Annotated in this window: 47 protein-coding genes and 3 pseudogenes (1 of these 50 running past the window's edge); 17 read left to right on the forward strand and 33 right to left on the reverse strand. The window is 65.1% G+C overall.

The window, feature by feature from the left end; genetic code table 11:
- Positions 1-875: LysR substrate-binding domain-containing protein (locus AC3A6Y_RS32890; protein WP_487872418.1), on the reverse strand; the 875-nt coding region annotated here is incomplete at its 3' end.
- A 72-nt stretch (positions 876-947) separates the two neighbouring features.
- On the opposite strand from AC3A6Y_RS32890, the pseudogene AC3A6Y_RS32895 reads away from it, so the two are divergent.
- The 4 genes and pseudogenes from AC3A6Y_RS32895 to AC3A6Y_RS32910 all read left to right on the forward strand — a co-directional run bounded on the left by AC3A6Y_RS32895 (position 948) and on the right by AC3A6Y_RS32910 (position 7,748).
- Positions 948-2,356, forward strand: a pseudogene (locus AC3A6Y_RS32895) (aminotransferase family protein).
- A 45-nt stretch (positions 2,357-2,401) separates the two neighbouring features.
- Positions 2,402-3,379 (forward strand): Bug family tripartite tricarboxylate transporter substrate binding protein, encoded by a 978-nt coding sequence (locus AC3A6Y_RS32900; protein ID WP_487872419.1) that lies wholly within the window; start codon positions 2,402-2,404, stop codon positions 3,377-3,379.
- Positions 3,376-5,691, forward strand: coding sequence for a N,N-dimethylformamidase beta subunit family domain-containing protein (locus AC3A6Y_RS32905; RefSeq protein ID WP_487872420.1), 2,316 nt, complete (start codon positions 3,376-3,378; stop codon positions 5,689-5,691). The genes AC3A6Y_RS32900 and AC3A6Y_RS32905 overlap by 4 nt, the downstream gene beginning before the upstream one ends.
- Complete coding sequence (locus AC3A6Y_RS32910; protein ID WP_487872421.1) at positions 5,688-7,748, forward strand: acetoacetate--CoA ligase; 2,061 nt, start codon at positions 5,688-5,690, stop codon at positions 7,746-7,748. Before AC3A6Y_RS32905 ends, AC3A6Y_RS32910 begins: the two co-directional genes overlap by 4 nt.
- A gap of 236 nt (positions 7,749-7,984) precedes the next feature.
- On the opposite strand, the gene AC3A6Y_RS32915 is transcribed toward AC3A6Y_RS32910, so the two are convergent.
- The 13 genes from AC3A6Y_RS32915 to AC3A6Y_RS32975 all read right to left on the reverse strand — a co-directional run bounded on the left by AC3A6Y_RS32915 (position 7,985) and on the right by AC3A6Y_RS32975 (position 18,816).
- The gene (locus AC3A6Y_RS32915; RefSeq protein ID WP_487872422.1) at positions 7,985-8,350 is read right to left on the reverse strand and encodes a DoxX family protein; all 366 of its coding nucleotides are present in this window, start codon (positions 8,348-8,350) and stop codon (positions 7,985-7,987) included.
- A gap of 76 nt (positions 8,351-8,426) precedes the next feature.
- Positions 8,427-8,969 (reverse strand): NADPH-dependent FMN reductase, encoded by a 543-nt coding sequence (locus AC3A6Y_RS32920; RefSeq protein ID WP_487872423.1) that lies wholly within the window; start codon positions 8,967-8,969, stop codon positions 8,427-8,429.
- A gap of 36 nt (positions 8,970-9,005) precedes the next feature.
- Positions 9,006-9,332 carry a Dabb family protein gene (locus AC3A6Y_RS32925; protein WP_487872424.1) on the reverse strand — a complete coding sequence of 109 codons (327 nt, stop codon included), beginning with the start codon at positions 9,330-9,332 and terminating at the stop codon, positions 9,006-9,008.
- A gap of 5 nt (positions 9,333-9,337) precedes the next feature.
- Positions 9,338-9,643: a YciI family protein gene (locus tag AC3A6Y_RS32930; RefSeq protein WP_487872425.1), complete on the reverse strand. Its 306-nt coding sequence runs from the start codon at positions 9,641-9,643 to the stop codon at positions 9,338-9,340.
- 292 nt (positions 9,644-9,935) lie between these two features.
- Positions 9,936-10,322, reverse strand: a complete 387-nt coding sequence (locus tag AC3A6Y_RS32935; RefSeq protein ID WP_487872426.1) for a RidA family protein — start codon at positions 10,320-10,322, stop codon at positions 9,936-9,938.
- A 45-nt stretch (positions 10,323-10,367) separates the two neighbouring features.
- Positions 10,368-11,462: a maleylacetate reductase gene (locus AC3A6Y_RS32940; protein ID WP_487872427.1), complete on the reverse strand. Its 1,095-nt coding sequence runs from the start codon at positions 11,460-11,462 to the stop codon at positions 10,368-10,370.
- A 5-nt stretch (positions 11,463-11,467) separates the two neighbouring features.
- Positions 11,468-12,310 (reverse strand): intradiol ring-cleavage dioxygenase, encoded by an 843-nt coding sequence (locus AC3A6Y_RS32945; RefSeq protein ID WP_487872428.1) that lies wholly within the window; start codon positions 12,308-12,310, stop codon positions 11,468-11,470.
- Between the two features lie 149 nt (positions 12,311-12,459).
- Positions 12,460-13,629: an MFS transporter gene (locus tag AC3A6Y_RS32950; protein WP_487872429.1), complete on the reverse strand. Its 1,170-nt coding sequence runs from the start codon at positions 13,627-13,629 to the stop codon at positions 12,460-12,462.
- 66 nt (positions 13,630-13,695) lie between these two features.
- Complete coding sequence (locus AC3A6Y_RS32955; protein ID WP_487872430.1) at positions 13,696-15,084, reverse strand: amidohydrolase family protein; 1,389 nt, start codon at positions 15,082-15,084, stop codon at positions 13,696-13,698.
- 196 nt (positions 15,085-15,280) lie between these two features.
- Complete coding sequence (locus AC3A6Y_RS32960) at positions 15,281-16,006, reverse strand: DUF1028 domain-containing protein (RefSeq protein WP_487872431.1); 726 nt, start codon at positions 16,004-16,006, stop codon at positions 15,281-15,283.
- A 40-nt stretch (positions 16,007-16,046) separates the two neighbouring features.
- Positions 16,047-17,030, reverse strand: coding sequence for a tripartite tricarboxylate transporter substrate binding protein (locus tag AC3A6Y_RS32965; protein ID WP_487872432.1), 984 nt, complete (start codon positions 17,028-17,030; stop codon positions 16,047-16,049).
- A gap of 28 nt (positions 17,031-17,058) precedes the next feature.
- Positions 17,059-17,778, reverse strand: coding sequence for a DUF1028 domain-containing protein (locus AC3A6Y_RS32970; RefSeq protein WP_487872433.1), 720 nt, complete (start codon positions 17,776-17,778; stop codon positions 17,059-17,061).
- A 54-nt stretch (positions 17,779-17,832) separates the two neighbouring features.
- Positions 17,833-18,816: a Bug family tripartite tricarboxylate transporter substrate binding protein gene (locus AC3A6Y_RS32975; RefSeq protein ID WP_487872434.1), complete on the reverse strand. Its 984-nt coding sequence runs from the start codon at positions 18,814-18,816 to the stop codon at positions 17,833-17,835.
- A 127-nt stretch (positions 18,817-18,943) separates the two neighbouring features.
- Between AC3A6Y_RS32975 and AC3A6Y_RS32980 the strand changes: the two genes are divergently transcribed.
- Both AC3A6Y_RS32980 and AC3A6Y_RS32985 read left to right on the forward strand, forming a co-directional pair.
- Entirely contained in the window at positions 18,944-19,864 is a 921-nt protein-coding gene (locus AC3A6Y_RS32980; RefSeq protein ID WP_487872435.1) for a LysR family transcriptional regulator, read from the forward strand.
- A gap of 361 nt (positions 19,865-20,225) precedes the next feature.
- Positions 20,226-20,935: pseudogene (locus AC3A6Y_RS32985) on the forward strand (IS6 family transposase).
- 182 nt (positions 20,936-21,117) lie between these two features.
- Here the strand turns inward: AC3A6Y_RS32985 and AC3A6Y_RS32990 are convergent.
- From AC3A6Y_RS32990 to AC3A6Y_RS33040, 11 genes are all read right to left on the reverse strand, one after another.
- Positions 21,118-21,564 (reverse strand): acyl-CoA thioesterase, encoded by a 447-nt coding sequence (locus tag AC3A6Y_RS32990; RefSeq protein ID WP_487872436.1) that lies wholly within the window; start codon positions 21,562-21,564, stop codon positions 21,118-21,120.
- Complete coding sequence (locus AC3A6Y_RS32995; RefSeq protein WP_487872437.1) at positions 21,561-23,123, reverse strand: indolepyruvate oxidoreductase subunit beta family protein; 1,563 nt, start codon at positions 23,121-23,123, stop codon at positions 21,561-21,563. The genes AC3A6Y_RS32990 and AC3A6Y_RS32995 overlap by 4 nt, the downstream gene beginning before the upstream one ends.
- Positions 23,113-25,299 carry a thiamine pyrophosphate-dependent enzyme gene (locus tag AC3A6Y_RS33000; RefSeq protein ID WP_487872438.1) on the reverse strand — a complete coding sequence of 729 codons (2,187 nt, stop codon included), beginning with the start codon at positions 25,297-25,299 and terminating at the stop codon, positions 23,113-23,115. The genes AC3A6Y_RS32995 and AC3A6Y_RS33000 overlap by 11 nt, the downstream gene beginning before the upstream one ends.
- A 76-nt stretch (positions 25,300-25,375) precedes the next feature.
- Positions 25,376-26,158, reverse strand: coding sequence for a cyclase family protein (locus tag AC3A6Y_RS33005; protein ID WP_487872439.1), 783 nt, complete (start codon positions 26,156-26,158; stop codon positions 25,376-25,378).
- 40 nt (positions 26,159-26,198) lie between these two features.
- Positions 26,199-26,990 (reverse strand): cyclase family protein, encoded by a 792-nt coding sequence (locus AC3A6Y_RS33010; protein WP_487872440.1) that lies wholly within the window; start codon positions 26,988-26,990, stop codon positions 26,199-26,201.
- Positions 26,990-28,261, reverse strand: coding sequence for an SDR family NAD(P)-dependent oxidoreductase (locus AC3A6Y_RS33015; RefSeq protein WP_487872441.1), 1,272 nt, complete (start codon positions 28,259-28,261; stop codon positions 26,990-26,992). The genes AC3A6Y_RS33010 and AC3A6Y_RS33015 overlap by 1 nt, the downstream gene beginning before the upstream one ends.
- Positions 28,258-29,430 (reverse strand): thiolase family protein, encoded by a 1,173-nt coding sequence (locus tag AC3A6Y_RS33020; protein ID WP_487872442.1) that lies wholly within the window; start codon positions 29,428-29,430, stop codon positions 28,258-28,260. The genes AC3A6Y_RS33015 and AC3A6Y_RS33020 overlap by 4 nt, the downstream gene beginning before the upstream one ends.
- Entirely contained in the window at positions 29,427-31,046 is a 1,620-nt protein-coding gene (locus tag AC3A6Y_RS33025; RefSeq protein ID WP_487872443.1) for an AMP-binding protein, read from the reverse strand. Before AC3A6Y_RS33025 ends, AC3A6Y_RS33020 begins: the two co-directional genes overlap by 4 nt.
- Before the next feature lie 7 nt (positions 31,047-31,053).
- Entirely contained in the window at positions 31,054-31,584 is a 531-nt protein-coding gene (locus tag AC3A6Y_RS33030) for a V4R domain-containing protein (protein ID WP_487872444.1), read from the reverse strand.
- An 8-nt stretch (positions 31,585-31,592) separates the two neighbouring features.
- Complete coding sequence (locus tag AC3A6Y_RS33035) at positions 31,593-32,066, reverse strand: aromatic-ring-hydroxylating dioxygenase subunit beta (RefSeq protein WP_487872445.1); 474 nt, start codon at positions 32,064-32,066, stop codon at positions 31,593-31,595.
- 1 nt (position 32,067) lies between these two features.
- On the reverse strand, positions 32,068-33,396 hold the full coding sequence (locus tag AC3A6Y_RS33040) for an aromatic ring-hydroxylating dioxygenase subunit alpha (RefSeq protein ID WP_487872446.1): 1,329 nt from the start codon (positions 33,394-33,396) through the stop codon (positions 32,068-32,070).
- 274 nt (positions 33,397-33,670) lie between these two features.
- Here AC3A6Y_RS33040 and AC3A6Y_RS33045 point away from each other — a divergent pair, with 274 nt between their 5' ends.
- The 3 genes from AC3A6Y_RS33045 (at position 33,671) to AC3A6Y_RS33055 (ending at position 36,439) form a co-directional block, all read left to right on the forward strand.
- Entirely contained in the window at positions 33,671-34,306 is a 636-nt protein-coding gene (locus AC3A6Y_RS33045) for a GntR family transcriptional regulator (RefSeq protein WP_487872447.1), read from the forward strand.
- A gap of 333 nt (positions 34,307-34,639) precedes the next feature.
- Positions 34,640-35,593, forward strand: coding sequence for a dihydrodipicolinate synthase family protein (locus tag AC3A6Y_RS33050; protein ID WP_487872448.1), 954 nt, complete (start codon positions 34,640-34,642; stop codon positions 35,591-35,593).
- 42 nt (positions 35,594-35,635) lie between these two features.
- A complete protein-coding gene (locus tag AC3A6Y_RS33055; RefSeq protein ID WP_487872449.1) occupies positions 35,636-36,439 on the forward strand; it encodes an aspartate dehydrogenase in 804 nt (267 codons plus the stop codon).
- Positions 36,440-36,447: 8 nt separating this feature from the next.
- Here AC3A6Y_RS33055 and AC3A6Y_RS33060 read toward each other — a convergent pair whose 3' ends face one another.
- Positions 36,448-37,329, reverse strand: a complete 882-nt coding sequence (locus AC3A6Y_RS33060; RefSeq protein ID WP_487872450.1) for a LysR family transcriptional regulator — start codon at positions 37,327-37,329, stop codon at positions 36,448-36,450.
- A 48-nt stretch (positions 37,330-37,377) separates the two neighbouring features.
- On the opposite strand from AC3A6Y_RS33060, the gene AC3A6Y_RS33065 reads away from it, so the two are divergent.
- The 3 genes from AC3A6Y_RS33065 (at position 37,378) to AC3A6Y_RS33075 (ending at position 39,680) form a co-directional block, all read left to right on the forward strand.
- Entirely contained in the window at positions 37,378-37,974 is a 597-nt protein-coding gene (locus AC3A6Y_RS33065; RefSeq protein WP_487872451.1) for a 3-hydroxyanthranilate 3,4-dioxygenase, read from the forward strand.
- 62 nt (positions 37,975-38,036) lie between these two features.
- Positions 38,037-39,041, forward strand: a complete 1,005-nt coding sequence (locus tag AC3A6Y_RS33070) for a Bug family tripartite tricarboxylate transporter substrate binding protein (RefSeq protein WP_487872452.1) — start codon at positions 38,037-38,039, stop codon at positions 39,039-39,041.
- 42 nt (positions 39,042-39,083) lie between these two features.
- Positions 39,084-39,680, forward strand: a complete 597-nt coding sequence (locus AC3A6Y_RS33075) for a flavin reductase family protein (RefSeq protein ID WP_487872453.1) — start codon at positions 39,084-39,086, stop codon at positions 39,678-39,680.
- A 48-nt stretch (positions 39,681-39,728) separates the two neighbouring features.
- On the opposite strand, the gene AC3A6Y_RS33080 is transcribed toward AC3A6Y_RS33075, so the two are convergent.
- The 3 genes from AC3A6Y_RS33080 to AC3A6Y_RS33090 form a co-directional block, all read right to left on the reverse strand.
- On the reverse strand, positions 39,729-40,700 hold the full coding sequence (locus AC3A6Y_RS33080; RefSeq protein WP_487872454.1) for a PDR/VanB family oxidoreductase: 972 nt from the start codon (positions 40,698-40,700) through the stop codon (positions 39,729-39,731).
- 27 nt (positions 40,701-40,727) lie between these two features.
- Positions 40,728-42,245, reverse strand: a complete 1,518-nt coding sequence (locus AC3A6Y_RS33085; protein ID WP_487872455.1) for a CoA-acylating methylmalonate-semialdehyde dehydrogenase — start codon at positions 42,243-42,245, stop codon at positions 40,728-40,730.
- A 107-nt stretch (positions 42,246-42,352) separates the two neighbouring features.
- Positions 42,353-43,816 carry an NAD-dependent succinate-semialdehyde dehydrogenase gene (locus AC3A6Y_RS33090; protein ID WP_487872456.1) on the reverse strand — a complete coding sequence of 488 codons (1,464 nt, stop codon included), beginning with the start codon at positions 43,814-43,816 and terminating at the stop codon, positions 42,353-42,355.
- A 166-nt stretch (positions 43,817-43,982) separates the two neighbouring features.
- On the opposite strand from AC3A6Y_RS33090, the gene AC3A6Y_RS33095 reads away from it, so the two are divergent.
- The 4 genes and pseudogenes from AC3A6Y_RS33095 (at position 43,983) to ltrA (ending at position 48,933) form a co-directional block, all read left to right on the forward strand.
- Positions 43,983-44,921, forward strand: a complete 939-nt coding sequence (locus AC3A6Y_RS33095; protein ID WP_487872457.1) for a LysR family transcriptional regulator — start codon at positions 43,983-43,985, stop codon at positions 44,919-44,921.
- A gap of 249 nt (positions 44,922-45,170) precedes the next feature.
- Positions 45,171-45,761 (forward strand): annotated as a pseudogene (locus AC3A6Y_RS33100) (IS630 family transposase); the annotation flags it as partial.
- Positions 45,762-46,083: 322 nt separating this feature from the next.
- A complete protein-coding gene (locus tag AC3A6Y_RS33105) occupies positions 46,084-47,139 on the forward strand; it encodes an IS630 family transposase (RefSeq protein ID WP_487872458.1) in 1,056 nt (351 codons plus the stop codon).
- A gap of 312 nt (positions 47,140-47,451) precedes the next feature.
- Entirely contained in the window at positions 47,452-48,933 is a 1,482-nt protein-coding gene (gene ltrA, locus AC3A6Y_RS33110; RefSeq protein WP_487872459.1) for a group II intron reverse transcriptase/maturase, read from the forward strand.
- A 511-nt stretch (positions 48,934-49,444) separates the two neighbouring features.
- Here the strand turns inward: ltrA and AC3A6Y_RS33115 are convergent.
- Genes AC3A6Y_RS33115 through AC3A6Y_RS33130 form a run of 4 tightly spaced genes read right to left on the reverse strand, consistent with a single transcriptional unit; the run spans position 49,445 to position 56,247 of the window.
- A complete protein-coding gene (locus AC3A6Y_RS33115) occupies positions 49,445-51,505 on the reverse strand; it encodes an acetoacetate--CoA ligase (RefSeq protein ID WP_487872460.1) in 2,061 nt (686 codons plus the stop codon).
- On the reverse strand, positions 51,502-53,817 hold the full coding sequence (locus tag AC3A6Y_RS33120; protein WP_487872461.1) for a N,N-dimethylformamidase beta subunit family domain-containing protein: 2,316 nt from the start codon (positions 53,815-53,817) through the stop codon (positions 51,502-51,504). Before AC3A6Y_RS33120 ends, AC3A6Y_RS33115 begins: the two co-directional genes overlap by 4 nt.
- Positions 53,814-54,791: a Bug family tripartite tricarboxylate transporter substrate binding protein gene (locus AC3A6Y_RS33125; protein WP_487872462.1), complete on the reverse strand. Its 978-nt coding sequence runs from the start codon at positions 54,789-54,791 to the stop codon at positions 53,814-53,816. Before AC3A6Y_RS33125 ends, AC3A6Y_RS33120 begins: the two co-directional genes overlap by 4 nt.
- Positions 54,792-54,837: 46 nt before the next feature.
- Positions 54,838-56,247, reverse strand: coding sequence for an aminotransferase family protein (locus AC3A6Y_RS33130; RefSeq protein WP_487872463.1), 1,410 nt, complete (start codon positions 56,245-56,247; stop codon positions 54,838-54,840).
- 71 nt (positions 56,248-56,318) lie between these two features.
- Here AC3A6Y_RS33130 and AC3A6Y_RS33135 point away from each other — a divergent pair, with 71 nt between their 5' ends.
- Positions 56,319-57,098, forward strand: partial view of a LysR family transcriptional regulator gene (locus tag AC3A6Y_RS33135; protein ID WP_487872464.1) — the 5' portion only. Its footprint extends 138 nt past the window's final position; only the first 780 of its 918 coding nucleotides appear in the window; it begins with the start codon at positions 56,319-56,321; its stop codon lies off the right edge, out of view.

Raw genomic sequence — 57,098 nt, forward strand, 5'->3', positions numbered from 1 at the left:
TTGAGGGCCTCGATGAATGCGGTCACGCGCGCGGGCCTGTAGATGCCCGGAGGCAGCGCGACGTGAATGGCGATCGGTTCAAGCCACCAATTTTCCAGCACCCGCTGCACCCGGCCGGTCTTGAGGTCTTCCTGGCACATCCAGGGGGCCGCCGCGCCGATGCCGGCTCCGTTGAGGATCGCGCGGTAGCTCGACAACAGGCTGTCGGTCTGGATCGGTGTGTCGAGCATCACCATGCGGGAGCGGCCCGATCGGTCCAGCATGCGCACGTTGCCGGTCACGTAGGGCACGAGCCCCGCGCAGGGCAACTGCGGAAGGCGCGCGATGGTGATGGGCCCCAACTTCTTGGGCAACTCGGGCGCGGCAATCAGCACGCGCTCCATCGTGCCGAGCTTGCGGCTCGCCAATCCGGGATCGCGCACCTCCCCCACGCAGACCCAGCAATCCGCGCCCCATGCAGTCAGGTCGAGCACCCGATCGGTCAGCGTGAGTTCGACGCGCAACGCGGGATGTGCGGCCCGCAGATCGGTCACGGCATCGGTCAGGAAGCCCGTCCCGTACCCCGAAGGCCCGATCACGCGCAGCGTGCCTTCGGGCTGGCTCTGCCCGCCCTTCAGGCGTTGCGCCAGGCCTGACCAGCGGTCGCCGAGGTCGCGGGCCTCGATGAGCAGCGAGCGCCCTTCGTCGGTGAGCGAAAAGCTCGCCGTGGTGCGCAGCGCCAGCTTGCAGCCGAGCAGCCGCTCGAGTTCGAGCAAGCGCCGGCTGACCGTGGGCTGGGTCATGCCCAGCAACCGCGCCGCCTTGCTGAGCGAGCCGCTCTCGCCGATCTTCCGGAAGGTCTCGAGCAGGTCGAGCCGGTCATGGACGTGCTTCATGCGCCTAGCGTATATGACTTCATCGGTCCATGCGTCTACCGCAAAGCGGTCGTGCTTCGTATCGTTGGGGGCATGACCAGCCTCAATTCCCCTGCAACCGACATTCCCCGGATCGGCGACAGCCCCAAGGGCGGCTCCGTCCTCGGCTTCTACGCCCCCAAGGGGTCGGCCCGTCCGCCGCGCGTCGCCCGCGGCGAGGGCATCTTCCTGTGGGATGCGAACGGCAAGCGCTATCTCGATGCCACCGCGGGCGCCGTCGTCGCGAACATCGGCCACGGCAACCCGCGCGTGCTGGCCGCGATGGCCGAGCAGGCTTCCAAGGTGACCTTCGCGTATCCGCGCTTCTTCGAGAGCGAACACAACATCGCGCTGGCCGACCGCGTCTGCGAGCTTGCGGGCGACGGCTTCGACCGCGCATTCTTCGTCTCGGGCGGCTCGGAGGCCAACGAGGCCGCGATCAAGCTGGCGCGCCAGTATGCGGTCGTGACCGGCCAGGGCAGCCGCTCGAAGGTGATCTCGCGCGATCCGAGCTATCACGGCTCGACGCTGGGCGCGCTGGCGGTCACCGGCGACGCCAACACGCTCGGCCTGTACGGGCCGATGGTCCGCGCGATGCCCAAGGTGCCGGCGCCTCTGTCGTACCGCGTGCCCGAGGGCCACTCGGTCGAGTCGTACGAGCAGGCTTGCGCCGACGCGCTCGAACAAACCATCCTGCGTGAGGGCCCGCAGACGGTGCTGGCCTTCATCCTCGAGCCCATCGGCGGCCTCTCGACCGGCGCGGTGGTCTCCTCGGCTGCCTACTTCCGGCGCGTGCGCGAGATCTGCGACCGCCACGGGGTCCTGGTGATCTTCGACGAGATCATGAGCGGCGCCGGCCGCACCGGCGCCTTCCTGGCCGCGCACCATTGGGAAGGCGCCCACCCCGACCTCGTGACGCTGGCCAAGGGTTGGCCGCCGGCTACACGCCGCTCGGTTGCCTGCTCGCACCGAACAGGATGGTCGATGCGATCGCGGGCGCCGGCGGCTTCGTGCACGGCCACACCTACTTCACGAATCCGCTGTCGTGCGCGGTGGCGCGCGCCGTGGTCGAGGAGGTGGTGCGGCAAGACCTCGTCACGCGCGCACAGGGCATGGGCGAACTGCTGATGGCGCGCCTGCGCGACATCGCAGCGCGCTCGCCGATCGTCGGCGACGTGCGCGGCAAGGGCCTCCTCACAGCCATCGAGATCGTCTCGGACAAGGGCAGGCGCAGCCAGCTGCCGGTCGCCTTCAACGCGCCTGCGCGGCTCACCGAGCATGGCCTGAAGCACGGCATCGCGCTCTACAACCGCCGGGCCAACCTGGGCGCCTTCGGCGATTTCCAGATGATCACGCCACCGCTCACGATCACCGAAGCGGAGATCGACGAGCTGGGCGACCTGCTCGAAAAGTCATTGGCCGATCTCGCCGACGAGATCGCGCGCCAGGGCCTCGCGCGCTGAACCCCGCGACACCACGATTTCGCAACCCCCCCAGGAAAGCACCCGATGAAGCTCTCGTTCACTCTCAAGGCCGCACTCGCGTGCACGGCATGGGCCTTCGCCGCGGCGGCGGGGGCACAGATCAACACCGCTCACGGCCCGCTGAAGCTCATCGTCGGCTATCCGGCCGGCGGCTCGGCCGACGTGCAGGCACGCACGCTCGCCGACAAGCTGGCTGCCGAACTCGGCACGACCGTCGTCGTGGACAACCGCACCGGCGCAGGCGGGGCGATCGCGGCCGACTACGTTCGCACTGCGCCCGCGGACGGGCTCACCGTGCTGCTCGCCAACATGCACATGATGGTCATGCTGCCGCTCACCACGAAGTCGGTGCGCTACGACCCGGTCAAGGACTTCAAGCCCGTCGGCCGCATCGTGAGCTTCTACGAAGGCATCGCGGTGCCCGCCGAGCTGCCGGCCAGGGATGTGAAGCAGTGGCTCGACATCGCCGCCAAGGACCCGAAGAAGGCGAACTACGGCGTGCCCGCGCCGGGCAGCGTCTCGCAGTTCATGGGCTACAGGCTCGGCAGCGATGCCAAGGCGGGCCTGGTGGCCGCACCTTACCGTGGCGCGGCGCCGCTGGTGCAGGACCTGCTCGGCAACCAGATCTCGGCCGGGATCATGCCCATTGCGGATCTGGTCGCCCACCAGCAGTCGGGCAAGCTCAGGGTGCTGGCGGTGAACGGTGACAAGCGCGCCGCACTGCTGCCCGACGTGCCGACGCTCAAGGAACTCGGCCAGCCGCACTTCGACAACCTGGAATGGACGGGCCTCTTCGTGCCGGCCGGCACGCCGCGGCCCATCGTCGACCAGCTGAATGCCGCGCTCGGCAAGGCGCTGGCCGGCAAGGACGTGCAGGAACGGCTGCGGAAGCTCAGCAGCGATCCGAGTCCGAGCACGCCCGAAGAACTCTCGGCCCTCATCGCCGACGATCTCAAGCGCTGGGGGCCGGTGGTGAAGGCCTCGGGCTTCACGGCGGAATGACAGCGATCGCGCCGCACCCGATCCCGCCCCACAGGCCGCTGCGGCTGCCCGGCCTCCACGGCTACGCCGATGCCAAGACCGTGGCAGCGGGTGACCTCATCCGCTTCCACATCAGCAGCGACGTGCCCTACGAGTTCGCGGTCTGCCGGCTGGGCAGCGACGTCGAAGGACGCAGCGACGACGTGGCGCTGGAAGCGTTCGCGCCGCATCCGGCACGCGTGCAGCCGATCCACCCCGGCTCCTACGTGCATGTCGAGCGCGGCTTGCCGGCCGGCCTGCCGCTGCGCGGACTGAGCTTCGAATGCTGGATCAAGCCCTGGACGGTCGATGTGAGGCAGGCCGTCGTCAGCCAGCACGACGACCCCGCGCAGCGCGGCTTCGCGCTCTTCATCGAGCCGGGCGGTGCGCTGTCGTTCCACCTGGGGGACAACGCCGCGCCGCCGTGCGGGCGGCTGGCCGCGCGCCGCTGGCAGCATGTCGCCGCCACGTGGGACGGCAAGCTCGCCATGCTCTACATCGACGCGGAATGCGTGGCGCAGTGGCCTGCGGCGCAGGCCCTCACGCCGCCCGCAGCGCCGCTGCGGCTCGGCGCCAGCGCCATCGGCGGGCGGGCCGACCTGTTCCTCGAAGCCGACCTCGTCATGCCGGCGCTGTACGGCCGGGCGCTGTCTTCCGGCGAGGTCGCGGCGCGCCGCGAGCAACGCGGATTGCAGATCGCATCGGGCCGATCGGTACTCACGTGCTGGCCGTTGCGCGAAGAACGCGGATCGCAGGTGGCCGATGCCAGCGGATACCATCGCACGGGACGCATCGTGAACCACGCCACCTGGATGATCGTCGGCCCGGCCTTCGAGCCCGGCAAGGTCGGCCAGTACGAAGAAGACGAATCGCCCTACGACCCGCTCCACGACCCGACGCGCGGGCACGGCCTGCGGTTCGCGGGCGACGATCTCTACGATTGCCGCTGGGAGGCGATGCACGAATTCCGCATTCCCGACGGCGCCAGGTCGGGCGTCTACGTCGGACGTGCGCGCTTCAACATCGAAGGCCGCAAGGCGGACTACGACATCACCTTCATCGTGCGCAAGCCCGCGCACGTGGCGCCGGCACCGATCCTCGTGCTGTGCGCCGTCAACAGCTGGCTCGCCTACGCCACCACGCCATTCGCGAAGAACGTGGTCGACGATCCGGTGTGGCCGCGCCGTTCCGAGGGCCTTGCGAACAGCCATCCCGAAGCGCCGGCCTTCAGCAGCTACGTCTACCACCGCCACGGCCAGCCCTGCTACCAGGTCGGCCTTCGCATGCCCTGGCCCAATGCCAGCCCCAACGCGCTCTACGACCCGGCCGCGAGCGGCTTCAGCCAATGGACGCGGCTCGAGCGTCACCTGCATGTGTGGCTCGACCGGCAGGGTTACGACTACGACGTGATCGGCGACATCGACCTGCACCGCGATCCGTCGCTGCTCGCGCGCTACAAGACCGTCTTCGTCAACGGGCACAGCGAATACTGGTCGCTGCCCGGGGTGGAGGGTCTCGACGATTTCCTAAAGCGTGGCGGCAGCGCGATCGTGCTCTCGGGCAACACCATGTACCTGCGCGTGAGCTACGACGAGGAGTTCACCGTCATGGAGCAGCGGAAGGTGAACGGGCCCGATCACGACGACGCCAGGCCACCCGTCGGCCCGCCGGCAGGCGCGTTTGGCGAGCAGTACCACAGCCAGGACTGGGCGCGCGGCGGAAGGCTCAAGGCATCAGGCCGTCCGGCCGGCGAAATCATCGGCCTCGAAACTGCGGGCTGGGCCTTCGCCGACGTCGACGACTTTGGCGTCTACCATGTCGAGCTACCGGCACATGCACTCTTCAACGAGCCGCAGCCGCTGGGCCTCGGAAAGGGCGAAACCTTCGGCCACGCGCCCGGCGGCGGGTTGCCGCGCGCCATTGGGCACGAGTGGGACCTAACCCTCTTGACCCTCGCGAAGATGACCAAGTGCTGCCCCCCGGGTGCTTCCCTGCCTGTCGCGCAAGAGGGCATCGAGGTCATCGCCAAGGGCATCCGGCGCGTGCCGGGCAAGCTGGACGCCTACCTCGACTACTACTCGAGACCCACCGAATCGCTCGACGGGCTGTCGGCCGAAATGATCTATTGGGAACGGCCGCAAGGCGGCCGCGTGTTCCACGCAGGCGCAGTGGGCGCGGCCTGGGTGATTGGCAGCGACCCGCTTTTCGGAACGCTGCTCGGCAACGTGCTGCATCGTTTCGGCGTGGCCCCCAAGAATCTCACACGAGCTCTCACTCACAAGGCTGCATCGTGACCACACAACCAGAAACCGCCCCTCGCACGGCGTCCGCACCTTCCGAAGCGCCCTTATGGACACCGGCGCCGGCCCGCAAGGAACGGGCCCTGATCACGCACTTCGAGTCTTGGCTGGATCGCGAACGCGGCCTACGCTTCGAGAATTACGAGGCCCTGTGGCAATGGTCGGTGACCGACCTGGAGGGCTTCTGGAGCGCCGTGCTGGCCTTCTTCGCGCTTCCGTTGCGAACGCCGTACGCGCGCATCCTGTCCAGCGACGACATGCCGGGCGCCCGCTGGTTCGAAGGCGCCAGACTCAACTTGGTCGACCAGGTGTTCCGCCACGCGCACCTGGCCTCGCCCGCGATCGTGTTTGAAAGCGAGGCCTCGGGCACCGGCGCCATGAGCTGGGTCGAGCTCCAGCGCCAGGTGGCTTCGGTGGCCCAGGCCTTGCGCGACCTGGGTGTGCAGCAGGGTGACCGGGTGGCCGGCTACCTGCCCAACACTCCCCAGGCGGTCGTCGCGTTCCTGGCCGCCGCCAGCCTGGGCGCGGTGTGGTCCCTGTGTGCGCCGGACATGGGGCCGGTGAGCGTGGGCGACCGATTTCGGCAGATCGAGCCCAAGGTGCTGGTTGCGGCGGATGGCTATCGCTTCGGCGGCAAGCCGTTCGACCGCCGCGGCACGCTGGACGAGATCCTGCGCGAGCTGCCGACAGTCACCGGAATTCTCTGGATTCCGCATCTTGACGCGGCTGCGCATCCGCCCGGGCAGGCCACGGGCCGCACGACGGTGCGCTGGCAGGAGGCCATTGCGCGCGAGGCGGCCTGGCAACCGGCAGCGCTGCCGGCGGACCATCCGCTGTGGATCCTTTACTCGTCGGGAACGACGGGACTGCCCAAGGCGATCGTCCACGGCCACGGCGGGGTGCTCGCGAACGGCATGGTGAACATGGTCCTGCACGGCGATCTGCACCCGGGCGAGCGCGTTTTCTGGGCCGCCAATACGTCGTGGATGGTCTGGAACGCACACATCCTCGGGCTGCTGGGAGGCGCCACCATCGTGCTGTACGACGGCGCCGTGACCGGTGCCGGCGCCGAGCCGGACTGGGGCCACCTGTGGAAGCTGGCGGGACGGCTGGGCGTTGAGGTATTCGGCGCCGGAGCCGCGATCCACCACGCGTGCTTGAAGGCCGGCATCGTGCCGCGCGAGATCGCGGACCTACGGCAGTTGCACACGGTGTCATCCACGGGTTCTCCCCTGGCACCCGAGGCTTGCGAATGGCTCTACAGCGCCGTCAAGCGCGATCTCTGGCTCAACATCGTTTCCGGCGGGACAGACATCGCCGGCGGCTTCCTGGTGGGGCTCCCCACCCTGCCGGTGCGCACCGGTGAGATGCAATGCCGCACGTTGGGTTCCTGCGTGCAGGCATGGAACGAGGCCGGCCAACCCGTGCTGGATGAGGTGGGCGAACTGGTGTGCACCAGACCGCTGCCTTCGATGCCGCTGTACTTCTGGGGAGACGCGGACAACCGGCGGTACCTGGAGAGCTACTTCGATAGCTTCAAGGACAGCCAGGGCCGCAACGTCTGGCGGCATGGCGACTGGCTGCGCCTGGTGCCGCGGCCGGGCGCCACGGCAGGCCTGATCTACGGCCGTTCGGACGCCACCATCAACCGCCAAGGCGTGCGCATGGGAACGTCCGAGCTGTACCGCGTCGTCCAGGGCATCACCGAAGTGCTGGACAGCCTGGTCGTGGACCTGGAGTACCTCGGGCGCGATTCGTACATGGCGCTGTTCGTTCAGCTGCAGCCCGGCATCCAGCTGGACGCGCCGCTGGAGCAACGCATCCGGCAGGCCTTGCGTACAGGCTTGTCAGCACGACACGTGCCCAACGAAATCATCCAGGTGAGCACGATCCCCAAGACAATCACCGGCAAGAAACTGGAGTTGCCTGTCAAGAAGCTCCTGCTGGGCCACGCGCTCGAGAAGGTCGTCAGCCGCGATGCGCTGGCGGAGCCTGGGAGCATCGACTGGTACGTGGATTTCGCCCAAAGGTACCGCCGTCGCATAGGCTGACGCGGATGTGCGAGGCTCCGCTCGCCGCTCGCCGCTCGTCGCTCGGCACGAAGCCCTGGGCAAGGTTTGGATAGATCGGACCGGACTGGCGCGTGATCACTATCGTGCTGGAATGCCGGAAAGCCGTCGTCGACGACCGTCGGCTTCTGGCCCCAAAGCAGACATCCGCTCAATAACTGCGTCCTTGGGGCACGATGCACCGGGGTCTCCATGCCGGACAGCGTGTTATTGCAGCGCTAGCCATGGACGGCGACGATCATCATACAAAGCGCCCAGAAGACATGCAGTTCACAGCCCCCAAGGCTCCAGTTCCATTTGCCTCCTGAGATCTTGTACGAGGCAACTCCTGCACAGAGCATGAACGACGCTCCCAACCACGAGGCATAGGGCTGCAGCACGTTGAAAACGAGGCCAACGGTTGCTACAAGTTCGATGACCAGCGAGAGGACGACGAAGAAGCGCACGGGCAGCAGCCCCGCGGCCTCGAAAACGTCCTCAACTGCCTTGCGCGCCGTGAACTTCGCGACGCTGTGCGGGATAAACATCAATCCACACAGCATCGAGAGCTGCCGTAAGGGATCGGTTGCGATACTTGTGTCCATGATCACGTGTAAATTTCTAGACTCGCTCAGGCACGAGCGCCACGCCGACAGAAGAGGAAATCCTGTCGATCATGGCTTAGCCAAGCCGCTGCTTCAGGCCCTGCATGGCGAGCAGCAAATCAACGATGAACTTGCTGCCGGCCTCGTCGGTGAACTGTCCCTGCGCGTCGAACTTGTCCGCGCAATGATTGATGAACACCTCAGGTTTGTTCACCGTGAACGCATCCATGAACACCATGATCTTCCGCAGGTCGTACTGCACGCGCGCTGTGCCGACTGGCCCTGGGCTGGCGCCGATGATGCCGACGACTTTGCCGGCGAACGGCGGCTCCGGCGGGCGCGACATCCAATCGAGCGAATTTTTCAGCACTCCGGGGATGGAGAAGTTGTATTCTGGTGTGGCAATCAGCACTGCATCCGCCTGGCGCACTTTCGCCTTCAGCGCAGCGACAGGGGTGGGTTCCCCCTGGGCGCGCTGGTCGTCGTTGTACATGGGAATATCGCCGATGCTCGCGATCTCGATCATGATTCCTGCAGGCGCGAGCTTCTGAGCCGCTTGGAGCGCCAGCGTGTTGTAGGAACCGGCGCGGAGGCTGCCGGACAGGCCAAGGATATTCATCAGGTTTCCAATCGAAGGTAAGCGGGGCCCGCGGAGCTATGCCGCTTGTGGCGTAGTGAAGTAATCCACCTGGTGCCGCGCGATGCGCAGGTTGCCCACCTCGCGCTTGACACGCAGGTGTTCGGGGTGACTCGCGTAGGCCTCCAGTGCCGCCTGGGAGGCGAACTCGCTGTACAGCACGACGTCGCATGCGTAGTCCACACCGCTCGTGTCGATTCCGATTTCCAGGTGCAGGAGACCGGGCACTCGCCCTCGCAGGCTGTGGAAGCTCTCCGCGAGCTGCCCGGCATTCTGCTGGCGCTGCTCGGGCGTTTCGCCGCGCAGCTTCCACATCACGATGTGTTTGATCACGTTGCTCTCCATGGCGCTCACTCCGCGGGCGGAAAGCCGGCCTTCTGAGGCCATAGATTCTCGAAGGCGTGAACGCTGCTTGACGCGTAGACACCAGCGCGCGTGAACGGCTCGTCGGTGAGCCAGGCGTGCGCATCGTCCCGGGAGGAGAAGTCGATCGACAGCAGGCTACCGATCATCGACGTTCCGTCGTCCGCGAGAAGGGGCCCGGCGAAGGCGATCCGGTCAGCTACCTTGGCCAGATAGGCCTTGTGAGCAGGTCGAAGTTGCAGACGCAGTTCCTGCACACCGGGTTTGTCGATCAGGAAGAATGTGTAGAGCATTTTGGGATATCACATCCTCGCAAGCGCCGTGGAGAGGGAACATCACAATCGGCGGGTTGACGCTCGCAATATTGAGAAAGGCGCGGCGTTGCCCACCCCCCGGTGCAAGCAAGGGCGATCGGTCGCGGAACGACGGCGCTGGTGATCAGCATTGCTTGCTGCGACTCGTCCAGGTCCCTGCAGTCGAGGCCGTGGAACCTGGACGTTGAAGGCGCTTGCAGCATGTTGGCGTCTCCATTCAACACCGACTGAAACCTCACGGCTGCGGTCGGTGGGTCTTCGATTATCTTGGTCAGTCCTTGACGGTGGCGATCGCCTCGATTTCCACTCGCGCACCCATGACCAGCCCTGCCGCCTGGAACGTCGTACGCGCCGGCGGATCCTTCGGGAAATACTCACTGAACACCTTGTTCATCGGCAGCATCTCCGCGAGGTCGGCAACATAGATGACAACTTTGTGAACATCTTCGAGCGACGAACCACCAGCTTCGAGAACGGCTTTCAGGTTCTCACAGACCTGGCGCGTTTCCGCCTCCATGCCGCCTGCGGCCAGTTGCCCTGTGGCGGGGTCCATGCCGAGCATGCCGGACGTGTAGATCCAGTCGCCAACCTTGATGCCTTGTGACAGCGGTACCTTCACAGGCGGGACTTTGTTCGTGTGAATGACGGTTCTCTTCATGTGCTCTCCTAAAGGTTGGTGAGATCTGCCTCGAGAGGCAGGCGGTTATGGCACTTGCGCGCCAATCGAATTCGGCCTCACGCCCTCATATGCGTGCTGGAGCAGCTCGCGGATTTCAGCGCGCTGGGCGCTGCCAATGGGGCGCGGGTTCCAATACGGGTTTGCAACGGCGAGTTCGGCCGCCTTGTCGAGATCCTCGTGGCGCATGCCGATATCCTTCAATGCCACCGGGGCATCGTTCTGCAGCGCGAGGTCGAAAAGGCCAGCTGCCGCACTCACCCCGCTTCTGCCGAGCGCACGCTCGATGCGTCTGGCAGCTTGTGCGGCCGCAGTCGCGTTAAATGCGATCGCATGGGGCAGCACGACGGTGTGGACTTCGGCATGGGGCAGATTGAACGTACCGCCAAGCGTGTGGCAAAGCTTGTGGTGCAACGCCATGCCGACCGTTCCCAGCACGGTGCCGCAAAGCCATGCCCCATAGAGCGCGTCACTGCGGGCAGCCACGTCCCTGGCGTCGGCCCGGATGCCGGGCAGCGCCTGCGCAAGCGCACGAATCCCTTCCTCGGCCATCAGATCCATGACGGGGTTGCTGTCCTGCGCGTACAAACCCTCGGCGGCATGCGCGATGGCGTTCATCGCACTGGTGACGCTCAGGCTCACTGGAAGCGTCATGGTGAGTTCGGGGTCGTAGATCACCGTGCGAGGCAACACGCGCGGGTCCTTGCCGGTCTTCTTGAGCCCTGACTCCGTGATGCCGTAGATCGGTGTCATCTCGCTTCCCGCGTAAGTCGTCGGGATTGCGAGCACCGGAAGTGATGATTCCAGCGCGATCGCCTTGCCAAGCCCGGTCGTCGACCCGCCGCCGATCGCAATGGCGCAATCGGCATCGCGCTGGCGCGCGAACTCACGGGCCTCCCGAGCGGTTTCGATAGGTACATGCATCACTGCACGCGCGAACACCCCCGCACTGCGGTTGCCGATGCGATCGGCTATCGCGTGGGCCTGTTCGGCCTGCTCGGATGTCGAAAGCACGATCGCTCGCTTGGCGCCGAGCAGGTCGATCTCCCGCTCGAGGTGCGACAGGCTTCGGGCACCGAAAACCACTCGCGAGGGCTGGGCGATATAGACGAAGTCCTTCATGTCCATCAACCGTTCAGCGCGCGAATCGGGTTGAGCACGAAGTCATATTCCAGCAGGTAACTACCATCCGCCTGCTCCTTCCACTCGCAGACCAGCGACTCGCGCACGCCGAATACGGCATCGGAATCGAGGTAGTCGCTCTTGTCGCGAAAGACATGCGTGACCAGCGTCTCATAGCCAGGTGCCTTGACCATGAAGTGAAGGTGCGCCGGGCGCCAGGGATGTCGTCCCGTGGCTTCCAGCATCCGGCCCACGGGGCCATCGTGAGGAATTGCGTACGGCACGGCAAGGATGGACCGGAAGAAGAACTTCCCATCGCCATCCGCCTTCAAGACACCCCTCGCCTGCGCCTGATCCAGCCCTTCGTGCTGCACGTCATACAGCCCGTCTTCGTCGGATTGCCACACGTCCAGCACGGCGCCCGGGATGGAGTTGCCCGCGACGTCGCGGACGGTTCCACGCACCACGCAAGGCGTGCCCTTCGCCCCATTGGCGATGTCTTCTCCAAGCTCATACCGGGGCGCACCTTCGACATGGAAGGGACCGAAGACGGTGGACTCCGTACAGCCTCGCGGCTTCTCGGTATTCATTGCGACCGTGAGCATGGACAAACCCAACACATCGGAGAGCAGGATGAACTCCTGCCGCTTCGAGTCCGTGATGTGTCCGCACTGCGTCAAAAAGTCGATTCCCTGGAACCACTCTTCCTCGGTCAGCTTCACGTCACGTGCAAAGGCATGGAGATGCTGCACCAGGCTCGTCATGATCTGGTGGACACGAGGAGTCCCGGCATCTGCGAAGCTGGCGATCACAGCCTGCGTGATGTTGTCTTGATTAAGGTTTCGCATGGTTCAGGAGGGGCCCGCTTCCGGGCAGGTCAGTCGAACTATAAAATTTCACAAAGTTGATGAGAAGCCTTTGAAGCGGAAATGATATTTCCTTAAATTGAAAAAATGGATCGCTTCACCGTGGCACAACACCGAGGGCCCGGGCACGCTCATTCGCCAGCCGACCGGAGCCGAAGTGCACGCGCAAAACCCCAGCCCGCGACGGGCAAGGCGACAGCCGCCGAGAGCAGGACCGGGGTGAAGCCGAAGTGGTCCAGGACATAGCCTGTCGCGGCGACGCCCAGCGCCTGTCCGGCGAACAGAAAACACGCGAACACCGCCACGGACGTCCCGCGTGCCGCGGGCATCATCTGAGTCGCATGGGTCTGCAGGGTGTTGTGATACAGGAAGGTGCCGAAGCCCACCACCAAGGCGATGAGGCCGGTCAGCAAGGGCAGCACCGAAATCCACCAGGCCAGGAACCCGCCCCCCATCAGCCAGCCTCCCGCCAGCACCATGCGCTTTTCCCCGAAGCGGACCACGATGTGCCTGGCAGTGACGGCGTAGGCCAGGCCGCCGACCGCATTGAGAGCTGCCAGCGCCGAGGCCGTAGACAGCGTCAGCTTGTGGTGCAGGTGCAGGTAGGTAGGTAGGTAGCTCAAGGGCCCCAGCAGGAAGAACCCCTCTGCCAGCACCGCCAGCAGGACGACACGCGCCCAGGGCAGGCGCAGCACGGCCACCAGCTGCTGCGCCACCGGCACCTGCGAAGCAGCAGCGGCGGGCGCGGCAATCGAGGCCTGCACCTGGCGCGCTTGCACCGTCAGCAGGACCGCCACCAGGGCATATCCCGCGCTCAGGCTGATGAAGGCAGCGCGCCATCCGGCGGCCGACTCGGCGAACAACCCGCCGGCCAGCTGGCCCGCCATCATTCCCGAGATGGTGCCTGTGAGGAGACGCGCCAGCGTGGCCTGGCGCTGGCCATAGGGGACGGTGTCGCCGATCCAGGCCATAGTCAGGGGAATTACGCCGGCGGCGGCGATGCCCCATGCGACACGCATCCAGACCAGCACCTCGAAATTGGGCGCAAGCGCCGACGCCAGCGATGCCACCGCACAGCCGGCGAGCGCCAGACGCACCAAACGTGCCTTGCCGTAGCGGTCGCCCATCGGCCCGAACAGCAGCTGCACCAGCCCGTAGGCGATGGCAAACCAGATGATGACCTGCCCGGCTGCGCCCGGCGTCACGCTGAAGTCGCTGGCCAGGCGCGGCAGCATCGCGTCGCAGATGCGCAGGGCGGCCGCGCTGAAAAACGCGGCGGCAGCCAGCAAGGTGACCGTCACCAACGAATCCTGATCACGTCAACGTTTTCTGAAGTTGGGCGTCCACACGTCAAAGCTCCCGCGCCTCTACGACTTGTGAATGGGCACGAACGACTCTGAGAACGGATCCGGCTTGTAACCGGCCGCCTTGAACAGATGAGCGCGCGACTCGTCGATAGCGGCGCGCAGCTTTGCCTGGTCCACACCCAGAACGACACCTTTGCGCTTGCGCAGACGCCCGCCGATGATGACCGTATCGACATTGCTGCGCTCAGCCGCGTGCACCACGGTACCAATGGCGTTGTTGACCGGGTAGATGTTGAGGTCCTTGGTGCGGATCAGAACCACGTCCGCCTGCTTGCCTGGCGTCAGGCTGCCGGTGCGCTTTTCCAGTCCCGCGGTTGCGGCGCCATCGATCGTGGCGGCTTGCAGCAACCGGGAAGCATTGGTTGACGCCGCCACATCGGCATTGCCACCGTGTCCCAGGACCCGTCGCAGGTAGAAGGCCACGCGCATTTCCATGAACATGTCACCGCTGTAGGAGGTCTCGTTATCGACACTGAACCCGGGGCGAATGCCGTGCTCGAGCGCCTTCTGCCACGCATTCATGCCATCCTCGATACCGTAGTGGGCATCGGAACGTGGGGTAACACTGACGCGCACACCTGCCTCGCGCAAGATCCTCCAGGCGGGTTCCGGCAGGCCTATGCAGTGGTTAAAGATGTTGTCACTGCGCAGCAACCCTTTCCGGTGCAGGCCCTCGAGCTGGGCTGCCAGGTCGCTGCCAATGAACTCGGTCACGATGACAGCGCCCAGTTCTCGTGCAACGGACCACTGGTCCGTTTCAAGCTTCGGAAAGGCGTCCATCACGCCCAGCGTCAACAAGCCTGCGGGCCGATTGGTGAGGTACTTGGCGTTCAGACGTGCAAGGTTGCCTGACCAATGTGCCTTGTCCCAATCACCCGCCACCGGCGCCCCGGTGACGTGAACCGTTCTGATGCCTGCATCGAGCATCGCTTCAACTCCGGCGTCGGAGTGCGCGGCCGAGCGGCTGTTATGGGAGTTGTCGATCACGGTTGTGATGCCGGCATCGATGCAGCCCAACGCCGAGACCATGTTGCCGACGTAGATGTCGCGCGGCCGGTAGTACTTGGCGAATGAGAGATGGGTAGCGTTGCTATAGTCCCCAAGCGTTGCCGCATTGGGGTTGATGCGGCGCAGCTGGCCTTCCCAGCAATGGCGATGCGTATCGACCATACCCGGAATGGCGATCATCTCTGCGGCGTCTATCACTTCGGCGCCACCAGCTTCCAGGTTCGTGCCGATCGCGGCAATGGTGCCATCGGCAATCAGGATATCGCCCTTGGTCAAATTGCCGACTTTGGCATCCATGCTGACGATCGTGGCGCCTCGAACCAGAATCTTGCGAGGCGCTGTTGCCGGCGGCGTGACGAGTTGACGGTCCTGATCGGACATTGTTGATTTTTCCTGGGCAGAAACGGATCCAGCCAGACATGTTGCTGCAGCAAACGTAAGCGCAGAACGGCGCGTGATAGCAGACCTCATGTTGTCCCTCATGATCGTTTGGATTGGACGGGAATGGCGGCCGTGCTGAAGCACGGCGCCAACGCGCAGGGGAGACCGCGATGGCGCCCTTCACGGGCGCCTGCGACTATTTCAGCGTTTCCTGGAGTTGACCGCCGGTCAGGTTCTCGCGCTCCCACGCCAGCTGCGTCGGGCAGCTGCTGGGGTCTTCCTCGCGGGCTTCGTAGTAGGGCTGATACGGCTTGTACAGGCTGTAGATGCGGCGCAGTTCCTCCACCGCGGTCCCGTGCATGTCGACGCGCAGGTCCCATGCCGCGTAGCTCTTGCGGTCCATCACAACCACGCAGGCTGATCGCTCGGGCAAATGGCGGTCGTTGGCGGCCTGGCCACCCGCGTCCCTGCCGGACTCCAGCGTGCTGATGAGGCGTTCGACCAGCGGCTGGTCCGGGTCTTTGTTGAACGTGGTTTCCATCGCCTTGAGCACATGTTCGCCTGTCAAAACGTTGCCGAAAACGGTGTAGTCCGGCCCCGTCTTGTCTCCGGCCCAACCCGTAACGCGCGCGCCCGTGTGAACCACGCCCACACCGTCACGCGTCATCACGGCGATCTGGCGAAGGCTCTCGTGGAGGTCGTCCTCGACCAGGGCAGCAAGCACGCTCTTGCTCGACCACCCCTGCTGCAGCAGGCTCTGTGCCAGTGGCGCATTGCGCCTGCGCCCGTTGGCCTGTGACATGACGACGCCGTAGGCGTTGTGCGCTCCTTGCGTGAACGACCCGAAGGCAACTGAATACGTCGCGACGGCGACGCCGATCTGATGGGTGCGGGGGCAGTGCCCGATTACCGTGTAGGTCATGATGGGTTCCGGTCAGCATTGAAGGGGGTACGGGTCGCGCTCAGTCAAGGCGAATGTTGTTGCGTTTCACGATCGCGCCCCATTCTTCGTAATCCTTGGCCAGGAACGATCCGAACTCCGCCCGGGTTCCCCCCACGGGAATCAAGCCAAGTTCGACCGCGTTCTTTTGAAACTCGGCCGACGCAACGATCTTCTGCAATGCCGCCGACAAGCGATCCAGGACTTCCGCAGGGGTACCCCGCGGCGCCAGGACGCCATTCCACGAATGCAACTGGTTGCCCGGCAAGACCTCGGACAACGTGGGGACACCGGGCAGGCTCGGTACACGCTGATTGGCAGACACGGCCAGCGCTCGCACCTTGCCTCCCTTCACCTGGGGAATGGCGGCGGCCGACGCTTCCATCGAAAACTCCACGTCGCCACTCATGACCGCGAGCATGCCTCCGTCCTTGTAGGGAATGGCCGTCATGGTCGTACCCGTCTTCTGCGCCAGCTGAAGGGCCGCGATGTGGCTTGGCGTGCCATCTCCGTAGGTCGCGTAGTTCATCTTGCCCGGCTCGCGCTTGGCGGCTTGCACCAGATCATCAAGCGACTTGTTCGGGGAATTTGCGCGAACGATCAGCACAAAAGGAACTTCAGCGACGTGGATGACCGGCACCAGGTCGGACGCCTTATACGGCAGCTTGCTGAACACATGTGGATTGAGCGAGACCGACGGAACTGCGGTGTAGAGAAGCGTATATCCGTCGGCGGGAGCCTTGGCCACGAGGTCCGTGCCAATGATCTGGCTCGCCCCGGGCCTGTTGTCGACGAGGACCGGTTGGCCAAGATCCTTGGTGAGGCGCTCTGCAATGAACCGGGCCGTGACGTCCGGAGAAGCACCTGCCGGCCAGGGGACGACCAGGCGCACCGGCTTTGTCGGAAACGGCGCCTGGGCGAAGACGGACGCGGACAGGAGAGCCGCCGCCGCGAAGACGGACGCGGCCCGGCGGGAAACGGCGCAACGGAAAAGATTGATGCTCATATCTGGCTCCAAAAGAATGGGATGAAATTCAGGCCAGGTGCGGCGGCGGTTTGCCGTACTCGCGTTCGATACCGCGCTCCTTGAGCCAGTCCTTGTGCCGGGGCATGACCGACGGGTCATCGACCAGCGCCTCGTAGTACTCCACCAGCGGCATGTACCAGTCGACGATCCGCCGCAGTTCCGCGATCGGCTCGGACGCGTGGTCGCAGCGCAGGTCGAGCCGCGCCGTGCCCTTGCGGCCGAACGTCTTGATGGCCGCCGAGGTCTGGCCCTCCAATTGGCCGCCGGCATCGCGGCCGCCTTCGATCGCGCGCATCAGACGGTCGTCGAAGCTCGCGGCGCGGTTTTTCTCCCACGCCTCGCAGATCCCATCGATGGTCTTCTCGCCGGCGAGCACGTTGCCGAAGGCAATGAAATCGGAGCCGATGCGATGCCCTGCCCATTGATAGTTCTTCTTGCCCGTGAAGACGGCCATCCCGCCGCGCGAGTCGAGAACACCGACCTGCCTGTATTCCCAGTGTTTGTCCATCTGTTCCATGTCGATGAGCACCTTCTGGGCCGAATACCCCCTCTCGAGCAAGCCCAGCGCGACCTTGCCCAGCCGAGGTTCCACGGACGATTGATAGGAGAGCACGCCGGCTTGCGCCGATGCGAAGGGCGCTATCCAACCCACCGCCGGCGAGAAGCTCGAAATGCAGATACCGAAATCACCCGACTGCTTGTCGCGCGCAATGATCGTGAAAGTCATGGCTAAAAACCCCTTATCTGAATTGGTGAAATCTGCGCTTTCCGGTTGGCCGCATCAGTCGAGGCGAATGCCATTCCGCTTCACGACGGCTCCCCAGTTTTCGAAATCCTTGGCCAGGAACGAACTAAACTCCGCCGGTGTTCCGCCGCCGGGAACCAAGCCAAGTTCGAGCAGGTACTGGCGGAACTCGCTCGATGCTGCGATCTTCTGCAGTGCCACCGACAAGCGATCCACTACTCCCGGAGGGGTGCCACGCGGTGCGAAAATGCCGTTCCATGAGTACAACTGGCTGCCAGGAAAGCTCTCGGACAAGGCGGGGATGCCCGGCAGACTCGGCATACGTCCTTTTGCGGACACTGCCAGCGCTCGCAGCTTGCCTCCCTTGATCTGAGGGATGGCATCGGCCGACGCGGCGAACGTCCAATCCACGACTCCGCTCATGACGTCCAGGATGCCTCCATCTTTGTATGGCACGTGCGTCATGGTTGCGCCGGTCTTTTGCAACAGCTCCAACATGGCAACATGGTTGGGTGTGCCCTCTCCATGTGACGAATAGGTCAGCTTGCCAGGCTGCCGCTTGGCGGCTTGCAACACTTCGTCAACCGACTTGTACGGCGAATCCGCGCGAACGCTCAACACAAAATTAACGTCCACGAGGTGGATGATCGGCACAAAGTCGGAAGGCTTATACGGCAGCTTGGCAAACAAGTGGGGGTTCAACGAGATAGCCGGAGCTGTGCCGTAAAAAAGCGTGTATCCATCGGCGGGAGCCTTGGCCACTGCGTCCGCGCCAATGATCGAGCTCGCCCCCGGCTTGTTGTCTACGAGTACCGGCTGTCCAAGATCCCTGGAGAGGCGCTCTGCAATGAATCGGGCTGAAACGTCCGGTGAAGTTCCTGCCGGCGTCGCGACAACCAGCCGGATGGGCTTGGTCGGAAACGTTGTCTGGGCGAAGGCAGATCCGACCAGGAGTGTTGCTGCCGCGAGTACGGGCGCGGAACGGCGGGAAAAAGCCGCAAGAAAACGATTGATGCTCATGCTTGCTCCAAAGTGGGACCGTGGGACAGGAGTTCCCGTATACCGGGCCGGTAAAGCACAGTCTATAATTTCACCAATCGACTGAAAAGAACCCAGAACGGAATTCACATTTCCTTGAAGCGGAAAAATGGACCGATTCACTGAGCTGTCACTTTTCATCCATGTTGCAGAGCGGGGAAGTCTCAGCAAGGCCGCGGAGACGTTGGGCTTGTCCAATCCTGCCGCGAGTCGCTACTTGGCTTCGCTTGAGAACCGCGTCAAGGTGCGGCTAGTTGAGCGGAACACCCGTCGCCTCTACCTGACACGCGAGGGTCAGGAGTTCCTTGAACGTGCACGGCACATCCTCAGTGAGCTGGACGAAGCGGAATCGGCCCTTCATAGCGCCACCCTCAATCCCTCAGGCGTTCTACGAGTCAGCGCCTCGCTGTCTTTCTCGATGCAGATCATTGCGCCTCGCCTGCCACGCTTCCACCAGCTCTACCCCCAGCTACGGGTGCATGTAGAAACTGCGAACAGGTACCTGGACATGATCGACAACGGGATCGATGTCGCGATCCGCACACGAGAGCAGGAGCCGGACAGCACCATCACGATTCGCCGTTTGGGGACGACACGGAGATTCCTGGCGGCATCTCCGGCATACCTTGCCAACCGAGGCGTGCCGCAGCATCCGCGCGAGCTTTCACTGCACGCTCTTCTGCTATACGTCTATGCGAAGAACCCGAATGAGCTGAGTTTCACTCGCGGCGCGCAGCGGGAGTCAGTGACGGTTCATGGGCTGCTCGAGTCAAACGATGGTCAAGTGCTCAGGGCAGCTGCACTGAACGGCCATGGAATACTCGTGCAGCCCAGCTACATCCTCTATGACGATGTTGTTGCCGGCCGTTTGGTGCCCGTGCTGGACGAGTGGGAGTTGCCACAGCTCACGATCAATATCGCCTACCCCAGCCGTAAACACTTGTCTGCGAAGGTTCGCTCGTTTATCAACTTCATGGTTGATGAATTTGCCGCCCATGACTACGAGCGGAAGTGGACCGGGCGGATGTGACGCTCAGGCCCTGCTGAAGTGCCTACTGCTGTTCCGCGTCCCAGCTCCGCCCAGGGCAGCCCTGAGTCCGCCCACTGGTTGCCGTCCGCGCTATTGCAGCGTGGCCTGACCTGAAGAGACGATGATGGGGCATGCCGCTCCAAGCGGGCGTGTCGCCACGCCAATCACTGCTTCCATCACCGCTGAAGAACTCGCTGCACTCATTGCCGAGCGCGACGCGCTGGCCGGCGCGACGACCACGAGGCGCCGCTGCCTTGGAACATCCAATTCGGCGCCGCATAGATCGCCGCGCACACTTCTGCTCGAGCATCACGGGCAAGGGTACTGTCGCATAAGCCGACGCTGGTACCCTGAAGGTCAGATGATGTCAGGGACGAAGACGGTGATTGAAGTGCTGCGCAAGGTGATCAAGCGGATGCATTACCCGCTGGAGGTGATGCTGGTGTGCGTGCGGTGGTATGCGGCCTACCCTTTGAGCTTCCGTCATATCGAGGAGATGATGGCCGAGCGCGGCGTGCTCGTCGACCACGCGACGGTTCATCGTTGGTCGATCAAGATCCTTCCGGTGCTGGCCGTGGTGTTTCGCCGACGCAAACGTCCGGTGGGCACGAGTTGGCGGATGGACGAGACATAAATCAGGGTCGCTGGCCAAGGTATCTGTACCGAGCCGTCGATCGCGACGGCGATACGATCGACTTTCTGCTTCGCGCCAAGCGCGATCACGCGGCGACCCGATGCTTTTTTGAGCAGGCCATCGGCCTGCACGGTGTACCTGAGAAGATCACGAGTGACAAGAGCGGTGCCAACACGGCCGCCATCCAGAGCATTCAAGCCGACTCCGGTGCGGACATCGAGATGCGCCAGTCGAAGTACCTCAACAACATCGTCGAACAAGACCATCGGGCCGTCAAACGCATCGTGCGCCCGATGCTCGGCTTCAAGTCATTCCGATCCGCGCGGGCGCTCATTGCCGGCATCGAGACAATGCACATGATCAGGAAGGGGCAGAGGCACTGCCGCAAAAGCCAAGCCGCCTCCGCAGCAGCGCAGTTCTACTCGCTGGCGTTCTGAGCGACACGCACGACGCGCACTCCCTCGGCCCGGCGCTGCTATTGCGACAGAACCGTGAAGAAAGAGTTGGGTCGCAGCCTAGTTCCGCAGGGGCGCTCCCGAAGCGATGCGCCGTCACGGAATGCTGGAGGGCCAACGTTGGCGGCATGGTTCCAATGGGGCTGCCGGAGTCGATATTTCTATCAGGAACGGACTTGTCGAACCAACGGCTCGGCTGAACAGCGGTAGTCTTCGATCGATCGCTTCAGATCCGAAGGGATCTCCAGAGACTTCATCGACTCCATGCAAACAAAGACAATTTTTACCTCGGCCAGTATCCTTGGCCGCTCGTCCTGGCCAGCAAGACCCACGATGAAAGAGACGGAACTGCGGCCCGTCTCCTCCACGCGCAAGGTCGAGGTCAATACCTCGCCCAACCGGCTGGGCGACATGAAGTTGAAATTCAGCTTGACCGTGGGGATCGCGATCCTGCGAACACGATGCAGGCAATCGAAGTCGACGCCAAGGCCGTGCTTGAACCAGTGCTCGACCGTGTCGTTGACCATCTCGGCATAGCGCGGATAGAAGACGATTCCTGCGGGATCGCAGTGCCTGAAGCCGATCTCCACGCTCATTTCGTGACGCTTCATGGCGGGCATCCTCTCAGCGAGCGTGCCGGGACCGGTTCAAACTCAGGCGATGACGGGAGGGGGCTCATGGATCTCATCGCCCCCTCCAGCGCAAGTCCGCCCTCGTCCTCCAATGCGGCCTCCCGAAGCGCCTTGACCTTGGATGCCGCATTTGCGGCAGGCAGCCGCTCCAGCAGGGACATGATGGCCTTGAAGTTGCGCATGCCCCGCGCATGGGTGTCGCTGTAGCCCTTGATGAGGCGCTGGCATTGGGCGATTTCGCACGCCAGGTCATAGTCCTGGCTGGTCGCCCTGTCGATGTATGCGAGCCAGTCGGACATTTCGCTCATCTCGTGTTGGTAGCGCAAGGAGTACTTGCGAACTGCCTTGAATCGGGACACGCCGTAGAGAGCCAGAAATCCGACCAGGGACGAACTGCGAACGACCCGGCCGTTCGTCGTCAACGGGCCCAGCACCGAGCGAACGAGCCGAGAGCGGAGGACGAAGCGCCCAAGCGCGGGTGGCAGCGTTTCCGCAATCTCCTCGAGCCTCGGATGAAAGTACTCGTTGATCCGCACGATCTGGCCCGGCGCCGCGCCGATCTCCTGGCGGACGCGCTCGAACCTCGACTTGCGGATCTTCAACTCGGCGACACGAGGAAGATCCTCGAAGCTCATCCACAGCGCCAGATGGCGCGCCACTTCGTTGGTCAGCCTGAAGGAGCCATCACCCCGCGCCGCGTCCAGCCGATGCACCTCATCCATCTTGTCGAGGTAGAGCTGCGCATAGTCCCTGCACTGATAGTCCGACGTCTTCGCGATGCCGGCACGCAAGGTCGCGTGCGTGGAGGAGGGGTAGTCCCGCTCGATGCGCTGCACGAGGTCTTCGAGTCGTGGATCGGCTGGCGTCGAACCAGCGGATTTCGCTTCGCCACCCACCGGCCTTGCATCGGTTCCCGCGGAGAAGCCGGCGTCGAAGGCCTTCAGGCTCGTGGCGACGCCCACGCCTCCTTCTCGAATGGCTTCCTCGCACATGTCGCGGGGCAAACCCGGCAGCCCGGCTGCCGCCAGCGCCCCGAAGAGGCTCGCGCTGATCACGCTTCCTGCCTTTTCGGCAACAGCGGCGAAATCCTGGAGAACGAGCTGGCGCGACGCCCGCTCGCATTGCGCACGGAAGGCGTTCGAGTCCACCCGGCCGTCCCCCATGGCCATCTTTTCCTGCAGCGCATAGACCCGGTGAGAGGAGGCAATCAGGAGCGTGCGGTCGGGCGTCACCAGGCCGCGCTGGACTGCGCGCGCCGCCTCCATGAGCTCCGATGCGATCACCACGTCCACATCGCCCGGGGTCGGCATCAGCGCGAAGATCGGCGCCGCCACCGTTCCGCGCACCACCGGAAGAATCTCGACGTAGTAGATGGTCGCACCCGTGCGCTGGGCCACGCCCGGAACGGACGTCGATTGCGCATGGAAACCCTGGCGCTCGGCGGTCTGCACGATCCAGTCCGCCAGGACACCGCCGCCCTCACCGCCCATCGCCAGGACGGCAATCTTCAACGGCCGCATGCTGACTTCAGGCTGCATATCGAATCTCCCGTGCAGCCAGGCGGCGTTGCAGCGGCTCGATGACGGCATTGGCCAGCCGGCCCGTCAACCGCTCGAACCAGCCGGCGTTGCGGACCACTTCAATGCGGTAGAAGGACGGGCAGAGCACGGCTGCATGGGACACTTCCCCGCAGTGTCCGCATGCGACGCAACTGGACTCGACCGTGGCCACGGGGTCCTGCCGCAGCGGGTCGGGGTTGTCCTTGATGGTCAAGGAAGGACAGCCCGACAGCCGGATGCACGAGTGATCGCCCGTGCAGGTCTCTGCATCCACCCCGAACTTCTCCTGCACGACGCGCGCCCCGGCCTTCAATCGCTCCCGGACCTGGGGCTTCGTGCGACGCTGCTTGTTGAGCATGCACTCGGATTGCGCGATCACCACCTTCGGGCCCGGCTCCTGCGACGTCAGCGCGTCCCGGAGCGCCGCCTTCATGGCCTTCAGGTCGTAGGTGCGCGAAACCGACCGAATCCATTTGACGCCGATGCCGCGGACCGCCTCGGCGATCGGTAAGGACGCCGTGCGGGTCGGCCCGGCGCCCCGGGACGACAGGATGTCCTGCCCCCCCGTGGCGGCTGAGTAGCCGTTGTCGACCAGCACGATGACGTTGTCGCTCTGGTTGAAGACCGCATTGCCGACACCGGAAGTCAGGCCGTTGTGCCAGAAGCCGCCGTCGCCCATGATGCTGACGCTGCGCCTTCCCGTCTGCCCGGTATTCAAGGCGGCCGCACCCGCAGCGCCCAGGCCGTAGCCCATGGAGGTTGCGCCGATGTCGAAGGGTGCCAGCGCGGCGAACTGATGGCAGCCGATGTCGGCGCTGATGTGATGCTTGCCCGTCTCCTTCTCCACCATCTTCAGCGCGGTGAAGACGGGCCGCTCGGGGCACCCGGTACAGAAGGACGGCGGCCTCGGGAGCACGGGCCCGCCGTCGTCGAGCGCGACTCCGGGCATGGAGGGAATGATCGGCGTGACCTTGGGGGCCAGCATCTGCCTGACGCCTTCCGGCATCCCTTCCTGCGTCAGCATCGACGGCGCGTACTTCTGGAGGAAGCGCCGCAAGCCCTTGAGCATGACCAGGGTCGTGTACTCGCCGGCCTTGGGCAGCATGTCCTTCCCGTGAACGCGCGTCTTCAGCTGCTGGCGATTCACGAGGGTGTGCAAGGTCTGCTCGATGAATTCGGGTTGACCTTCTTCGAGCATCAGCACGGCGTCCTTGCCCTCGAAGAAGGCCTGCACTTCGAGGTCCACGACCGGATACACCACGTTCATCACGTAGATCGGCAGCGCCGTGTTTCCGTACACGTCGGCCAGCCCCAGCAATTCCAGGGCACGCATCAACGAGTTGTAGAGCCCGCCCTGGACCACCAGGCCGACAGGGAGCTTGGGGTCCCCGAAGACCTCGTTGAGCCGGTGCGCCTGGATGAAGGCCTGCGCCGCCGGCCAGCGGTCCGCAATCTTCTCGTGCTCATGCACGAAGGTGGCCGGGGCCAGGGCCATGCGCTGGATGTCGCGCCGGGGCTCGTCGAGCGCATCCTTGACGGTGAATAGCGGCCTCCGGTTTTCGGCAGCGATGAAGCGGCCGTGGGAGTGACAGGCGCGCACGCGCATGGTCAGCATGGCGGGCGTCCGGCTGGCCTCGGACAGCTCGAACGCCTTCTCGACGGCGCGCACCAGCGAGGCGTGATTGGGCCGGGGGTCGAGCAGCCACATCTGCGACTTCATCGCGAACGCATGCGAGCGCTCCTGGATGATGCTCGAACCCTCTCCATAGTCCTCGCCGAGGATCACCAGCACCCCGCCGGTCACGCCGCCAGAGGCGAGGTTCGACAATGCGTCGGCTGCGACATTGGTGCCCACGGTCGACTTGAAGGTGATCGCACCGCGCAGCGGGTAGTGGACCGAGGCGCCCAGCATCGCTGCAGCCGTGGCCTCGCTGGCGCTGCTGTCGAAATGGACGCCCAACTCGTCGAGGATCTCGCTCGCATCGGCCAGGACGTCCATCAGATGCGACACGGGCGAGCCCTGATAGCCGCCGACATAGGCCACGCCCGACTGCAGCAAGGCCTTGGTCACGGCAAGAATGCCTTCTCCCTCGAACTCTGCGCCGGGCGCAATTTTGAGCTTCTCGACTTCGTGCTTGAAGGAACGTTCTGCCATGGCGATTCTCGCGGTTCTGGATGGAATGGAATGGATGGGGGAGGGGGCCTCAGGGGCCCGGCAACGGCGCTTGCGTTCAGGAAAGCTCGGTGAGGGCGAGCACGCGCAAGGGGCTTCCGGAGCCCTCCAGGATCTTCAACGGCGCCGAGAAGATCACGGCCCCGGTGGCGGGAAGCAGGTCCAGGTTGGTGAGGCACTGCAGCCCGTACTTTCCTGCGCCGTGCATCAGGGTGTGGCACGGGTAGGCCAGGGGCCACCTGAAGGATTGGCCAGCATCGGTGTTGATCGTCTCCACGCCGAAGCCATGCACGTCACGCTCGCGGATGAGCCATTCGATGGCCTCCTGCGTCGGGCCCGGTGTGTGGGCGCCGTCCTCGCGCGTGTTCAGGAAGCGGGCCGGGTCATTCACACGCTTGGACCAATCGGTCCTGAACAGGACCCAGGCACGGGCCGGAATGCGGCCATGCCGGGTCTCCCAATTTTCCAGGAACGCCGGGGTGAGCAGCCAGTCGCTGTCCCCGGCCACGTGCGCACTGGCATCGACGACCACGGCGGGCGTCAGGAAGTTCTCGACGGCGATGGTGTCGACCGTATTGGCGGCATGCTCGCGGCCGGTGATCCAGTGCGCTGGCGCGTCGAAGTGGGTGCCTGTGTGCTCGCCGCAGCTGAAGTTGTTCCAGTACCAGTCGGGTCCTGCTTCGTCGTACTTCGAGATTCGATCGCGCCTGAAGCCCTGGACCTGGCCGAACTCGGGAGGCAACTGAAGGGATGGGAAGTCCTCGCTCAGGGTCTGGGTCAGGTCGACGACGCTGATCTTGCGCGACCGGATCGACTCGGTCAGTTGATGCAGTGTGTTCATGGCGAGGGCCCCTTGTCTTGATGGGATGGAGCGCGAAGGCTCACCGCTGCGTTTCCACCAGCGCCAGCACGCGCAGTGGACTCCCGGAGCCCTTGAGAATCTTCAGCGGAGGCGTGAGGATGAGCGCGCCGGTCGGCGGCAGCAGATCCAGGTTGGTCAGGCACTGCAGGCCCAGCTTTCCGGCGCCGTGCATCAGGGAGTGGCAGGGATAGGGGGGCTTCAGGTGGTAGCCCTGCCCCGCATCCGTACCGATCACTTCCGAGCCGAAGCCCAGCACGTCTCTTTCCTCCACCAGGAACCTGACGGCGTCCGTTCCGGGGCCGGGCGTGTGCTGGCCCGTCTCGTCGAAGTTCTGGTAGGCGACGGCGTCGCTGCGCTTGCTCCAGTCCGTGCGCATCAGGAGCCAGGCGCCCGCCGGGATGCGGCCGTGCTGCGACTCGAACGCCAGGATGTCTTCCACGCTGAGGAGGTAGTCCGGGTCCTTGGCTGCCGCGGCCGAGCAGTCGATGACGCAAGCCGGTGCGAGGAGCTGCTGCACGTCCAGCGTGTCGACCGTGTTGTGCGGCAGGTGGCGCCCGGAGATCCAGTGTGCCGGCGCATCCAGGTGCGTGCCGGTGTGCTCGCTGCACGAGAAGTTGTTCCAGTATTGACCCGGACCCCGCTCGTCGTAGTGAGAGATCTCCTCGATCCGGAAGGGCCATGCCTGGCCCAGTTCGGGCGGCAGCGAGATCGTCGGGAAGCCTGGCGACAGGGTTTGCGTGAGGTCGATCACGCGGATCGTCCGGGTTTGGAGCGCTTGCGCGAGCGCCTGCAGAAGGGAGCCGGAAGTCATCACAGCCCTCCCGCGACGAGCTCTCGCTCGAGCGCCTTGTGGTTGTCCTTCCAGCGCGCGAACCACTCTTGCGCAACCTCGCCCGGGTACAGGTCCTCCACCCCGTCGGTCAGGGCGCGGACCATCGCGCCCGCCAGTGAGCCGGCCGACAGCTTGGGTGGCGGCACGTTCTGGTTCCACTCATCGTCGATGGGCCCGGGAAAGACGTTCAGCACGCGAATGCCGTGGGGCAGCATCTCCGCGCGCAGGCCTTGCGACAGCGACCAGGCGGCGGCCTTGGACGCGGAGAAGGTGCCTTGGGAGGGCAGGTTGGACAGGGCAAACACCGAGAGGAGGTTGACCCATGCCACGGCGTGACCCGGTCCATCTGCCGCGCGGCCCTTTAATGCCGGGCCAAATGCCTGCGCCAAGCGAAGCAGCCCGAAGTAGTTCACTTCCATCTCGGCCCGGGCAATGTCGGTGCCTGGCCGGGACCAAATGCTCTCGGTGCGGTGCACTTCCGCGTTGCTCACCACGATGTCCACCTTGCCTCCGAGCTCGCCGCCCAGGGCTGCCACCGAGCGCGCATCGGTGAGGTCCAATGCGACGGCTTCGACGCCAGGGACGTCCTTGAGCCTCGCGATTTCTTCCCCGCGCTTCCACGGCTCGGAATAGCCGACCCAGACGGTCTCCGCGCCCGCCTCGAGCAGCGCACGCACGATGGCCTGCCCCACGGCGGTCTTTCCGTCAGTCACGAGGATCTTTCGCCCACGGGGGCTGCATCCGGTTTCCATCTGGAGCTTGTCCTTCCAATCCATGTTGAGTTCCTCGATCGGCTGTGCCACAAGCACGGCCTGTCCGGCCCGGTCCAGCCGCAGCAGGACCTGGACCCTGGTTCGCTCGGCGCCGCCAGCGGCCCGGGGCGGCACCACGCTTTCGGTCAGGAAGGCGATGACCGTCGGACCGGTGTCGAGACGCACCACGCCGATTCGCCACGGCAGTCGCTCGCGAAAGTAGAGGTGATTGCTGTGATGCAGCGTGGCGACGCTCAGCAGTTCGCCGCACGGGCTCTGCTTGCGCCAGTTCAGGTCCGCGGACAGGCACGTCCCGCAGGCGTCGCGAGGTGGGTACTGGACCGCACCGCACTCTTCGCACACCTGGAGCTCGAGGTGATCGCTGACCGCAGCCGCCCGGGTCAGGCCATGGGCCACGCGACCTCGCCCCATGGGAGGCAGGTTCATTCGCTGCGTACGCAGCACCGGGTTCTTGCGGGGGAAGACGGGGGACGTCATGGTGCGCTCTCCAAGACGACGGCGCCGGTGCACACGCACCGGTCGAAGTTGACGATTCCGAAGCCGCTCGCGAGCCCCCAGCGGGCGTCCTTCACCTGCCGCTCTCCGGCGGTGCCTAGCAGCTGGCGCATCGTCTCGGTGAGCCCAAGAAAGCCGCCGGCCGCGCCGGCCTGTCCCGCAGACAACTGGCCGCCACTTGTGTTGTGCGGGACCGTACCGTCGTGGGTGAAGGTGTTCTCCCTCACGAACTCTGGTCCGCCGCCCAGGTCACACAGTCCCAGGCCTTCGAACTGCATGAGCACGATGACCGGATAGTCGTCATACGTGTGGATCACATCGATTTGGTCCGGCGAGATGCCGGCCTGTGCGTACAACTCATCGCGATCGCGAAGCCAACCTCCGCGGATCATGACCGGATCGTCCGCATAGGCGTTGTGGCGCTCGATGGCGCCCCGCAATTTCACGTGCGGCAGGGAAAGCGCCTCCGCACGCTCCTCTCGCATCACGAGGAAACCCTCGGCGCCGGCACAGGGCATAACGCAATCCAGAAGATGGATGGGATCTGCGATAGGGCGCGCCCCCAGGTAGTCGTCCAGACTCATGGGCTTGCGCAGCATTGCATTGGGGTTGCGCGCAGCGTTGGCTCGCTGGCTCACGGCAATCCGGCCGAAGTCGGCACGGGTCGCGCCGAACTGGCGCATGTAGTTGTCGGTGATCAGCGCGAACATCGAATTCGGCCCGCCCGCACCGTACGGGTAGGTCGCGTCGCGCGCGAAGGAGCTGAAGTTGGCCAGCCCCTGGCGGAAGGACTCCACGTGATTGGTATCCGCGCCGATGCACGCGATGATGTCGGCGTCCCCGCACTGCACTGCCCTTGCCGCACGGCGCAGGGCCATGACGCCGGAGGCGCCCCCCGTGGGCACGTCATCCATCCAGCGCGGCAACAAGCCGAGCTGCTGCGTGAGGCCGACGACGGTGTCCGGCCTCAGCAGGAAGCTGCTGAGGCTGATCCCGTCGACCTGCGACTTGTCCAGCCTGGCCTCTTTCAGCAGGCCGCGCAGGGCCTGGGCGGCAAACCACTGCGCATTGCGGATGCTGTAGCGCTCGTAGGGCACGGTGAATGGCGCCACGAGCGCCACGCCCTCGTAGCCGGTGCGTTGGGGCATCATGGCTGGCGCGTCTTCATCGACCGCGTGTCGACGCAGTTGGCCGATCCGGGCAACTTCTCCACCATCTGGCGAAGCTCGCCACGCTGGACCTTCTGGGAACTGGTGACCGGCACCGCGTCCACGAAGGCGATATAGCCGGGCGCCTTGTAGTAGGCCAGTTGCTCGAGCGCGAGCTCGACAATACTACGCGCCACCTGTACCTGCGTGCTCGGCGTAATCGGCACCCTGGGGACGATGCATGCGATCACCTCGTCTCCTCGGACTGCGTCCGGTGTGGCGGCCACTGCAACCGCCTTGACGGCGGGGTGACGAACTAGCACCCCTTCTACCTCGACGGCCGAAATGTTCTCGCCGCTGCGCCGGATCACGTTCTTCTTGCGATCGACGAAGTACAGGCTGCCCGTCGCTTCCCGGCGCACGATGTCGCCTGTGTGGAACCATCCACCCGCCCAGGCCTCTTCCGTGGCGGATTCATCCTTGAGATAGCCCGAGAAGAAGTGGCGACGCGGATCTTCTCCCTTCGCCCGCACCAGCAGTTCGCCCGGCGTGCCGTCAGGGACATCCTGGCCCTCGTCGCCCAACAGGCGCACCTCGACGTCCTTGCCCGGGATGCCGAAGCAGTTGACACCGACTTCGCGCGGGCCGGAATTGGCATGGATTGCGCCGCCCGCGCCCGTTTCAGTCATGGCCCATCCTTCCACCAGCGGGAAGCCGAAGCGTTCCTCGAAGCGGGCGTGGTCCTGGCGCGCGACGCCTGCGCCGAACGCCCAGCGCAGCGAGTGGGCGCGATCCATGTCGGAGGGTTCGGCCCCCAGTAGCATGGCCGGCATGACGCCCAGGTAGTGGCAGATGGTGGCGCGCGTAGTGCGCACGGTCTTCCACCAGGTCTTGGGGTGGAACCGGTCGAGTTGGATCAGGCAGCCGCCGGAGGTAATAACGGCCATGGCGGTGAACGCCATGGCGTTGACGTGGTTCATGGGCAGCGGCGTGACAATGCGCTCTTCGTGCGGACGCACCGGGCACCAGCCACCGAGCGTCGTGTACCAGTCGCCGATGTGCAGGAAATAGTCGTTGGACAGGCGGCAGCCCTTGGGGCGCCCGGTAGTACCGGAGGTGTAGAGCAGCGCGCACTCGCTTTGCAGGCCGGGACGGTCGGACAGGGGCGCCTCGGCAGCCGGGCGCGGGATGTCCGTCGTGTCTGCCGTGGCGACCTGGGTCTCGATGCCGACCACGGCTGCAGCTTTCTGCACGACCTCGAGCCGGCCCGGAAGGACCATGGCCAATGCCAGCTGCGCATGCCCGATCAGGTATTCCAGCTCGGCGGAGCGCATTTCAGCGCTGATCGGGACCACCGAGGCGCCCACGGCGTTGAGCGCGAGCCAGTGGAACAGATGGTCCGGCCGGTTCTCGAGCAGCAGGCCGACGCGGTGTCCGTGGCCATAGCCGGCTTCCGCGTACGCCACCTTCAGCGTCTCGACCCGGTCGCTTGCAGCGCGCCACGAGATGGTTTGCGCTTCGATGCCGTAGTTGGCCGCGGTGACCTCTTCGACGCAGAGGAAGTCGGCATCCCCGCATTGCAAGGCGCTCGCGCGGAATCGGTCGTAGACAGTGCTCATCGGATGCTCAGATTGGTGGTTGACGGGTGGCTTCGAAAGTGCAGACCGCTTCTTCTTCCGGGCTGGAGGCATGTGATCTGCACGCAAAACAGTCGCTCTCGCTCGCGAGGACGGGCGCTTGCCAGATGTGGCTGCAAACCGCCGAGAACATGCCGACGATCGGAGCGCACGCCTCGCCCTTCGCCCGGTGGGCCTGGGCAAACGGACTGTTGAAGACGCGCAGCCGGCACGTCGTTCCGTCCCACTCGAAATGCCATCGGCCCCAGCCGAGCGATGCCGCCCCGGCCGCGACGCTGGCCAGCAGGGGCGCGGGGTCGGCGTTCGCGGGGTTCGCGTAGGCGCGGACGCTGGCACTGCCGTAGCGGTTCACCGAATCCCGGAACGCCATCAGCGCGTCCTCGGCCGCACCTTCGGACAGGCTCTCGAAGATGCCCATGAGAACGTCTGCGCGCAGCAGGACGTAGCGCCGGTCTTCGTCGAGTACCTGCCCGTTCTCGACGTCGAATTGCAGCCGGTCGTGAAGTGCCGATGCGGTCATGCTCACGCTCACGGAAAGAGCTGGATCATCGGCAGGCGGCTCGCTGCGTTGAGCAGGTTGACCCGCTTGAGCTCGATGCGCCATTGCCCATCGAGCCGGACCAGCCGGTGAACGTAGTGGCCGTGCAGCACCACGACCTCGTCCTGCCGGCATTCCGAGTAGTTGAATGCGGTCCGGAAGACGCGGGTGTCGGCGTCGGTGCTCTCTTCGCTGAGCATGGGCTGCTGCAGCACGTGCTGCATGACGCTGGCGGGTTGCTGCGAATGCGCCCGGCCGGAGGCCAGTCGCTCGACGCGCAAGCGGAGCAGGTCCAGGTCCTCGTCGGCAATCGACAGCCGGGCGTCACGCTCGCCCTGGGATCTGCTCAAGGGAACCCAGTAGCGCCCGCCCGGCGAGAACAGCTGCAGCCATTCCTCATAGCGGCCTTCGTCGAGCAGGAAGGCCTCCCGGTAGATCAGCTCGACACACTCCGGCACCGACATCTCATGCATCCTTCATGTTCATGTTCATGGTCATGAACTTGGCCCATGCGCGGTATTGGTTTCGCATGAGCAGCTCGCTGGTGCCGCTGGTCTCGACCGTCTGCTGGTCGGATTCGCCGGGCGCGTGGTCGCGATGCAGGCTCACCCATGGGTTAGGTCCCGATCGCAAGCCCTTCTGCTGGGACTCGAACAGATGGAGATCGTCGTGTGCCACCACCGACATCGGCGAGAAGACCAGGCGGCTGTAGGTGAGCGCGCGATCCAGCAGCAGGTCCGGACCGCCCACGGTGCGGAAGTTCCAGGCCTCGATGACCGTCTTGTCGACCCCGATGGGCCGAATGACCCGGATGGTCTGGGGCGAGCCCTTGATGGCCAGGCTGGGATAGAGGACGGTGTTCTGCGGGGCTTGCTCGAGGACCCGTTTCGCACGCGCCTCCCCATGGGCCGCCTGCAGGTCCTTCACATACTCGCCCAGGCTCCCGTAGCCCGAGTGAACACTGAAGCGCGTTCCGGAGATGCTGTGGCCGTTCGGAAAGACCTTGCCGCCCATGCCTTCGAAGAACTCGTACCGTTCTCCGAACGGAAGGATCTGCTCGAAGGCCAGCGGCATCGGCTCCGGGCCGCGGTCGCGCGCAACGGTTTGCGCTGCGCGCACCGCCGACTCGTGCGTCGACACCGGATGCACCGAGTCGTTGACGTTCTCGAGGTAGAGCTTCCAGTTGCAGTGAACGACGCTGCGCAGCACGCCGCCGGCAATCTCCAGGCGGCCGACGGGAGAGCGGTCGACCATCAGGTCGATCGTGGGCAGGACGTCGCCGAAGTACTCGTGGAACGTGGGGCCGGCAGCGTTCAGCCGCGCAAAGATGAAGTCGCGGTAGACATGCAAGGCGGCGACGGGCGACAGACCGCGTCCGGATTCGCAGGTCAGAAGTCCGGTGTTCTCGTAGCCCGAGCGAAGCGGGTAGGCCGCCAGTGCGCCATCCAGCCGATACGACCATGCATGGTAGGGACAGCGCAGGAAGCGCCCGCTCAGCCGGCCGGATTCGGTGGTGAGCAGCTGCGCTCCCTTGTGGGCACAACGGTTGTGCAGTGCCCGGATCTCGCCCTTGTCATCGCGCAGGACGATCAGGGACTGCCCCGCGATGTCGACCGTGAAGAAGTCGCCGGACTCGGCGATTTGGCTGGCATGGCCCAGAAAGGACCAAGTGTTGCCAAACAGCTCGCGCTGCTCGATCGCAAAGAGCTCTTCACTGAGATAGAGGTCCTTGTGCACCTTGTCGCCCTGGACGAGCGCCGCGATCTGCGCGGAACCAACTTGCTTCAGGTTCATGTCAAACTCATGATGTGGTGTCAGCAGTATACTAAACTAGCGGCGGGATACAAGGTGTTTTTGCGTTTTTACAAGGCTTATGTCGGAATTCAGGCGACTTCTGCATTTGTATCCGGCTTAGTCGGTATACCAAAAGCGGGATGGCTGACGCAAATCTGAGCCGCACCAGTCCTTGACCATGGAGACACCTTCGGGGCGCCTTAAGCTCGCGGCTTCGCACCCCGTCACCGAAATGCAAGTAAGAGAAGAAAACTCCGCCGCCGCTCAACCCAGCTTGAGCGCGGCTGCCTATGACTACCTTCTTGCGCTCTTGCGGGGCGGGCTGCTGGGCGCCAGCGAGCGACTCGTCGAAGCCGACATCGCGAACAACCTCGGCGTTTCACGGGTGCCCGTGCGCCAGGCGCTTCTCCAACTGGTGGCCGAGGGCTACCTGGTGAGCACCCCACGCGGCTACAAGGTGCCCACCCTGACGCCGCAAGACGTCGAGGACGTCTTCGAGCTGCGCCTGCTTCTCGAGCCGCGCGCCGCCGCCCTCGCTGCGCGTGACATCACGAGCGCGCAGCTGCAGCAAGTGGACGCCGCCCTTGCCGAAGCGCAGCGGGCGCACGAGTCGGATGACGCGACCGGTGCATTTGGCGCCGGCCGCCAGTTCCGCGACGCCTGGCTCGCGGCCGTGCGCAACACCCGCCTGGCCTCCGGCATCGGCCGCTATGCGGATCAGGTGGCGTTGGTGCGACGAATGACGCTTGGCGATCCCGCGCGGCGACTGGCGGTCATCACCGGCTACCAGGAACTGCGCAACGCCTTCGCGCGCAAGGACAGCGTTGCCGCCCACGATGCCATGCTTCGCCTGGTTCTCGCTGCCCAGCGCGACTTCGCGGAGACCCTCCGAACCGCTGGCCAGTCCTAGGCAGCTGGAACTCCTGCGTGCAAAGCGCGCGCTTCTGCCTGCATTGCCGTCTCACTCGATCCCGCTGCCCATCCTGAAGCGAGCAGCGAGATGGTCGACGACCCGTTGGCCAACCGCAACCCTTGATTCAGCGAGTCACTTTCTGAGTCATTCGAAATTTCCCGTTTGTTGCGGGTCGCCGGGCGGTCTGTAATTCAGGCCATGGCCGACTCACGCCGCACGCAACACCTCACATGCCTTGGGCAGCCAGGCATCGCAGGACCTTCCCATCCAAAGCGTCCCAGCTAATGCGCGCCCTGCGCATCCAGCACGCTGAACCAGCAGAAAGAGCCAATGAAGTACACGAAGGACAACGCCCAGCACTACGCGAAAGAGCACTTTACCGGCGTATGGGCCGCGAGCACCACGGCTTATCGCGCCGATCTTTCCTTCGACGAGCAGGGGTTCGCACAGAACATCGACCACTGGGTCGGCGCATTGAAGGTGGCGGGATTGTTCGTCACCGGGAAGCAAGGCGAGTTCTTCTCGATGTCGGTGCCGGAAAGAAAGCGCAGCTTCGAGATCGCGGCACAAGCTTGCGAAGGGCGGGCGCGCACCGTGATGTCCTGCTCGGACACCAACCTGGACGTGGTGATCGACCTGGCGCGCCACGCGGAGAAGGTCGGCGCGGACTGGATCGTCGTGCACAGCCCGGTGCTTCATTTCGCGAACGACATCGAAGCGACCGTCTACGAGTACTACCGGCATCTGAGCGAGACGCTGGACATCGGCATCGCGATGTGGAACCACCCGGATTGCGGATACATCATGTCGCCCCAGCTATGCGCCAGGATTGCCGAGCTTCCGAACATCGTGGCCATCAAGTACAGCGTCCCGCGCGAGCTGTACACGGAGCTGACCCAGCTGGTGGGCGACCGCATTCAGGTGAGCACCTCGTCGGAAGAGGATTGGCTGGACAACATCATCGATCTGGGATGGCGCCTCTACCTGTGCTCCACGCCCCCGCTTCTTCTTCAGACGGCCAGGGACCAGCGCATTCACGAGTACACCCAGCTCGCCTTCGAAGGGCGCCTTGCCGAGGCACGTGCCGTTCGCGACAGCCTCGAGCCTGCACGCCAGGCCTTCCGCAAGAGTCGTCCCGCCGGAACGCCGCAGGCCCACACGAAGTACTGGCAGGAACTGCTCGGGCAGGTCGGCGGCCCGGTCCGGCGTCCTTTGCTTAGACTGACCGAACAGCAGCGGGCGTTGACCCGCCAGATGTTCGCCGAAAGTGGCCTGCGTCTCTGAGGCGGGCATGTTCAGGCAAGCATCCAGATCTGGCGCAGGACGATGACGCAGGAACGCCGAACCCCCCGCCGGATTGCACTCATCGGCTTCGGTGCCCTGGGCCAGGTCCTTGCCGGCGAATTGCAAGCCGGCCATGTGCCGGGCGCCGAACTCATCGGGGCGCTGGTCACCGGCGCGCAGGCCCATGGCGGCCTGCACACATCGTGGACCCGGCTTGACGATCTGCTGGCCGCACAACCCGACCTGGTCGTGGAGGTGGCGGGCCAAGCGGCCCTGCAAAGCCACGCAGCGGCTTGCCTGGGCGCGGGCTGCGATGTCGTGGCGGCCTCGGTGGGTGCCCTGATGGATTCTTCCTTGCGCAACCGCCTGTGGGATTGCGCGCGTCAGGGCAGGAGCCGGCTTCTCATTCCTTCCGGGGCGCTCGGGGGGCTCGACTACCTGCGCGCGGCGCGCCGGGTCGGTGCCGTCCAGGTGAACTACCGGGGGTGCAAGCCCGTGGCCGCCTGGCGCGGTACGGAAGCGGAGCGCCTGGTCGACCTGTCGGCCACCGACAAGAGCACCGTCTTCTTCCGTGGCGGTGCCGAAGAGGCGGCAGCGCGTTTTCCCAAGAACGCCAACGTTGTCGCGGCGCTTGCGCTGGCCGTGGGCGACCCGATGGCCGTGACCGTCGAACTGGTGGCGGAGCCAGGCGCCAACGCCAATCGCCACGAACTCACCGCGCACGGTGCTGCAGGGACGATCCGCCTGTCAGTCGAGAACAGTCCCCTGCCGGCCAATCCCAAATCCTCGCGAATCACCGCTTTCAGCATCCTGGAAACGGTGGCCTCGCATGGGGGCGAGCTGTGACGGCGGGCTCAGCGATCCCCGCGCCGGCGCGCGAATTCCAGCAGATGGTCCGCCATGGCCTGGGTCGCGGCGGAAGGCGTTCGGCGCTTGAGCGTCGAGAGGCTGACGTGCCGCTGCACCGTCGGGGACATCAGCGGAACGGCCCGGACCCCCGCCGCTTCGCCGAAACGGACCGAGTAGGCGGGCAGCACGGCGATGCCCATGCCTGCCGCCACCATGGCGATGGCGGTGGCCACATGGTTCACCTCCTGCGAAAGGCTGATCGTGGCGCCGATCGACTCCATGGTCTGGTCCATGATGGTGCGCAAGCCGCTTCCCTTGCACATGGCGATGACGGGCTCGGAGAGCAGGTCGTGCCAGGTGGCCTGCGGTGCGTCGCCCAGGCAGTGTTCACTTCGGCAGACCAGGACCATCACATCCGTCAGGACCACGGTGGATGCGAGCTCGGGATGCTCGCCATCCAGCGTCGCGATGAGCAGGTCGATGTCTCCCTGCTCCAGGGCCTGCATCAGTTTCGCCGAGGCGTCATCGAAGACACGGACCGTGATCTCGGGGTACCGCTCTGCGAAAGCCTGGATGGCGACCGGAAGAAAGGTGGAGGCCAGCAGCGGCGTCGCGCCGATACGGACACGCCCGCGGCGGATCACGCTGACGTCGCGCAGATCGGAAGTCATCCGATCGAGGTCACCGAGCAGTTGCTCGAGGGAGCCGAGCAGTTCCGTTCCTGCGTCCGTGAGCTCGAGGCGCCGCGTGGTTCGGTCCAGCAGTCGCAAATCGAGTTCAGCTTCGAGGTTGCGGATCAGGGACGAGAGCGCCGACTGCGTGATGAACAGCTGGTCCGCCGCGCGCGTGAAGCTGCCCGCCCGCGCCACCGCGACGAAGGCCCTCATTTGCTTCAATGAGATGTTGCGATTTTCCTTTTTCATGACGAGGTGAACATGAACCTGAAGTACGGCGGACCCTTCAATTTTGACAAGTGGCTGGCCGAGAACGCCGCAAGCCTCGTGCCGCCTGTCGGAAACAAGCAGATCTGGGCCGATTCGGACCTGATCTGCACGGTCGTGGGCGGCCCCAACCAGCGTTCGGACTTCCACGACGACCCGTTCGAGGAGTACTTCCACCAGTTCCGAGGCACCGCACACCTACTGCTGCTGGACCGGGGCAAGTTCGAGCGCGTGACCCTCCACGAGGGCGACACGTTCCTGCTGCCTGCGCATGTGCGCCACTCGCCCCAGCGGCCCGAGGCTGGCAGCCTGTGCACGGTGATCGAGCGCTCGCGCCCCGTGGGAGTGAAGGATGCATTCGAATGGGCTTGCGCCGTTTGCGGCTCGCTCGTCGTTCGCAAAGAGCTTCAACTGCAGAGCATTGTGAGCGATCTGCCCAAGGTGTTCGCCGAGTTCTACGAAACCAGCGACGCCGAGCGCACCTGCAAGACGTGCGGAGCCGTCCACCCCGCCAAGGATTGGCGTCAGTGGCATGCCGACCTGGCCGCTCATCATCCCGACGCAGCCGTGCCAGCGTTGACGGGGTCGTAAGCGTGCCGCTCAAATCCCCAAGCAAGTTCGCTCCACTCTCAATCAACCTCACGGATAACGTCATGACCGCTCAAAGCCCCACGCATCCAATTCTCAAGACCATCTTCTGCGCAGCCGCGGTAGGAATTTTTGGAGGGGCGACCCTGCCATCTCAGGCGCAAGGGGCGTATCCGAACAAACCGATTCGAGTCTTGGTTCCGTTTCCTGCGGGCGGGGCGGTGGATACGTTCGTCAGAACGATTGAGCCGGAGCTTTCGAAGCAATTGGGGCAGCCGGTGGTCATCTTCAACAAGCCGGGTGGTGGGTCGCAGATCGCCGTGGGTGACATGATGTCCTCGCCAGCCGATGGCTACTCTGTGTTTGTAGGGCAAACCGGAGATTTCAGCGTCAACCCCTTTCTGTACAAGAACAGCAACTATCTTCCGGCGCGGGATTTCGACGGCGTCTCCATGCTCGTTCGCGCGCCGCAGGTGATGCTGGCCAACGTCTCGGGCAAGATCAACAGCGTCCAGTCGTTGAAGCAGACCATGTCCTCGCCTGACGGAAGCGTCCTGTACGGCTCCTTCGGATCAGGCACTGCGCCGCACCTCCTGGGGCATATCCTGTCTAGAGCGGCTCCGGGCGCGAAGTTCACGCATGTCCCCTACAAGGGCTTTCCACCGACCATGCAGGCCATCATGACCAACGAGATCGATCTGCTGTTCGACGCGGTGCCCGGCACTCTCAACCTGATGAAGACCGGCAAGGTGATTCCCCTGGCCCTTGCCGATTCCAGTCGCAACAGCTATCTGCCGAACGTCCCAACCACCGCAGAGATCGGCTTTCCATCGCTGGTCATGGACTTCTGGCTTGGCGTGGCCGTGAAGAAGGGAACGCCGCGGCCCATCATCAACAAGATTCACGAGGCCTTCGAACAAGCGGTGTCGAACCCTGGGAACTGGAAAAAGCTCTCGGATCTGGGCTACAGCCGAGTCACCATGACCCCAGAAAAGTTCGACGCTTTCGTGCGTGATGAATCCAACAAGATGAAGCCCCTGATTGCCGAGACGGGTGTCACCATTGACTGACCCTGAAGTGCCCGGGCTCTGCGGCCCGCAAGGATGTCAAGAATGAAGTACCTTGATCCTCGAACGATGACCGCCGCAGAGGTCTACAAAGTGATGACCGGCATCGTCGTTCCGAGGCCCATTGCGTGGGTCAGCACACGGTCGCGCAAAGGCGGCGCCAATCTGGCGCCGTTTTCTTCCTTCACGTTCGTGAGCCACTCACCACCGATGTTGGCCATCGGTGTCGACGCGAAGCGTGATGGCGCAGGGCTTAAAGACACCGCGCGAAATATCCTCGACACGCGGGAGTTTGTCGTTCACATCGCCGACTACGCCTTGTTGTCACCGCTACACGCGAGCGCGGAGGAGTACCCGAGCGACATCAGTGAGATCGATTCCCTGGGCTTGCGAACGGCGCCCTCGTCACACGTCGGCGCGCCTCGTCTCCTGGATGCACCTATTGCCGTCGAATGCCGGCTTCATCGTTGCATCGAACTCGGACAGGGGCCGACCAGGTTGATGATCGGGGACGTGTTGAGCTTCCACGTGCGCGATTCGCTGATGAGCGCCGGAGGCAAGGTCGATACCGCGCTCCTCAATCCGATTTCCCGGCTTGCAGGTCCCAACTACGCCACGATCGGACAGATCCTGCATCGCTAGCGGTGCCGGCCCTCGGGGCCGTACCGCCGGCGATCAGGCGGCCCGCTGTCAAATGTCCAGCACCAGCGGGCCGCGCTTGCAGCGCGACACGCAGATCATCATGGTCTTGTTCGACTGGCGTTCCAGCTTGGTGAGGATGCCGTCGTGGTGCTCGATCTCGCCGGCTTCCAGCACCTGCGTCTCGCAGGCGCCGCACACGCCTTCCTTGCAGCTGTGGTCCGGGTTCAGGCCTGCCTCGATCAGGCTGTCGAGGATGGACTTGCCAGGCGGCACTTCCACGCTCTTGCCGCTCTTGGCGCATTCCACGACGAAGGTCTCGGTGGCGGCCGGCGCCTCGATGTGCACAGCGGCAAAGCGCTCGATGTGCGCGTTGGCGAAGCCCAGCTCCTCGCAGCTCTTCTCGAAGCTGTCGAGCATGGGCGTGGGGCCGCAGCAGTAGTAGTGGCTGGCGGCGCCCTTGCCTTCGAGCATGGCCACCAGGTTGGGCGGCGCACCCTTCTCCTGGTCGAAGTGCCAGGTGACATCGATGCCCTTCTCCGCAACCAGCGCGGTGATGGCATCGATAAAGGCGGCTTCCTTGCGGTTGCGCGCGCAGTAGATCATCTCCACCGGACGGCCCAGGGCCGCCAGGCGCTGCAGCATGCACCACACGGGCGTGACGCCGATGCCGCCGACCACCAGCACCGAGCGGTCCGCGTCTTCGTGCAGCTTGAAGTTGTTGCGCGGATGCGAGATCTCGATGGTGCTGCCCACGCGCAGCTGCTGGTGCACATAGCGCGAGCCGCCGCGGCTCCTCTTGTCGTTGAGCACGCCCACCACGTAGCGCTGCCGGTCGCTGGACGGATTGCACAGCGAATAGCTGCGCACCAGGCCGTTGGGCAGGTGCAGGTCGATGTGCGAGCCGGCTTCGAAGGCGGGGAAATCCACCTCCGGCGTGGCCGGACGGAACTCGACGCTGACGATGCCGTCGGCTTCGTGGCGAATGGTGTGGACCAGGGTTTTCAGCGTGGGGGATGACATGGCGGAACGTCCATGAAAGCCGGCTCGCTACTTCGCCGTCGGCATCGCGAACTCGGCACCCTTGCCGATGCTCTCCGGCCAGCGCTGCATCACCGACTTCTGCTTCGTGTAGAAGCGCACGCCTTCCTCGCCGTACGCGTGCATGTCGCCGAAGAGGGACCGCTTCCAGCCGCCGAAGCCGTGCCAGGCCATGGGCACCGGGATCGGCACGTTGATGCCCACCATGCCCACCTGGATGCGCCGCGAGAACTCGCGCGCCACGTTGCCGTCGCGGGTGAAGCAGGACACGCCGTTGCCGAACTCGTGCGCGTTGATCAGGTCCACCGCCTGCGCCAGGTCGTGCACGCGCACGCACGAGAGCACCGGGCCGAAGATCTCTTCCTTGTAGATGCGCATCTCCGGCGTGACGTGGTCGAACAGCGCGCCGCCCATCCAGAAGCCGTCCCCGCAGCCTTCGCCCGCGGTGCTCGCGTCGAAGCTGCGGCCATCCACCAGCAGCTTCGCCCCTTCCTTCACGCCCTGCTCGATGTAGCCGGTGATGCGCTGGTGCGCCGCACGGGTCACGATGGGGCCCATCTCGGCCGCGAGGTTCTCGCCGTCGAGCACCTTGAGCGACTTCGCGCGCTCGATCAGCTTGGGCATCACCTTGTCGGCCGCGTCGCCCACCAGCACCGCGACGCCGATCGCCATGCAGCGCTCGCCGGCCGAGCCGTAGCCCGAGCCGATCAGCGCGTCCACCGTCTGGTCGATGTCCGCGTCGGGCATCACCACCATGTGGTTCTTCGCGCCGCCCAGGGCCTGCACGCGCTTGCCGTGACGCGCGGCGGTCTCGTAGATGTAGTTGGCAATGGGCGTGGAGCCGACGAAGCTGATCGCCTTCACGTCGGGGTGCTCCAGCAGTGCATCCACCGCCACCTTGTCGCCCTGCACCACGTTGAACACGCCGTCGGGCAGGCCAGCCTTCTTCAGCAACTGCGCCATCAGCAGCGACGGGCTCGGGTCCGTCGGGCTGGGCTTGAGGATGAAGGTGTTGCCCGCGGCAATCGCCACCGGGAACATCCACATCGGCACCATCACCGGGAAGTTGAAGGGCGTGATGCCCGCCACCACGCCCAGCGGCTGGCGCAGCGTCCAGTTGTCGATGCCGGTGGAGACCTGCTCGGTGTAGTCGCCCTTGGGCAGTTGCGGAATGCCGCAGGCGAACTCCACGATGTCGATGCCGCGCGTGACCTCGCCCTGGGCGTCGGTGAAGACCTTGCCGTGCTCGGCGGTGACCAGGTGCGCCAGCTCGTCGCGGTGCTGGTTGAGCAGCTCCAGGAACTTGAACATCACCCGCGCACGGCGGATCGGCGGCGTGTCGGCCCAGGCCGGGAACGCGGCCTGCGCGGCGGCCACGGCCGCATCCACGTCGGCCGGGGCGCCCAGCGCCACCTTGGCGGTCACCCGCCCGCCGGCCGGGTTGGTCACGTCCTGCGTGCGGCCGGAGGTGTTGGCCGCCGGGCGGCCGCCGATGAAGTGAAGGAGATTGGCTTCGGAATTCAGCATGGTGATTTCAATGTTTTCCATCCTGAGGACCGCCAACGGCAGTCCACGACGTGAGAGCGCGCGTGTTTGGCCCACGTGGAGCGTGCGGGGGCATCCGCAGACCTGGCCTAGTCTCCGGATCTATTGGCGGACGCGGGCTCGATCTGCATGAAGTGCGAGACGTTCTTGACGGTCATGTAGTGATGTAGCCCCTCGCTGCCACCTTCGCGCCCGTAGCCGCTGGATTTGACGCCGCCAAAGGGCGTCTCGGGCAGCGACGCCTCCAGGGTATTGATTGAGAAGTTGCCGCACTCGACCTCTTCCGCCATCTGATCCGCCCGGGCTGCACTGTGGGTGAAGCCGTAGGCCGCCAGGCCGAAGGGCACGGCATTGGCCTGCGCGATCGCTTCGTCCAGCGAACCCACCGGGTTGATGATGGCCAGCGGACCGAAAGGCTCCTCACCCATGACCCGGGCGCCGGCAGGCACGTTGGCCAGGACCGTGGGCTCGAAGAAGTAACCCGGGCGGTCGATGCGCTTGCCGCCGGCGACCCGGCGAGCACCGTTGGCCGTGGCGTCTTCCACCAGCTCGGCGAGTGCCCGGACCCGGCGGCCGTTCGCTAGTGGGCCCATCTCCACGCCAGGGGTCATGCCGTCGCCCACGCGAAGGGCGCGCGCGCGCGCAGCGAAGATTTCCACGAACTGGTCGAAGACCTTCTCGTCGACGAAGAACCGGGTTGGCGACGTGCAGACCTGGCCTGCGTTGCGCATCTTGCGGTTGGCGGACATCAGCGCTGCGTCCCGCACGTCCACGTCATCGCACACGATGACGGGCGCATGGCCGCCCAGTTCCATGAGCACGGGCGTCATGTGCTGCGATGCCAGCGTCGTGAGATGGCGCCCGACATTGGTCGAACCGGTGAAGGCGACGAGGCGAACTTGGTCCTGGGGGATCAGGTAGCCGGAAATTTCAGCCGGATCGCCGAAGACCAGATTGAGCACGCCTGGCGGCAAGCCCGCATCGTGGAGCGCGCGGGCAATGTGCAGTGCGCCAGCCGGGGTTTCCTCGGCTGCCTTGAGGATGATCGAGCAGCCCGCGGCGATGGCCCCGCCGATCTTGCGTGCCGGCTGGCTCATCGGAAAGTTCCACGGCGCAAAGGCCGCGACCGTGCCGATGGGTTGGTGATGCACGATGTAGCGGGTGCCGTGAGCACTCGGAATCACGCGGCCATAGGTGCGCACCGCCTCGCCCGCATCCCACTCAAGGAATTCGCAGCCCCGGATCACTTCCAGGCGTGCTTCCGGGAGCGGCTTGCCGTGCTCGAGCGTGATTGCGTGCGCAATGGTGTCGATGCGCTCGCGCATGAGCCGTGCTGCGCTTCGTAGCACGGCCGCGCGTTCGCTGGGTGCGGTGCGGCGCCACACCCGGAAGCCCTTTTCGGCCGCGCCGAGCGCGTCGTCCAGATCCGAGGTTCTGGCACGCGGCAGGCGACCGATCTCCTGTTCGGTCGCGGGATTGACCACGGGCATGTCGCCATGCGTCTTGCGCCAGGCGCCGCCAATGTAGAGCTGGAGGTCGGGGTAGTCGGTCATCGAGTGCAATCCTTGGCAAACGGAAGGTTCATCCGGGGGCACTATGGCATTCCGACGCAATTCCAAAAAGTGAATTCCGTTACCATTCACTTGAACAAAACTCATGGCCCCGGCGCTCGCCACGGTCCCAAGGTGTGCCGAGCCCTCACAAGGAAAGGTGGTGCCCATGCCGAATTGGGAACAGCGCATCTCCCTGCGGCACTTGCGCCTGGCCGACGCCATCGAGCGCGAGGGAAGCCTCGTGCGCGCTGCCGAGCGCCTCAACATGACCCAGTCGGCAGTGACCAAGGCACTGCAGGAGATGGAGGCGCTGACCGAGGCCCCTCTCTTCACGCGCACCAGTCGTGGCTCGGTACCAACGCCTTTTGGACAGGTGCTCGTGCGGCATGCACGTACCATCATTGCGCAGCTTCGCAATGCGGATCGCGAGGTGAGCGAACTGCGCGAGGGGCATGGCAGCGTGACGGTCGGTACGCTGCCATCGACCGCCGGCGGCATCCTTCCAGCCGCATTGACCTTCGTGTTGAAGCGCCAGGCGCATTTGAAGGTGACAGTCGTTGAAGGTCAGCATGACTGGCTGACCACGCTCTTGCGCCGTGGCGATCTGGACCTCATGACCAGCCGGCTGCCGCGCCGGCGGCTGCCGGCGGACATCACGCAGGAAGTTCTGGGAATGGACCGTGTTCGCCTTATCGTGAGCGCGCAACACCCCTTGAGCAGAAAGCCGCGACTTCGATTGGACATGCTCGATGGTTACGGATGGGTGCTTCCTCCGCACGAAACGTCCATGCGGCGACAACTCGAGGTGACCTTTCGCGAAGCCGGATTGGATGCGCCCGTGGCCACGGTGGAATCCATGTCGTTCCTGACAAATCGTGCGCTCATACTCACGACGGAAATGATCACTGTATGGCCGCAGCACTTGGCCGACGTGGAGGCACGCACCGGGCTGATCAAGGTCCTACCAATCGAGCTGGCCAAAACCGACCGTCCACTGGGAGTTTGGTGGCGCACAGCGCCGGGGCTTTCGCCTTCCGCGCAGATGCTCGTTGACGCACTCAGAAAGGCCAACTCCGCAGTTGCCGTCGCCGGAATTGAGGGCTGAGAAGCCGCGTGCGATCTCTCTGCAAGGCTTCAAAGTTCGCCCGCTCGCAGTTGGCGCGGACTCGAGAGCCGCTGCGGCGATGTCTGCTCGTTGGTTCAAGACCAGACATTGATGGAGACTATCCATTTCCTGGGGGTGTGCAGTGCAGCAAATCTTCAGCGGCCAAGCTTTCTACCCAGAGGCGCACCGATTTCCGCCCAAGGGGTCGACTTTTGCTGCAGCGCACACCCCCAACTTCTGGATGCTCTCGCCGTCCAGCGCAAACATCGCGATGGAGCTCCGCGCCCGGCGCGCTTGCGCCGGCAAGAGTTTGAGTACATTCGCCACGGCACACAGGCACTGACCGCTGCGCTGGACGTGCATACCGGGCGCGTGCTTGCGCGCTGTACCGACCGTCGCACCCAGACCGACTTGGTGGCATTCATGGAGGAAGTCGCCCGGACTTATCCGGAGGGAAACGTCCACGTGATTTGGGACAACCTGAACACGCACCGCGCCTACGGCGTCTGGAAGAGCTTCAACGCTCGACATGGCGAGCGCTTCTTCTTTCATTTCACCCCCTTGCATGCCAGTTGGGTGAACCAGATCGAGTTGCTGTTTGCCATCTACACACGGCGAGTGCTTCGTCACGCCAGCCACTATTCGATCTCCCATCTGCGGCAGCGTACCGAGGACTTCATCGTCCAGCGCAATCGCGCGCCGCAGCCATTTAAGTGGACATTCGCCGGGTTCGAACTACAGACCGGTGAACCCAAGAGGATCCCTGCCGATGTCAGATCCATTCGCCCGAGCACGAGCCGACGAACTCCAGCGTCATCTGGCTCGTCTCACGGGGCATGACCATGTCCGAGTTCGCCCCTACGGCAAACACCTACTGATCCAGATGCACCGCGGCGACGATGTCGTCGACATCATTGCTCGGCTGACGGAGGTATCTCGCACAAGGTACACCGCTGCGTTCCGCAGTCACACGGGACGTTGGGAGCCGCTGCCCGTATCGGGCGACCTTGCGCACTCGGCGGCCGCCGTTGCAACGCTGCTCGCCCCGTACCTTGAGCCGTAATCAGCAAGCTAATTCAAGGATGTCGTACTAGTGCAGTGCGCGTGAAGTTAAAGAACTTATCATCCCCTTCATACTCCAACCGCTCAGGAGGCTGGAGCGATGCGAGTTGCCGAGACAATTGAACTGGACGAGCAGACCGAGCGGGAGCTTCGTGTGCTGGCCAAGGGCCGGCGCGTGGAGGCGCGGCTTCAGCAGCGCGCACTCGTGATCATGCTGGCGGCCAAGGGGCTGCAGAACAAGGACATCGCTGTGGAGGTGGGCCTTGATCGCCGGCAAGTGGCGCTATGGCGCCAGCGCTTCCTGCACGGAGGCATCGATGCGCTTCGCAAGGACGCGCCTCGCTCGGGTAGGCCCGCCACGGTTACGGCCGAGGCGGAGTCGCGCATCGTGCACGCCACGCTGCATGAGAAGCCCGCTGACTCCACCCACTGGAGCACCCGCACGCTGGCCAAGCACCTGGGCGTGGGCGCCACGACCATCCGCCGCGTTTGGCACAGCAATGGCCTGAAGCCTCACCTGAGCCGGAGCTTCAAGCTCTCGCGCGATCCGCGCTTCGAAGACAAGTTGATGGACGTGGTGGGCCTGTACATGAATCCGCCCGAGCATGCCCTGGTGCTCAGCTGCGACGAGAAGAGCCAGATCCAAGCGCTCAACCGCACGCAGCCGGGGCTGCCGATGAAGCGCGGGCGTGCCGGCACCGTCACCCACGACTACAGGCGTCATGGCACGACCACGCTGTTTGCGGCGCTCAACACGCTGGACGGCAGCGTGATCTCGATGTGCCAGCCGCGGCATCGCCACGGCGAGTGGCTCAAGTTCCTGCGGCTCATCGACCGCAGCACGCCCGAGCATCTGAGCCTGCATCTTGTCGTCGACAACTACGCCACGCACACCCATCCCGACGTGCAGAAGTGGCTGGCCCGACACCCGCGATTCGTCATGCACTTCACTCCAACCAGCGCATCGTGGCTCAACATGGTCGAGCGCTTCTTCCGCGACATCACCGACAAGCGCATCCGGCGCGACAGCTTCACCAGCGTGGCAGAGCTGGAGTTGGCCATCGATCTTTACGTCGCCCATCACAACATCGACCCCAAGCCGTTCATCTGGAGTGCGCCGGGAGACCGGCAAGGAGTAAAGGGTGCAAGTCCCTGACAACAAAGAAGTAGCGAATCATGTTGTCCCCGAGTCATGCGTGTCACATCGCGAGATGGGGCGCGAAGCGTTGACAGGGGTACGCACAGGCCAGCCATTGAGCCGCGATAGGAAAGAAATTCCGGGTGCCGACGCCGTTCCAGAGGCGGAAGGCGAAACGCCAGGGCGCGCCATCGCAAGCACCCTGACGACTCGGCGTGGTCGTAGAACCTGGCATGTGCGCACGCTCCTTGTACGGGAACCGGGAGATCTCGGGTCTGACCAGCCGCCTCATGGGCTGGCCCGCATCGGGAAGGCGAGGAGCCGTAGCCGATGATGAACGGACCCGAGAAGTCAGACTCCGCCATAGTAGCGATGAAGCCTGCGAACAAGGCCGGGCGACCGGCTGCGGAGTGGGCGGAGCCAAGGGCGGGGACCAAGGGGAACACGGGCCAACCGCACACGCGACGGACACAGAGCCGCGGTAGCGTGTCACAGGGGCTGGACCGTGTACGCAACGCTGCAAGGCAGCGGAAGAAGGAAAAGTTCACTGCGCTGCTGCATCATGTGACAGTCGATCTGCTGACGGAGGCGTTCCTGGCGCTCAAGCGCCGTGCCGCACCCGGAGTGGACGGCGTGACATGGGAGGACTACGAGGCGGACCTGGAGGGCAACCTGCGGGAACTGCATGCACGAGTCCATCGCGGCACGTATCGGGCGCAACCTGTTCGGCGGCGGTTCATACCCAAGCCGGGCACGGACAAGCAGCGCCCGCTGGGGATTGCTCCGCTGGAAGACAAAATCGTCCAGCGCGCGGCTGTCGGGGTGCTCAACGCGATCTACGAGGAAGACTTCCTCGGCTTCTCGTACGGGTTTCGACCCGGCCGAGGGCAGCATGACGCGTTAGATGCACTGTCGGTGGCTATCTGCGAGACCCGGGTGAACTGGATTCTCGACGCCGACATCCGAGGCTTCTTCGATTCGGTCAGCCAGGAATGGCTGGTCCGATTCCTGGAGCATCGGATTGGCGACGAGCGCGTCATACGCCTTGTGCGCAAGTGGCTCAAGGCGGGCGTCCTGGAAGACGGGAACTGGAGCGTCAGTGAGATGGGGACACCTCCAGGGGCAGTGGTTTCACCGCTGCTCGCGAACGTCTACCTGCACTACGTCTTCGATCTCTGGGCCAAGCAATGGCGGCGGCGCGAAGCCACTGGCAACGTGATCGTCGTGCGCTACGCCGACGACATCGTGGTCGGCTTCGAGCATGAAGCCGACGCGAGGCGCTTCTGGGGTGCGATGCGAACGAGGCTCGAGCAGTTCTCGCTCGAGCTTCACGGGGACAAGACCCGGCTGCTGGAGTTCGGCCGCTTTGCGGCAGCACGACGAACGCAGCGCGGGTTGGGTAAGCCAGAAACCTTTACGTTCCTGGGCTTTGTCTTCATCTGTGGAAAGACCCGCCGCGGAGCCTTCCAGCTCCTGCGAAAGACAAGGGGTGACCGCATGATGGCGAGGCTCAAGGAAATCAAGGCGCAGCTTCGGGAACGCATGCACGACGCTATCCCCGAACAGGGCAAATGGCTGAAGGCTGTGATCGCGGGCTACTTCGCGTATCACGCGGTGCCCACGAATCTGCGGGCACTGCAGGCCTTCCGGTACCACGTTACGGAACTATGGCGGCGCACGCTCCGGCGGCGTAGTCAGAAAGACGGGCTGACGTGGGAACGGATGACGAAGCTCGCTGCACACTGGCTCCCGACACCCCGAATCCTTCATCCATGGCCGGACCGGCGCTTTGCCGTCAAACACCCGAGGTAGGAGCCGGATGCCCGAATCGGGCACGTCCGGATCTGTGCGGGGGGTGCCCGGTAACGGGCATCCCTACCGCGAGCCGCTCGGGCTTCCGACATCCTGGCCAAGGTCACGCGAGCGAAGGCAGGTCTCGCTGCCGCAGCGGGATAAGTGCAGAACAGAGTGGCGCACTGCACTAGATACTCAACCATTGCTTCAACACTGTTGGATCCATCTGTTTCGGCTGTGCCAAGTGCCTCTGGCGTGACATCGGGCTGCGGCAATACGAAGTTGTCGCCCCAGTCGAGACATTTGAGGTCCATGACCACGCCCGTGAGGCCGTCGGTCAAGCTACCGACTTGGCACTTGTAGAAGTGATTGATGACCCCAGCACAGAGGTCTGCCAATTGAAGCTGTGGGTGTTGCTTCGAGTCCCCTTGGGTCAAAGAAAGTGCACGGAGCGGAAACTTTGTCTTCCTGCGATCAGTCCCGATGGTTTGGGATCCCTCATCTGGTCCAGCCATCATGCACATCCGCATCAGCCTATGCGACGGCGGTACCTTTGGGCGAAATCCACGTACCAGTCGATGCTCCCAGGCTTCGCCAGCGCATCGCGGCTCACGACCTTCTCGAGCGCGTGGCCCAGCAGCAGCTTCTTGACGGGCAACTCCAGCTTCTTGCCAGTGATGGTCTTCGGGATCGCGCTCACCTGGACGATTTCGTTGGGGACGTGGCGTGCCGACAGACCCGTGCGCAAGGCCTGCCGGATGCGCTGCGCCAGCGGCTCGTCCAACTCGATGCCGGGCCGTAACTGGATGAACAGCGCCATGTACGAATCGCGCCCGAGGTACTCCAGGTCCACGACCAGGCTGTCCAGCACTTCGGTGATGCCTTGCACGACACGGTACAGCTCGGATGTTCCCATGCGCACGCCCTGGCGGTTGATGGTGGCGTCTGAACGGCCGTAGATCACGCCTGCCGTGGCTTCCGGCCGTGGCGCCAGTCGCAACCAGTCGCCATGCCGCCAGACGTTGCGGCCCCGGCTGTCCTTGAAGGTCTCGAAGTAGCTCTCCAGGTATCTCCGATTTCCCTCGTCTCCCCAGAAGTACAGCGGCATCGAAGGCAGGGGCCTGGTGCACACCAGTTCCCCCACCTCGTCCAGCACGGCCTGGCCGGCCTCGTTCCACGCCTGCACGCAGGCGCCCAGCGTGCGGCATTGCATCTCGCCTGTGTACACCGGCAGGATGGGAAGCCCCACCAGAAAACCGCCCGCGATGTCCGTGCCGCCGGAAACGATGTTGAGCCAGAGATCTTGTTTGACGGCGCTGTACAGCCAATCACAAGCCTCGGGTGACAGCGGAGAGCCTGTGGACGACACCGTGTGCAACTGCCGCAGGTCCGCGATCTCGCGCGGCACGATGCCGGCCTTCAGGCACGCGTGATGGATCGCAGCGCCGGCGCCGAACACGTGAACGCCCAGTCGCCCCGCGAGCCTCCACAGGTGGCCCCAGTCCGGCTCGGCGCCGGCACCGGTCACGGCGCCGTCGTACAGCACGAGGGTGGCGCCCCCCAGCAGCCCCATGACGTGCGCATTCCACACCATCCACGACGTGTTGGCGGCCCAGAAGACGCGTTCGCCCGGGTGCAGGTCGCCGTGCAGGACCATGTTCACCATGCCGTTCGCGAGCACGCCGCCGTGGCCGTGGACGATCGCCTTGGGCAGCCCCGTCGTTCCCGACGAGTAAAGAATCCACAGCGGGTGATCTGCCGGGAGCGCCGCCGGCTGCCAGGCTGTCACGCATGCGATGGCCTCCTGCCAGCGCACCGTCGTGCGGCCCGTGGCCTGCCCGGGCGGATGCGCAGCCGCGTCAAGATGCGGAATCCAGAGGATGCCGGTGACCGTCGGCAGCTCGCGCAGGATCTCGTCCAGTGCGCCGCGGCGGTCGAACGGCTTGCCGCCGAAGCGATAGCCATCTACTGCGACCAGCACCTTGGGCTCGATCTGGCGAAACCGGTCGCCCACGCTGACCGGCCCCATGTCCGGCGCGCACAGGGACCACACCGCGCCCAAGCTGGCGGCGGCCAGGAACGCAACGACCGCCTGGGGGATGTTGGGGAGGTAGCCGGCCACGCGGTCGCCCTGCTGCACACCCAGCTCGCGCAGGGCCTGGGCCACCGATGCCGCCTGGCGCTGGAGCTCGTCCCAGCTCACAGCGCCGGTGCCCGAGGCTTCGCTTTCAAACACGATCGCTGGCGAGGCAAGGTGGGCGTGGCGGAACACCTGGTCGACCAGGTTGAGCTGGGCGCCTTCGAACCAGCGGGCGCCCGGCATGTCGTCGCTGGACAGGATGCGCGCGTACGGCGTTCGCAACGGAAGCGCGAAAAAGGCCAGCACGGCGCTCCAGAAGCCCTCCAGGTCGGTCACCGACCATTGCCACAGGGCCTCGTAATTCTCGAAGCGTAGGCCGCGTTCGCAATCCAGCCAAGACTCGAAGTGCGTGATCAGGGCCCGTTCCTTGCGGGCCGGCGCTGGTGTCCATAAGGGCGCTTCGGAAGGTGCGGACGCCGTGCGAGGGGCGGTTTCTGGTTGTGTGGTCACGATGCAGCCTTGTGAGTGAGAGCCCATGCGAGATTCTTGGGGGCCACGCCGAAACGATGCAGCACGTTGCCGAGCAGCGTTCCGAAGAGCGGGTCGCTGCCAATCACCCAGGCCGCGCCCACTGCGCCTGCGTGGAACACGCGACCGCCTTGCGGCCGCTCCCAATAGATCATCTCGGCCGAAAGTCCGTCGAGCGATTCGGTGAGTCTCGAGTAGTAGTCGAGGTAGGCGTCCAGCTTGCCCGGGACGCGCCGTATGCCCTTGGCAATGACCTCGATGCCCTCTTGCGCGACGGGCAAGGAAGCACCCGGGGGGCGGCGCTTCGTCATCTTCGCGAGGGTCGAGAGGGTCAGGTCCCACTCGTGACCGATGGCACGCGGCAGCCCGCCGCCGGGCGAGTGGCCGAAGGTTTCGCCCTTGCCGAGGCCCAGCGGCTGCGGCTCGTTGAAGAGCGCATGCGCCGGCAGCTCGACGTTATAGACGCCGAAGTCATCGCCGTCGGCGAAGGCCCAGCCGGCAGTTTCGAGGCCGATGATCTCGCCGGCCGGTCGGCCCGATGCCTTGAGCCTTCCGCCGCGCGCCCAGTCCTGGCTGTGGTACTGCTCGCCGTACGCGCCGGCCGGCGGGCCCACGGGCGGCCTGGTGTCGTCGTGATCGGGCCCGTTGACCTTGCGCTGCTCCATGACGGTGAAGTCTTCGTCGTAGCTCACGCGCAGGTACATCGTGTTGCCCGACAGCACAACGGCGCTGCCGCCGCACTTCAGGAAATCGTCGAGACCCTCCACCCCGGGCAGCGACCAGTATTCGCTGTGCCCGTTGATGAAGACGGTCTTGTAGCGCGCGAGCAGCGACGGATCGCGGTGCAGGTCGATGTCGCCGATCACGTCGTAGTCGTAGCCCTGCCGGTCGAGCCACACGTGCAGGTGGCGCTCGAGCCGCGTCCATTGGCTGAAGCCGCTCGCGGCCGGGTCGTAGAGCGCGTTGGGGCTGGCATTGGGCCAGGGCATGCGCAGGCCGACCTGGTAGCAGGGCTGGCCGTGGCGGTGGTAGACGTAGCTGCTGAAGGCGGGCGCGTCGGGATGGCTGTTCTCCAGGCCCTCCGAACGGCGCGGCCACACCGGATCGTCGACCACGTTCTTCGCGAATGGCGTGGTGGCGTAGGCGAGCCAGCTGTTGACGGCGCACAGCACCAGGATGGGGGCGGGTGCCACGTGCGCGGGCTTGCGCACGATGAAGGTGATGTCGTAGTCCGCCTTGCGGCCCTCGATGTCGAAGCGCGCGCGGCCGACGTAGACGCCCGACCTGGCGTCGTCGGGCATGCGGAATTCGTGCACCGCGTCCCAGCGGCAATCGTAGAGATCATCGCCCGCGAACCGCAGGCCGTGCCCGCGCGTCGGGTCGTGGAGCGGGTCGTAGGGCGATTCGTCTTCTTCGTACTGGCCGACCTTGCCGGGCTCGAAGGCCGGGCCGACGATCATCCAGGTGGCGTGGTTCACGATGCGTCCCGTGCGTTGGTATCCGCTGGCATCGGCCACTTGCGAGCCGCGCTCTTCCCGCAGTGGCCAACAGGCGAGTACCGAACGGCCCGTTGCGATCTGCAATCCGCGTTGTCCATGGCGGGCGGCGATCTCGCTGCCCGACAGCGCCCGGTCGTACAACGCAGGCATGACGAGGTCGGCTTCGAGGAACAGGTCGGCCAGGCCGTCGATGGCGCTGGCGCCGAGCCGCAGCGGCGCGGCCGCGGGCTCGACGGCCTGCAGCGCGGGCCACTCCGCGACGCACACCCCATCGATGCAGAGCGTCGCGAGCTCGCCGTTCCACGTGGCGGCAATGTGCTGCCAACGACGCGTCGCGAGCCGGCCGTGCGATGGTGCGGCGTTGTCTCCCAGGTGGAACGAGAGTGCGCCGCCCGGTTCGATGAAGAGCGCAAAGCCGCGGTGCGCGGGGTCGTCGTACTGGCTGACGATGGTCTGCCTGACGTCGACCGTCCAGGGCTTGAGCCAGCATTCGAAGCTCAACCCGCGCAGCGGCAGCCCGGCCGGCAAGCCGCGCTCGACATGCACGTAGGAGCCGGGGTGGATCGGCTGAACGCGCGCCCGATGCGGCGCGAATGCTTCGAGCGCCACGTCGTCGCTGCGTCCTTCGACGTCGCTGCCCAGCCGGCAGACCGCGAATTCGTAAGGCACGTCGCTGCTGACGTGAAAGCGGACGAGATCGCCCGCCGCCACCGTCTTGGCATCGGCGTAGCCGTGGAGGCCGGGCAGCTGCAGCGGTTTGTGCGGCGGGATCGGGTGCGGGGCGGTCGCTGTCATTCCGACGTGAAGCCCGAGGCCTTCACCACCGGTCCCCAGCGCTTGATGTCGTCGGCGATGAGGGCCGAGAGTTCTTCGGGCGTGCTCGGATTCGGATCGCTGCTGAGCTTCAGCAGCCGTTCCTGCACGTCCTTGTTGGCAAGTGCCTTGCCGAGCGCCGCATGCAGCTGGTCGACGATGGGCCGCGGCGTGCCGGCCGGCACGAAGAGGCCGGTCCATTCCAGGTTGTCGAAGTGCGGCTGGCCGAGTTCCTTGAGCGTCGGCACGTCGGGGAGCAATGCGGCGCGTTTGGCGCCATTCACCGCCAGCACCTTGAGCTTGCCCGACTGCTGGTGCGCGACGAGATCGGCAATGGGCATGATGCCGGCTGAGATCTGGTTGCCGAGCAGGTCCTGCACCAGCGGTGCGGCGCCTCGGTAGGGCGCGGCGACGAGGCCGGCCTTGGCGTCGCTGCCGAGCCGATAGCCCATGAACTGCGAGACGCTGCCCGGCGCGGGCACGCCGTAGTTCGCCTTCTTCGGGTCTTTGGCGACGATGTCGAGCCACTGCTTCACATCCCTGGCCGGCAGCTCGGCGGGCACCGCAATGCCTTCGTAGAAGCTCACGATGCGGCCGACGGGCTTGAAGTCCTTGACCGGGTCGTAGCGCACCGACTTCGTGGTGAGCGGCAGCATGACCATCATGTGCATGTTGGCGAGCAGCACGGTGAGCCCGTCCGCCGGCGCCGTGCGAACGTAGTCGGCTGCGATCGCCCCGCCTGCGCCGGTGCGGTTGTCCACGACGACGGTCGTGCCGAGTTCGGCCGCCAGCTTGTCGGCGAGCGTGCGCGCCTGCACGTCGGCCGAGCCGCCGGCCGGGTAGCCGACGATGAGCTTCAGCGGGCCGTGCGCGGTGTTGATCTGTGCCCCCGCCGCCGCGGCGAAGGCCCATGCCGTGCACGCGAGCGCGGCCTTGAGATTGAACGAGAGTTTCATCGGAGGCTTTCCTGGGTGGGGTTGCGAAATCGTGGGGTTGCCGGGTTCAGCGCGCGAGGCCCTTGCGCGCGACCTCGTCGGCGAGATCGGCCAATGACTTTTCGAGCAGGTCGCCCAACTCGTCGATCTCCGCTTCGGTGATCGTGAGCGGTGGCGTGATCATCTGGAAATCGCCGAAGGCGCCCAGGTTGGCCCGGCGGTTGTAGAGCGCGATGCCGTGCTTCAGGCCATGCTCGGTCAGCCGGGCGGGCGCGTTGAAGGCGACCGGCAGCTGGCTGCGCTTGCCCTTGTCCGAGACGATCTCGATGGCAGTGAGGAGGCCTTTGCCGCGCACGTCGCCCACGATCGGCGAGCGCGACGCGATGTCGCGCAGGCGCGCCAGCAGAAGTTCGCCCCTGCCCTGTGCGCGCGTGACGAGGTCTTGCCGCACCACCTCCTCGACCACCGCACGGGCCACCGCGCACGACAGCGGATTCGTGAAGTAGGTGTGGCCGTGCACGAAGCCGCCGGCACCCGCGATCGCATCGACCATCCTGTTCGGTGCGAGCAGGCAACCGAGCGGCGTGTAGCCGGCGGCCAGGCCCTTGGCCAGCGTGACGAGGTCGGGGCGGGCGCTCTCCCAATGGTGCGCGGCCAGGAAGGCGCCGGTACGTCCGGCGCCGCTCATGATCTCGTCGAAGATCACCAGCACGCCGTGGCGGTCGCAGATCTCGCGCACGCGTTGGAAGTACGCAGCCGAGGAGACCACCGCGCCGGTCGAAAGACCGCCGATCGGTTCGAGGATGAAGGCCAGCACCGTCTCCGGGCCCTCACGCAGGATGGTCTGCTCGAGCGCGTCGGCGCAAGCCTGCTCGTACGACTCGACCGAGTGGCCCTCGGGCACGCGGTACGACAGAGGCGCCGGCACCTTGGGCATCGGGCGGACCATCGGACCGTACAGGCCGAGCGTATTGGCGTCGCCGGTGACCGCCAGCGCGCCGAGCGTCGAGCCGTGGTAGCTCGGATCGCGCGAGATCACCTTCGAGCGGCTGCCCTGGCCGGTCACGACCGCATACTGGCGCGCCAGCTTGATCGCGGCCTCGTTGGCCTCCGAACCGCCCGAGACGAAGAATGCGCGGTCGAAGCCGTCGCCCGCAAGCTCGCAGACGCGGTCGGCCAGCGCGATGTTGTGTTCGCTCTCGAAGAAGCGCGGGTACGCGAAGGTCACCTTGGAGGCCTGCTCGGCCATCGCGGCCAGCACGCGCGGGCTGCCGTGGCCGATGTTCGCGACGACGGCGCCGGCGGTTGCATCGAGATAGCGCTTGCCGTTCGCATCCCACAGGAAGATGCCCTCGCCGCGGGCGACGCGCGGAGGACGGGCCGACCCCTTGGGGGCGTAAAAGCCGAGGACGGAGCCGCCTTTGGGGCTGTCGCCGATCCGGGCGATGCCGGTCGCGGGGGAGTTCGAAGTGTTCATGGCCCGACGATACGAACCGGAGAGACTTTCCGCTAGACGCATGGCGTGATGAAGTGCTATACGGTAGGCGTATGAAGCACGTACACGACCGGCTCGACCTGCTCGACACTTTCCAGAAGATCGGCGAAAGCGGATCGCTCAGCAAAGCGGCGCGGCTGCTGGGCACGACGCAGCCCACGGTCAGCCGGCGTCTGCTCGAGCTGGAGCGGCTGCTCGGCTGCAAGCTGGCACTGCGCACAACCGCGAGCTTTTCGCTCACAGATGAGGGGCGCTCGCTCCTCGTCGAGGCCCGCGACCTTGGCGACCGCTGGTCAGGCCTGTCGCAGCGCCTGAAAGGCGGGCAGAGCCGGCCTGAAGGCACGCTGCGCGTGATCGGGCCTTCGGGGTATGGGACGGGCTTCCTGACCGACGCGGTGACTGACCTGCGCGCGGCGCATCCCGCGTTGCGTGTTGAACTCACGCTGACCGATCGCTTGCTCGATCTGACGGCGTGGGGCGCGGATTGCTGGGTCTGCGTGGGCGAGGTGCGTGATCCTGAATTGGTGAGCCGCAAGCTCGGCACGATGGAGCGCGTGCTGATCGCCACGCCCGAGTTGCTCAAGAAGCTGGGGCCTGTCAGCATGGCGCGCCTTCCGCAGTTGCCCTGCGTGGGGCTCGTGCCCTACGTGAACGGCAACGTGCGCATGCTGGACCGGGCGGGACGCTCGCGCATGGTGAGGCTCGACACGCCGATCCAGACCGACAGCCTGTTGTCGAGCTACCGCGCGATCCTCAACGGAGCGGGCATCGGTGCGGCGGCCCCCTGGATGTGCCAAGAAGACCTCAAGACGGGCCGGGTGCAGCGGGTGCTG

This window comes from Variovorax sp. Soil_C_17 (assembly GCF_057657265.1).

Excerpts from the sequence above, each read along its gene's own strand:
- AC3A6Y_RS33005 (WP_487872439.1), bottom strand. The coding sequence starts at position 26,158 with ATGAACACACTGCATCAACTGACCGAGTCGATCCGGTCGCGCAAGATC.
- AC3A6Y_RS33075 (WP_487872453.1), top strand. The coding sequence starts at position 39,084 with ATGAAGTACCTTGATCCTCGAACGATGACCGCCGCAGAGGTCTACAAA.
- AC3A6Y_RS33070 (WP_487872452.1), top strand. The coding sequence starts at position 38,037 with ATGACCGCTCAAAGCCCCACGCATCCAATTCTCAAGACCATCTTCTGC.
- AC3A6Y_RS32970 (WP_487872433.1), bottom strand. The coding sequence starts at position 17,778 with ATGACTTTCACGATCATTGCGCGCGACAAGCAGTCGGGTGATTTCGGT.
- AC3A6Y_RS33125 (WP_487872462.1), bottom strand. The coding sequence starts at position 54,791 with ATGAAACTCTCGTTCAATCTCAAGGCCGCGCTCGCGTGCACGGCATGG.
- AC3A6Y_RS33025 (WP_487872443.1), bottom strand. The coding sequence starts at position 31,046 with ATGAGCACTGTCTACGACCGATTCCGCGCGAGCGCCTTGCAATGCGGG.
- AC3A6Y_RS32915 (WP_487872422.1), bottom strand. The coding sequence starts at position 8,350 with ATGGACACAAGTATCGCAACCGATCCCTTACGGCAGCTCTCGATGCTG.
- AC3A6Y_RS33030 (WP_487872444.1), bottom strand. The coding sequence starts at position 31,584 with ATGACCGCATCGGCACTTCACGACCGGCTGCAATTCGACGTCGAGAAC.
- AC3A6Y_RS33065 (WP_487872451.1), top strand. The coding sequence starts at position 37,378 with ATGAACCTGAAGTACGGCGGACCCTTCAATTTTGACAAGTGGCTGGCC.
- AC3A6Y_RS32940 (WP_487872427.1), bottom strand. The coding sequence starts at position 11,462 with ATGAAGGACTTCGTCTATATCGCCCAGCCCTCGCGAGTGGTTTTCGGT.
- AC3A6Y_RS33095 (WP_487872457.1), top strand. The coding sequence starts at position 43,983 with ATGCCGAATTGGGAACAGCGCATCTCCCTGCGGCACTTGCGCCTGGCC.
- AC3A6Y_RS32945 (WP_487872428.1), bottom strand. The coding sequence starts at position 12,310 with ATGCGAAACCTTAATCAAGACAACATCACGCAGGCTGTGATCGCCAGC.
- AC3A6Y_RS33060 (WP_487872450.1), bottom strand. The coding sequence starts at position 37,329 with ATGAGGGCCTTCGTCGCGGTGGCGCGGGCGGGCAGCTTCACGCGCGCG.
- AC3A6Y_RS33105 (WP_487872458.1), top strand. The coding sequence starts at position 46,084 with ATGCGAGTTGCCGAGACAATTGAACTGGACGAGCAGACCGAGCGGGAG.
- AC3A6Y_RS33040 (WP_487872446.1), bottom strand. The coding sequence starts at position 33,396 with ATGAACCTGAAGCAAGTTGGTTCCGCGCAGATCGCGGCGCTCGTCCAG.
- AC3A6Y_RS33010 (WP_487872440.1), bottom strand. The coding sequence starts at position 26,990 with ATGACTTCCGGCTCCCTTCTGCAGGCGCTCGCGCAAGCGCTCCAAACC.
- AC3A6Y_RS33080 (WP_487872454.1), bottom strand. The coding sequence starts at position 40,700 with ATGTCATCCCCCACGCTGAAAACCCTGGTCCACACCATTCGCCACGAA.
- AC3A6Y_RS32930 (WP_487872425.1), bottom strand. The coding sequence starts at position 9,643 with ATGCTCTACACATTCTTCCTGATCGACAAACCCGGTGTGCAGGAACTG.
- AC3A6Y_RS32900 (WP_487872419.1), top strand. The coding sequence starts at position 2,402 with ATGAAGCTCTCGTTCACTCTCAAGGCCGCACTCGCGTGCACGGCATGG.
- AC3A6Y_RS32965 (WP_487872432.1), bottom strand. The coding sequence starts at position 17,030 with ATGAGCATCAATCTTTTCCGTTGCGCCGTTTCCCGCCGGGCCGCGTCC.
- AC3A6Y_RS33090 (WP_487872456.1), bottom strand. The coding sequence starts at position 43,816 with ATGACCGACTACCCCGACCTCCAGCTCTACATTGGCGGCGCCTGGCGC.
- AC3A6Y_RS33000 (WP_487872438.1), bottom strand. The coding sequence starts at position 25,299 with ATGGCAGAACGTTCCTTCAAGCACGAAGTCGAGAAGCTCAAAATTGCG.
- AC3A6Y_RS32935 (WP_487872426.1), bottom strand. The coding sequence starts at position 10,322 with ATGAAGAGAACCGTCATTCACACGAACAAAGTCCCGCCTGTGAAGGTA.
- AC3A6Y_RS32905 (WP_487872420.1), top strand. The coding sequence starts at position 3,376 with ATGACAGCGATCGCGCCGCACCCGATCCCGCCCCACAGGCCGCTGCGG.
- AC3A6Y_RS33020 (WP_487872442.1), bottom strand. The coding sequence starts at position 29,430 with ATGATGCCCCAACGCACCGGCTACGAGGGCGTGGCGCTCGTGGCGCCA.
- AC3A6Y_RS32975 (WP_487872434.1), bottom strand. The coding sequence starts at position 18,816 with ATGAGCATCAATCGTTTTCTTGCGGCTTTTTCCCGCCGTTCCGCGCCC.
- AC3A6Y_RS32955 (WP_487872430.1), bottom strand. The coding sequence starts at position 15,084 with ATGTCCGATCAGGACCGTCAACTCGTCACGCCGCCGGCAACAGCGCCT.
- ltrA (WP_487872459.1), top strand. The coding sequence starts at position 47,452 with ATGATGAACGGACCCGAGAAGTCAGACTCCGCCATAGTAGCGATGAAG.
- AC3A6Y_RS33050 (WP_487872448.1), top strand. The coding sequence starts at position 34,640 with ATGAAGTACACGAAGGACAACGCCCAGCACTACGCGAAAGAGCACTTT.
- AC3A6Y_RS32920 (WP_487872423.1), bottom strand. The coding sequence starts at position 8,969 with ATGAATATCCTTGGCCTGTCCGGCAGCCTCCGCGCCGGTTCCTACAAC.
- AC3A6Y_RS32960 (WP_487872431.1), bottom strand. The coding sequence starts at position 16,006 with ATGACCTACACGGTAATCGGGCACTGCCCCCGCACCCATCAGATCGGC.
- AC3A6Y_RS33035 (WP_487872445.1), bottom strand. The coding sequence starts at position 32,066 with ATGTCGGTGCCGGAGTGTGTCGAGCTGATCTACCGGGAGGCCTTCCTG.
- AC3A6Y_RS33085 (WP_487872455.1), bottom strand. The coding sequence starts at position 42,245 with ATGCTGAATTCCGAAGCCAATCTCCTTCACTTCATCGGCGGCCGCCCG.
- AC3A6Y_RS32990 (WP_487872436.1), bottom strand. The coding sequence starts at position 21,564 with ATGAAGCGTCACGAAATGAGCGTGGAGATCGGCTTCAGGCACTGCGAT.
- AC3A6Y_RS32980 (WP_487872435.1), top strand. The coding sequence starts at position 18,944 with ATGGACCGATTCACTGAGCTGTCACTTTTCATCCATGTTGCAGAGCGG.
- AC3A6Y_RS33130 (WP_487872463.1), bottom strand. The coding sequence starts at position 56,247 with ATGAACACTTCGAACTCCCCCGCGACCGGCATCGCCCGGATCGGCGAC.
- AC3A6Y_RS32925 (WP_487872424.1), bottom strand. The coding sequence starts at position 9,332 with ATGGAGAGCAACGTGATCAAACACATCGTGATGTGGAAGCTGCGCGGC.
- AC3A6Y_RS33120 (WP_487872461.1), bottom strand. The coding sequence starts at position 53,817 with ATGACAGCGACCGCCCCGCACCCGATCCCGCCGCACAAACCGCTGCAG.
- AC3A6Y_RS33055 (WP_487872449.1), top strand. The coding sequence starts at position 35,636 with ATGACGCAGGAACGCCGAACCCCCCGCCGGATTGCACTCATCGGCTTC.
- AC3A6Y_RS33015 (WP_487872441.1), bottom strand. The coding sequence starts at position 28,261 with ATGACGTCCCCCGTCTTCCCCCGCAAGAACCCGGTGCTGCGTACGCAG.
- AC3A6Y_RS32995 (WP_487872437.1), bottom strand. The coding sequence starts at position 23,123 with ATGCAGCCTGAAGTCAGCATGCGGCCGTTGAAGATTGCCGTCCTGGCG.